The sequence below is a fragment of the Pigmentiphaga sp. CHJ604 genome (genome assembly GCF_036972535.1).
GTDB classification, from domain to species: Bacteria; Pseudomonadota; Gammaproteobacteria; order Burkholderiales; family Burkholderiaceae_B; genus Pigmentiphaga; species Pigmentiphaga daeguensis.
On record NZ_CP136998.1, the window covers coordinates 5,522,167 to 5,577,597 of the forward strand.

The 55,431-nt window shown below is 68.6% G+C and carries 57 protein-coding genes and 1 riboswitch (2 of these 58 cut by a window edge); of the genes, 14 read left to right on the plus strand and 43 right to left on the minus strand.

Translation table 11 applies throughout. The features are described 5' to 3' along the window. On the plus strand, positions 1–719 hold the 3' portion of the coding sequence (locus R4823_RS26535) for a PepSY-associated TM helix domain-containing protein (protein WP_338619232.1). The gene continues 517 nt to the left of window position 1, outside the view; the window shows 719 of its 1,236 coding nt (coding positions 518–1,236); the start codon falls outside the window, past its left edge; it ends in the stop codon at positions 717–719. On the opposite strand, the gene R4823_RS26540 is transcribed toward R4823_RS26535, so the two are convergent. The 3 genes from R4823_RS26540 to R4823_RS26550 all read right to left on the minus strand — a co-directional run bounded on the left by R4823_RS26540 (position 694) and on the right by R4823_RS26550 (position 2,902). Continuing rightward, positions 694–1,251, minus strand: a complete 558-nt coding sequence (locus tag R4823_RS26540; RefSeq protein ID WP_338616730.1) for a hypothetical protein — start codon at positions 1,249–1,251, stop codon at positions 694–696. The genes R4823_RS26535 and R4823_RS26540 overlap by 26 nt on opposite strands. Positions 1,252–1,365: 114 nt before the next feature. Next, positions 1,366–2,316: an aldo/keto reductase gene (locus R4823_RS26545; protein ID WP_338616732.1), complete on the minus strand. Its 951-nt coding sequence runs from the start codon at positions 2,314–2,316 to the stop codon at positions 1,366–1,368. Between the two features lie 85 nt (positions 2,317–2,401). After that, positions 2,402–2,902, minus strand: a complete 501-nt coding sequence (locus R4823_RS26550) for an acyl-CoA thioesterase (RefSeq protein ID WP_087838073.1) — start codon at positions 2,900–2,902, stop codon at positions 2,402–2,404. Between the two features lie 113 nt (positions 2,903–3,015). On the opposite strand from R4823_RS26550, the gene R4823_RS26555 reads away from it, so the two are divergent. Beyond that, positions 3,016–3,852, plus strand: a complete 837-nt coding sequence (locus R4823_RS26555; RefSeq protein ID WP_338616735.1) for a DUF1932 domain-containing protein — start codon at positions 3,016–3,018, stop codon at positions 3,850–3,852. A 10-nt stretch (positions 3,853–3,862) separates the two neighbouring features. On the opposite strand, the gene R4823_RS26560 is transcribed toward R4823_RS26555, so the two are convergent. Then, a complete protein-coding gene (locus R4823_RS26560) occupies positions 3,863–4,489 on the minus strand; it encodes a response regulator transcription factor (RefSeq protein ID WP_087838075.1) in 627 nt (208 codons plus the stop codon). Continuing rightward, on the minus strand, positions 4,486–6,744 hold the full coding sequence (locus R4823_RS26565; protein WP_338616736.1) for an ATP-binding protein: 2,259 nt from the start codon (positions 6,742–6,744) through the stop codon (positions 4,486–4,488). The genes R4823_RS26560 and R4823_RS26565 overlap by 4 nt, the downstream gene beginning before the upstream one ends. Positions 6,745–6,950: 206 nt before the next feature. Here R4823_RS26565 and R4823_RS26570 point away from each other — a divergent pair, with 206 nt between their 5' ends. Further along, positions 6,951–8,027, plus strand: a complete 1,077-nt coding sequence (locus R4823_RS26570) for a hypothetical protein (RefSeq protein ID WP_338616737.1) — start codon at positions 6,951–6,953, stop codon at positions 8,025–8,027. On the opposite strand, the gene R4823_RS26575 is transcribed toward R4823_RS26570, so the two are convergent. From R4823_RS26575 to R4823_RS26595, 5 genes are read right to left on the minus strand one after another with little or no spacing between them, the layout of a single operon-like run. Then, on the minus strand, positions 8,009–9,388 hold the full coding sequence (locus R4823_RS26575) for an NtaA/DmoA family FMN-dependent monooxygenase (RefSeq protein ID WP_338616738.1): 1,380 nt from the start codon (positions 9,386–9,388) through the stop codon (positions 8,009–8,011). The two genes, R4823_RS26570 and R4823_RS26575, sit on opposite strands and share 19 nt — an antisense overlap. Positions 9,389–9,393: 5 nt before the next feature. After that, a complete protein-coding gene (locus R4823_RS26580; protein ID WP_338616740.1) occupies positions 9,394–10,521 on the minus strand; it encodes an LLM class flavin-dependent oxidoreductase in 1,128 nt (375 codons plus the stop codon). A 20-nt stretch (positions 10,522–10,541) separates the two neighbouring features. Then, positions 10,542–11,339: an ABC transporter ATP-binding protein gene (locus R4823_RS26585; RefSeq protein WP_338616741.1), complete on the minus strand. Its 798-nt coding sequence runs from the start codon at positions 11,337–11,339 to the stop codon at positions 10,542–10,544. A gap of 17 nt (positions 11,340–11,356) precedes the next feature. Continuing rightward, positions 11,357–12,373 (minus strand): ABC transporter substrate-binding protein, encoded by a 1,017-nt coding sequence (locus R4823_RS26590; RefSeq protein ID WP_338616742.1) that lies wholly within the window; start codon positions 12,371–12,373, stop codon positions 11,357–11,359. A 42-nt stretch (positions 12,374–12,415) separates the two neighbouring features. Further along, the gene (locus tag R4823_RS26595) at positions 12,416–13,255 is read right to left on the minus strand and encodes an ABC transporter permease (RefSeq protein ID WP_338616744.1); all 840 of its coding nucleotides are present in this window, start codon (positions 13,253–13,255) and stop codon (positions 12,416–12,418) included. Positions 13,256–13,414: 159 nt separating this feature from the next. Here R4823_RS26595 and R4823_RS26600 point away from each other — a divergent pair, with 159 nt between their 5' ends. Both R4823_RS26600 and R4823_RS26605 read left to right on the plus strand, forming a co-directional pair. Continuing rightward, entirely contained in the window at positions 13,415–14,431 is a 1,017-nt protein-coding gene (locus R4823_RS26600; protein ID WP_338616745.1) for an aldo/keto reductase, read from the plus strand. Between the two features lie 62 nt (positions 14,432–14,493). After that, the gene (locus tag R4823_RS26605) at positions 14,494–14,721 is read left to right on the plus strand and encodes a hypothetical protein (RefSeq protein ID WP_338616746.1); all 228 of its coding nucleotides are present in this window, start codon (positions 14,494–14,496) and stop codon (positions 14,719–14,721) included. 7 nt (positions 14,722–14,728) lie between these two features. On the opposite strand, the gene R4823_RS26610 is transcribed toward R4823_RS26605, so the two are convergent. The 3 genes from R4823_RS26610 to R4823_RS26620 form a co-directional block, all read right to left on the minus strand. Next, positions 14,729–15,013 carry a hypothetical protein gene (locus R4823_RS26610; protein ID WP_279817914.1) on the minus strand — a complete coding sequence of 95 codons (285 nt, stop codon included), beginning with the start codon at positions 15,011–15,013 and terminating at the stop codon, positions 14,729–14,731. A gap of 78 nt (positions 15,014–15,091) precedes the next feature. Next, the gene (locus tag R4823_RS26615) at positions 15,092–16,054 is read right to left on the minus strand and encodes a tripartite tricarboxylate transporter substrate-binding protein (protein WP_279817913.1); all 963 of its coding nucleotides are present in this window, start codon (positions 16,052–16,054) and stop codon (positions 15,092–15,094) included. A 36-nt stretch (positions 16,055–16,090) separates the two neighbouring features. Next, a complete protein-coding gene (locus tag R4823_RS26620) occupies positions 16,091–17,161 on the minus strand; it encodes a TauD/TfdA family dioxygenase (RefSeq protein ID WP_279817912.1) in 1,071 nt (356 codons plus the stop codon). Positions 17,162–17,271: 110 nt separating this feature from the next. Here R4823_RS26620 and R4823_RS26625 point away from each other — a divergent pair, with 110 nt between their 5' ends. The 3 genes from R4823_RS26625 to R4823_RS26635 are packed head-to-tail and all read left to right on the plus strand — an operon-like array spanning position 17,272 to position 19,837. Continuing rightward, positions 17,272–18,189 carry a LysR substrate-binding domain-containing protein gene (locus tag R4823_RS26625; protein ID WP_279817910.1) on the plus strand — a complete coding sequence of 306 codons (918 nt, stop codon included), beginning with the start codon at positions 17,272–17,274 and terminating at the stop codon, positions 18,187–18,189. A 47-nt stretch (positions 18,190–18,236) separates the two neighbouring features. Further along, complete coding sequence (locus tag R4823_RS26630) at positions 18,237–19,376, plus strand: alpha-hydroxy acid oxidase (protein WP_087838153.1); 1,140 nt, start codon at positions 18,237–18,239, stop codon at positions 19,374–19,376. A gap of 38 nt (positions 19,377–19,414) precedes the next feature. Beyond that, positions 19,415–19,837: a hypothetical protein gene (locus R4823_RS26635; protein WP_338616751.1), complete on the plus strand. Its 423-nt coding sequence runs from the start codon at positions 19,415–19,417 to the stop codon at positions 19,835–19,837. A 15-nt stretch (positions 19,838–19,852) separates the two neighbouring features. On the opposite strand, the gene cls is transcribed toward R4823_RS26635, so the two are convergent. The 7 genes from cls to R4823_RS26670 all read right to left on the minus strand — a co-directional run bounded on the left by cls (position 19,853) and on the right by R4823_RS26670 (position 26,076). After that, entirely contained in the window at positions 19,853–21,289 is a 1,437-nt protein-coding gene (cls, locus tag R4823_RS26640) for a cardiolipin synthase (protein ID WP_132979508.1), read from the minus strand. An 18-nt stretch (positions 21,290–21,307) separates the two neighbouring features. Further along, entirely contained in the window at positions 21,308–21,841 is a 534-nt protein-coding gene (gene def / locus R4823_RS26645) for a peptide deformylase (RefSeq protein WP_132979507.1), read from the minus strand. Between the two features lie 142 nt (positions 21,842–21,983). After that, positions 21,984–22,607 carry a glutathione S-transferase family protein gene (locus tag R4823_RS26650; RefSeq protein ID WP_087838090.1) on the minus strand — a complete coding sequence of 208 codons (624 nt, stop codon included), beginning with the start codon at positions 22,605–22,607 and terminating at the stop codon, positions 21,984–21,986. A 45-nt stretch (positions 22,608–22,652) separates the two neighbouring features. Further along, entirely contained in the window at positions 22,653–23,045 is a 393-nt protein-coding gene (locus R4823_RS26655; protein WP_087838091.1) for a CbiX/SirB N-terminal domain-containing protein, read from the minus strand. Further along, entirely contained in the window at positions 23,042–24,010 is a 969-nt protein-coding gene (gene ybiB / locus R4823_RS26660) for a DNA-binding protein YbiB (protein ID WP_132979506.1), read from the minus strand. Before ybiB ends, R4823_RS26655 begins: the two co-directional genes overlap by 4 nt. 10 nt (positions 24,011–24,020) lie before the next feature. Continuing rightward, the gene (locus R4823_RS26665) at positions 24,021–24,881 is read right to left on the minus strand and encodes an IclR family transcriptional regulator (protein WP_087838093.1); all 861 of its coding nucleotides are present in this window, start codon (positions 24,879–24,881) and stop codon (positions 24,021–24,023) included. A 13-nt stretch (positions 24,882–24,894) separates the two neighbouring features. Beyond that, a complete protein-coding gene (locus tag R4823_RS26670) occupies positions 24,895–26,076 on the minus strand; it encodes an acetyl-CoA C-acetyltransferase (RefSeq protein ID WP_087838094.1) in 1,182 nt (393 codons plus the stop codon). A gap of 177 nt (positions 26,077–26,253) precedes the next feature. Here R4823_RS26670 and R4823_RS26675 point away from each other — a divergent pair, with 177 nt between their 5' ends. Together R4823_RS26675 and R4823_RS26680 are read left to right on the plus strand one after the other, a co-directional pair. Continuing rightward, positions 26,254–27,312: an MBL fold metallo-hydrolase gene (locus tag R4823_RS26675; protein ID WP_338616757.1), complete on the plus strand. Its 1,059-nt coding sequence runs from the start codon at positions 26,254–26,256 to the stop codon at positions 27,310–27,312. 105 nt (positions 27,313–27,417) lie between these two features. Then, positions 27,418–28,029: a DUF502 domain-containing protein gene (locus R4823_RS26680; protein ID WP_338616758.1), complete on the plus strand. Its 612-nt coding sequence runs from the start codon at positions 27,418–27,420 to the stop codon at positions 28,027–28,029. Positions 28,030–28,078: 49 nt separating this feature from the next. Here the strand turns inward: R4823_RS26680 and R4823_RS26685 are convergent, their stop codons facing one another. The 5 genes from R4823_RS26685 to R4823_RS26705 all read right to left on the minus strand — a co-directional run bounded on the left by R4823_RS26685 (position 28,079) and on the right by R4823_RS26705 (position 34,361). Next, on the minus strand, positions 28,079–29,737 hold the full coding sequence (locus R4823_RS26685; protein WP_338616759.1) for a carboxypeptidase regulatory-like domain-containing protein: 1,659 nt from the start codon (positions 29,735–29,737) through the stop codon (positions 28,079–28,081). 142 nt (positions 29,738–29,879) lie between these two features. Beyond that, entirely contained in the window at positions 29,880–30,380 is a 501-nt protein-coding gene (locus R4823_RS26690; RefSeq protein WP_338616760.1) for an NYN domain-containing protein, read from the minus strand. A gap of 242 nt (positions 30,381–30,622) precedes the next feature. Then, positions 30,623–32,092 carry an aldehyde dehydrogenase gene (locus tag R4823_RS26695; protein WP_087838097.1) on the minus strand — a complete coding sequence of 490 codons (1,470 nt, stop codon included), beginning with the start codon at positions 32,090–32,092 and terminating at the stop codon, positions 30,623–30,625. 26 nt (positions 32,093–32,118) lie between these two features. Further along, the gene (locus R4823_RS26700) at positions 32,119–33,273 is read right to left on the minus strand and encodes an iron-containing alcohol dehydrogenase (RefSeq protein WP_087838154.1); all 1,155 of its coding nucleotides are present in this window, start codon (positions 33,271–33,273) and stop codon (positions 32,119–32,121) included. 125 nt (positions 33,274–33,398) lie between these two features. Next, positions 33,399–34,361: a tripartite tricarboxylate transporter substrate binding protein gene (locus tag R4823_RS26705; RefSeq protein WP_087838098.1), complete on the minus strand. Its 963-nt coding sequence runs from the start codon at positions 34,359–34,361 to the stop codon at positions 33,399–33,401. Positions 34,362–34,536: 175 nt separating this feature from the next. Between R4823_RS26705 and R4823_RS26710 the strand changes: the two genes are divergently transcribed. Beyond that, on the plus strand, positions 34,537–35,484 hold the full coding sequence (locus R4823_RS26710; protein ID WP_165963115.1) for a LysR family transcriptional regulator: 948 nt from the start codon (positions 34,537–34,539) through the stop codon (positions 35,482–35,484). Positions 35,485–35,494: 10 nt separating this feature from the next. Here the strand turns inward: R4823_RS26710 and R4823_RS26715 are convergent, their stop codons facing one another. Further along, positions 35,495–35,800, minus strand: coding sequence for an I78 family peptidase inhibitor (locus R4823_RS26715; RefSeq protein WP_087838100.1), 306 nt, complete (start codon positions 35,798–35,800; stop codon positions 35,495–35,497). Positions 35,801–35,819: 19 nt separating this feature from the next. Next, positions 35,820–36,587, minus strand: a complete 768-nt coding sequence (locus tag R4823_RS26720; protein ID WP_087838101.1) for a helix-turn-helix transcriptional regulator — start codon at positions 36,585–36,587, stop codon at positions 35,820–35,822. A gap of 97 nt (positions 36,588–36,684) precedes the next feature. On the opposite strand from R4823_RS26720, the gene R4823_RS26725 reads away from it, so the two are divergent. Further along, positions 36,685–37,593 (plus strand): DMT family transporter, encoded by a 909-nt coding sequence (locus tag R4823_RS26725; RefSeq protein WP_087838102.1) that lies wholly within the window; start codon positions 36,685–36,687, stop codon positions 37,591–37,593. Between the two features lie 18 nt (positions 37,594–37,611). Here the strand turns inward: R4823_RS26725 and R4823_RS26730 are convergent, their stop codons facing one another. The 4 genes from R4823_RS26730 to R4823_RS26745 form a co-directional block, all read right to left on the minus strand. Then, on the minus strand, positions 37,612–38,784 hold the full coding sequence (locus R4823_RS26730; protein ID WP_254914572.1) for a metallophosphoesterase: 1,173 nt from the start codon (positions 38,782–38,784) through the stop codon (positions 37,612–37,614). A gap of 59 nt (positions 38,785–38,843) precedes the next feature. Continuing rightward, positions 38,844–39,464: a methionine biosynthesis protein MetW gene (gene metW, locus R4823_RS26735; RefSeq protein WP_087838103.1), complete on the minus strand. Its 621-nt coding sequence runs from the start codon at positions 39,462–39,464 to the stop codon at positions 38,844–38,846. Then, entirely contained in the window at positions 39,461–40,630 is a 1,170-nt protein-coding gene (locus R4823_RS26740; protein WP_243724496.1) for a homoserine O-acetyltransferase, read from the minus strand. The genes metW and R4823_RS26740 overlap by 4 nt, the downstream gene beginning before the upstream one ends. 60 nt (positions 40,631–40,690) lie before the next feature. Next, positions 40,691–40,769: riboswitch (SAM riboswitch) on the minus strand. Between the two features lie 83 nt (positions 40,770–40,852). After that, positions 40,853–41,896: a tripartite tricarboxylate transporter substrate binding protein gene (locus R4823_RS26745; RefSeq protein WP_338616766.1), complete on the minus strand. Its 1,044-nt coding sequence runs from the start codon at positions 41,894–41,896 to the stop codon at positions 40,853–40,855. A gap of 121 nt (positions 41,897–42,017) precedes the next feature. Here R4823_RS26745 and R4823_RS26750 point away from each other — a divergent pair, with 121 nt between their 5' ends. Next, positions 42,018–42,854 carry an IclR family transcriptional regulator gene (locus R4823_RS26750; protein WP_087838105.1) on the plus strand — a complete coding sequence of 279 codons (837 nt, stop codon included), beginning with the start codon at positions 42,018–42,020 and terminating at the stop codon, positions 42,852–42,854. Between the two features lie 10 nt (positions 42,855–42,864). Here R4823_RS26750 and R4823_RS26755 read toward each other — a convergent pair whose 3' ends face one another. The 5 genes from R4823_RS26755 to R4823_RS26775 are packed head-to-tail and all read right to left on the minus strand — an operon-like array spanning position 42,865 to position 47,276. Continuing rightward, positions 42,865–43,770, minus strand: a complete 906-nt coding sequence (locus R4823_RS26755; RefSeq protein WP_132979497.1) for a VOC family protein — start codon at positions 43,768–43,770, stop codon at positions 42,865–42,867. Positions 43,771–43,787: 17 nt separating this feature from the next. Continuing rightward, positions 43,788–44,732 (minus strand): hypothetical protein, encoded by a 945-nt coding sequence (locus R4823_RS26760; RefSeq protein ID WP_338616769.1) that lies wholly within the window; start codon positions 44,730–44,732, stop codon positions 43,788–43,790. 27 nt (positions 44,733–44,759) lie between these two features. Continuing rightward, a complete protein-coding gene (locus R4823_RS26765; protein ID WP_338616771.1) occupies positions 44,760–45,485 on the minus strand; it encodes a class II aldolase/adducin family protein in 726 nt (241 codons plus the stop codon). Between the two features lie 13 nt (positions 45,486–45,498). Then, positions 45,499–45,999 (minus strand): aromatic-ring-hydroxylating dioxygenase subunit beta, encoded by a 501-nt coding sequence (locus R4823_RS26770; protein ID WP_087838109.1) that lies wholly within the window; start codon positions 45,997–45,999, stop codon positions 45,499–45,501. Further along, complete coding sequence (locus tag R4823_RS26775; RefSeq protein ID WP_338616773.1) at positions 45,999–47,276, minus strand: aromatic ring-hydroxylating dioxygenase subunit alpha; 1,278 nt, start codon at positions 47,274–47,276, stop codon at positions 45,999–46,001. Before R4823_RS26775 ends, R4823_RS26770 begins: the two co-directional genes overlap by 1 nt. A 219-nt stretch (positions 47,277–47,495) precedes the next feature. Between R4823_RS26775 and R4823_RS26780 the strand changes: the two genes are divergently transcribed. Next, entirely contained in the window at positions 47,496–48,503 is a 1,008-nt protein-coding gene (locus R4823_RS26780; RefSeq protein WP_338616775.1) for a tripartite tricarboxylate transporter substrate binding protein, read from the plus strand. Between the two features lie 26 nt (positions 48,504–48,529). On the opposite strand, the gene R4823_RS26785 is transcribed toward R4823_RS26780, so the two are convergent. The 7 genes from R4823_RS26785 to R4823_RS26815 form a co-directional block, all read right to left on the minus strand. Further along, the gene (locus tag R4823_RS26785; protein ID WP_338616778.1) at positions 48,530–49,246 is read right to left on the minus strand and encodes a LuxR C-terminal-related transcriptional regulator; all 717 of its coding nucleotides are present in this window, start codon (positions 49,244–49,246) and stop codon (positions 48,530–48,532) included. Positions 49,247–49,395: 149 nt separating this feature from the next. Next, the gene (gene ptsP / locus R4823_RS26790; RefSeq protein WP_279817872.1) at positions 49,396–51,132 is read right to left on the minus strand and encodes a phosphoenolpyruvate--protein phosphotransferase; all 1,737 of its coding nucleotides are present in this window, start codon (positions 51,130–51,132) and stop codon (positions 49,396–49,398) included. Between the two features lie 3 nt (positions 51,133–51,135). Continuing rightward, the gene (locus R4823_RS26795) at positions 51,136–51,405 is read right to left on the minus strand and encodes an HPr family phosphocarrier protein (protein WP_087838112.1); all 270 of its coding nucleotides are present in this window, start codon (positions 51,403–51,405) and stop codon (positions 51,136–51,138) included. A 2-nt stretch (positions 51,406–51,407) separates the two neighbouring features. Further along, positions 51,408–51,821: a PTS sugar transporter subunit IIA gene (locus R4823_RS26800; protein WP_087838113.1), complete on the minus strand. Its 414-nt coding sequence runs from the start codon at positions 51,819–51,821 to the stop codon at positions 51,408–51,410. Then, a complete protein-coding gene (gene gshB / locus R4823_RS26805) occupies positions 51,818–52,795 on the minus strand; it encodes a glutathione synthase (RefSeq protein WP_132979495.1) in 978 nt (325 codons plus the stop codon). The genes R4823_RS26800 and gshB overlap by 4 nt, the downstream gene beginning before the upstream one ends. Positions 52,796–52,844: 49 nt before the next feature. Then, positions 52,845–54,257 (minus strand): guanine deaminase, encoded by a 1,413-nt coding sequence (guaD, locus tag R4823_RS26810; RefSeq protein WP_338616785.1) that lies wholly within the window; start codon positions 54,255–54,257, stop codon positions 52,845–52,847. After that, positions 54,232–55,431, minus strand: partial view of an ABC transporter ATP-binding protein gene (locus tag R4823_RS26815; protein WP_338616786.1) — the 3' portion only. It continues 615 nt past the right edge of the window; 1,200 of the gene's 1,815 nt are visible here — the last part of the coding sequence; the start codon falls outside the window, past its right edge; the stop codon is at positions 54,232–54,234. The genes guaD and R4823_RS26815 overlap by 26 nt, the downstream gene beginning before the upstream one ends.

Here is a 55,431-nt window from a genome sequence, read left to right on the forward strand (position 1 = left end):
CGCTGTACCTGTCCTTCCCCTCGTGGCGCGCCTGGCGCAAGTCGTTTGCGTTCCGCGTCGGCAAAGGCGGCTATGCGCTCAACTTCGACGTGCACCGCTCCGGCGGCGTCTGGCTGTGGGCGCTGCTGCTCCTGCTGGCGGTGACCTCGATCTCGCTCAACCTCGGCAACGAGGTCGTGCGTCCGGTGGTCAACCAGATCTCGCCGCTGACACCCACGCCATTCGAGACGCGTCCGCTGCGCCCGCTCGACCAGCCCATCATGCCGACGCTGACCCGGACGCAGATCGTCGAACTGGGCAAGGCCGAGGCCGGCCGCCTGGGTATCGCCGAGCCGGCCGGCGCCGTGTTCTATGGCGCGCTGCAGGGCATCTACGGCGTGGGTTTCTACGAGCCGGGCAACGACCACGGCGATGGCGGGCTGGGCAACCGCTGGCTCTACTTCGACGAGAAGAGCGGCGCGCTGCTGGGCAAGCACATTCCCGGCACGGGCAGCGCGGGCGACGTGTTCATGCAGGCCCAGTTCCCCTTGCATTCCGGCCGTATCCTGGGCATTCCGGGGCGCATCTTCGTGTCGCTGCTGGGGTTGTCGGTGGCCATCCTGAGCGTGACCGGCGTCGTGATCTGGGCGAAGAAGCGCAAGGGCCGGATGGCCTCGGCCAGGGCGGCGCAGGCGCGCATGCGCCCCGCCGCCGCTACCGGTTCGCCTGGCCTGTCTTGACGGCCACGGTATAGGGGCGCCGCCGCGGGCGGCTCCCGATGGCGGGAAAGACGATGGACAGGACGGCCGCATCCAGGGTGACGTCCACGCCTATCACCAGCGTCGCGTCCAGCGCGTCCAGCAGCCGCAGCATGCGCGTCCGCTCCTGCGCGAACAAGGCGCGGGCCTGCGCCGGTCCCCAGGGCTGGAGTTCGTCCAGCGAGACCGGCACGGAGGCGTGCCCGCCGGCGCCGTTGCCGTGGCCAACCCGCAGCTGCACGCGATCCAGGTCCAGCCGCGCGCCGACCACGATGCGCCGGTTGATGCCGGGACGGCTGGCGATGCAGGCGATGGCGGAGTCGATCAGCGCGCAGACATGGTCGGCGGAGCCGGCCACCAGCAGCGGATGGTCGGGTACATCGGCCTCCACGTACCGGACGTTGCCGTCCGGCGAGAGGTCGTAGTCCTCCACGGCTGACTGGATCAGGCGCCCCAGGTCGCACAGCGGGCTCGCCGCGCGGCGCTCGGACAGCTCGCCGGTAAGTTCGGTCATGGAAGTGCTCGCAGAGACAAGCCTGGGGCGAGTCTACGGAAGAGCGCTTCATCGCACTGCAAACAATGCGTAACATGCTGGCCGGCATAACCCCGCCGGCCGGTTCTTCTGCCGCTAGTAGGCGCTAGCCTTCGAAAGCAGTTCCAAGGACTCCCCGTCCAGTGCCAGCGTGGCGGCGGCCTGCAGCGCATCGAGCTGGGCGATCGACGTGGCGCTGGCGATGGGCGCCGTCACCGCGGGCTGGTGCAGCAGCCAGGCCAGCGCCACGGAAGCCGGGGTCGAGCCATGCCGCCGGGCCACCTCGTCCAGCGCATCGAGGATGCGCAGGCCGCGCTCGTTCAGGTACGAACCCACGCGGCTGCCGCGCGCCTTGCCTTCGAGATCGGCGGCGGTGCGGTACTTGCCGCTCAGGAAGCCGCTGGCCAGCGCGTAGTAATTGATCACGGCCACCTGGTTGCGCAGCGCCACCGGCGCCAGCTCGGTCTCGAACGCCTGGCGCTCGATCAGGTTGTACTCGGGCTGCAGCGTGGCGTAGGCGGCCAGGCCGTTGGCCCGGCTCACGTCCAGCGCCTCCTGGAAGCGGGCGGCGGTGTAGTTGGACGCGCCGATGGCGCGCACCTTGCCGGCCTTCACCAACCGGTCGAAGGCCGCCAGGCTTTCTTCCAGGGGCGTCGCGGCATCGTCGTCATGGGCCTGGTAGAGATCGATGTAGTCGGTCTGCAGGCGCCGCAGCGAACCTTCCACCGCCTTCTCTATGTACGCGGCCGACAGTCCGCCCGGATTGCCCAGCGCCGGCTTGCCCACCTTGGTGGCCAGGATCACGCGGTCGCGCTTGCCGCTGCGCTTGAACCAGTTGCCGATGATGGTTTCCGATTCGCCGCCCTGGTTGCCGGGCACCCAGCGCGAATAGGCGTCGGCGGTGTCGATGAAATTCATGCCCCGGTCGGCCAGCGCATCCAGGATGCCGAACGACGCGGCCTCGTCCAGGGTCCAGCCGAATACGTTGCCGCCGAAGGTGATGGGGAATACCTGCAGGCCGGTAGTGCCCAGCGGTCGATAGGTCATGGCTGCCTCGAACGGAAGGAAACGGAATCGAAAATAGTAGGAGATTCCGGCCTCCCGTCCAAATAGCCGCCACGCATGAGCTAGTTCACGCGCCGCCCGCCTGCGTGGTGCGTTCCTTGATCAGTTGATGCCGCCTTTCCATTTCCTGCCGCAGTTCGCGCCGCAGCAGCGCCGCCTCGCAGCGCTGGCGCTCTTCCTCGTCCTGCGGTTCCAGCGGGGGCACCGGTACCGGCACGCCGTCGTCGCCCACCGCGACCATCGTGAAATAGCAGCTGTTGGCGTGGCGCACGGTCTTGCTGCGGATATCTTCCGTCACCACCTTGATGCCGATCTCCATGGACGTGCGCCCGGTGTAGTTGACCGCCGCGTAGAAGGTGACCAGTTCGCCCACGTGGATGGGCTGGCGGAACACGACCTGATCGACCGACAGCGTGACCACGTAGCGCCCGGCGTAGCGGCTGGCGCAGGCATAGGCGACCTGGTCGAGATACTTGAGGATGGTGCCGCCATGGACGTTGCCCGAGAAGTTCGCCATGTCCGGCGTCATCAGGATCGTCATGGAAAGCTTGTGCTGGGAATCGTTCATGGCGAACCTTCTGCGCGAATATGAAGCAGCGCCATTGTAGCCAGCGCGGACCCGGCCCGCGCGGCGGCGTTAACATGGACCCCCGCCATCATCCGCCTCCGGGAGACACCATCATGCCCAGCCCCACCCTCGCCCTCCTGCATCCCGGCGCCATGGGCGCGGCCATCGGCACCTGCCTGGTCTCCACCGGCCACCGCGTGCTCTGGTGTTCCGCCGGGCGCAGCGCCGCCACGGCCGCGCGGGCGCGCCAGGCCGGTCTGGAAGACGCAGGCTCCCTGGCCGACGCCCTGCGCGCCGCCGACATCGCCATCTCGGTCTGCCCGCCGGACAACGCGCTCGACCTGGCGCGCGAGGTCGCGCGGCACCGGTACGGCGGCGTCTTCGTCGACGCCAACGCGGTCTCGCCGGCCACCCTCCGGCAGATCGAGGAAGCCGTGCGCGCCGGCGGCGCGCGCTTCGTGGACGGCGGCATCATCGGCCAGCCGCCGCGCGCGGCCGGCAGCACCCGTCTCTACCTGGCCGGCGACGGCGCTTCGGACATCGCTGCGCTGTTCGAAGGCAGCGCGCTCGAAGCCATCGCGCTGGACTCCCCCGCCGGCAGCGCCTCGGCGCTGAAGATCTGCTATGCCGCCTGGAGCAAGGGCGCCACCGCGCTGCTGGCCGGCATACGCGCGCTGGCCCGCCACGAAGGCGTCGAGCCGGCCCTGCTGGCCGAATGGCAGCGGTCCAGCCCGCAGACCCCGGCACGGTCGGAAGAGGTCGCGCAGAAGGCCGAGAAGGCCTGGCGCTGGGTGGGCGAGATGGAGGAAATCGCGTCCACTTTCCATGCCGCCGGGCTGCCCTCGGGCTTTCATCTCGCGGCCGCGGACATCTTCCGGCGGCTGGACGTCTACAAGGATGCGCCCCGGCCGCCCGCCATGGACGAGGCGCTGGACCGGCTGCGGCGCTGACCCGCCGGCTTCAGACCAGGCCGAAGGACTTGGCGCGCAGCGCCGCCTCGGCGCGCGAGGCAATGTTGAGCTTCTCGTAGATGTGCTTGACGTGGTCGCCCACGGTATGGCGCGAGATGCCCAGCGCGGTGGCGATCTCGCCCAGCCGCAGGCCACGCGCCAGCAGCACCAGCACTTCGTTCTCCCGGGCCGACAGCGGGCTGATGACCGTGGACGGCCTCAAGCGGAAATGATCCAGCAGCCGGCGCGCGATGGCGGGCGACAGCGGCGGCTGGCCCTGGGCGATGCCGGTCAGCATGGCCGCGAGCTGGGCCGGCGGATGTTCCTTCAGCACATAGCCCTGCGCGCCGGCCTGCAAGGCGGCGAACAGCTTGCTGTCCTCGCCCGTGATGCTGGATACCACCACGGTGCAGCGCGGATGCCGCAGCGTCAGGGTGGCGATGAGTTCCGTGCCATCGCCGTCGGGCAGTCCCAGGTCCACCAGGGCCAGGTCCGGCACCCGCTCGGCGATGGCCGCGCCCGCCTGCGCCAGGTCCTGGCCGCAGCGCACGCGCGCTTCCGGAAAGGCCAGCGCCACGGCCTCGCTCAGCATGGCCGCCGCTTCCGGCAGGTCTTCGACGATCAGGATGTCGTTCATGCCCGCACCTCCGCCGGCGCCGCCGGCTCCACGGACGCCACGGCTGGATTCCCGGGCCCCAGCGGCAGGCAGATCCTCAGGATACAGCCGTCCTCGCCGCGTTCGAGCCCGACCACCCCCTGGTACTCGGCCAGGCGCCGCCGCATGCCGGCCAGGCCCAGGCCGATGCTGGCCGGCCCCGCAACGGGCACGCTGCGGCCGGCGCCGCGCATGCCGTCATCCACCATGACGATGTCCAGCCGGCCGTTGCCCGCTCGCACCTCCACCTCGATACGGGTGGGACCGCCATGCTTGAGCGCGTTGGACAGGCCCTCGCGCAGGGCGCGTTCCAGGGTGGCCTTCATCCGGGCCGGCAGGGCCGACTGCATGTCGGGCAGCGGCATGGCCGGCACGAACTCGTTCCAGACGAAATCCACGCCCGCCGCGTCGCAGCGGGTGGCCATCTCGGCGCGCCAGTCGGCCAGGGCATCGGCCAGCGGCAGGCTGTGGCCCTCCAGGGCCGACAGCGTGGTGCGCAGGTCGCTCATCGCCGCGCGCGCGACATCGGCCGCCACGCCGTCGCCCGCGCGCGACGCCTGGTGGATCAGCATCAGCAGCCGCGCGCCGATGTCGTCGTGCATGTCCTGCGCGATGCGATGGCGTTCTTCACGCACGCCCCGCTCGTAGGAATCGCGCCCCTCGCCCGCCTTCTGCACCAGGCTGGACAGCGATGCCGCCAGCTCGACGTCGTGCGGCGCGAACAACCGGCGGCCGCGATCGGCCAGTCGCAGCACCCGCGCCTCCAGGCCGCCGCAGGACGGCACCCACAGCGCCTGCCCCGACTCCAGCAAGGTGGCCGAACGAGGGTCCTCGGCCTCGGCATGCGCAAGGCGGCGAATGTCCAGCGGATCGAACAACTGCCCGAGCAGCGCGTCCCACCGGCGCTCCTGTTCCCCGCGCGAGGGCGAGAAGGCGATGCGGATCAGCTCGGGGAACGTGGAGTCTACCCGCGCGCCCCGGGCACCGGTCAGCCGGCGCCACAGCCACTGGCGGAACGGGAAGTACAGCCAGCCGCACAGCAGCAGCGACACGCCCATCGAGAACGCCGGGTTCCAGCGCAGCCAGACGATCAGGGCCGCGTCCATCAGCACCACCGCCAGCGCCCCGGCCAGCCACAGCAGGATCCGGTAGGCCCAGCGGTCCAGGTCGAACAGCCGGTAGCGGCGCAGGCCGAACGCGAGCCCGACGTAGATGATCAGGAAGTAGCCGAAGGCGTAGCCCTGGGAGATGGGCGGAAAGAAGCCCAGCACCTTGGAGCCGGTCGTGGAAAAGACGAACAGGCCGCTGCCCACCAGCATGGACAGGGCCAGCCAGCGCAGTGCGGCCCGGTCCAGCGGACGGCCCCGGCTCATTCTCCACTGCACGCCGGCCAGCGCGATCGCGCCCAGCATCTCGGACATGATGCCCATGCGGGTCCAGTTCTGGCTGGGCAGCCACTGCATCGTGTCGGCCAGCCACCAGGCCCCGTACACCACGGGCAGCGCCCACAGCGCCACCACCGGCACCAGCCGCCTCGGATAACACAGGAACACCGCCAGCAGCGCGCACCCGAACATGAAAGCGCCGGCGTGATTGGCGGCGGACAGCGCGTGGAACAGTTCCCCGCCCAGCGCCAGTTCGCGGCTGCTGTAGGCCGCCGCCGGCACCGCGAAGGCGGGGAAGGCCAGACCGGTCAGCGCGAACATGCTCGCGCCCAGGTCCGTCGGCCGCAGGGCCCAGACCCAGCATGCGATCAGACATCCGGCGAAGCTGACGACGAGCTGGAACCAGAACGTCGCCGGCAGCGATCCCAGCGGCCGGGCCCCGGGCGTCCATACCTCGGCCGCGCGCGAGCCATCGGCCCGTGTCCACTCGGCCTGGACCGGCCCGTCCAGCAGCCCGCGGAACGTTCCCTGCCTGTCGAAGAATCGGTTCATGCGCGCGTATTCGTCGAAGAAGTCGGGCTCTTCGATCAGGTCGTCGGGCTCCACGTCCAGGCCGACGCGCTCTCCCGGCCGCGAAAGCGCCAGGCGCGACGCGCCGTCCTCCAGGCCATGGGCGGGGCCGCCGGGCAGCCCGCGCGCGCGCACGCTGCCGGCTTCGTCGACAGTGAATGCGATGCCCAGCCAGGGCGTCTGCAACGCTCCCCAGGTGGCCGCCGCGGCGGCGGCCGCGCACAGCGCCAGCACCGCCAGCAGGATGCGGGCAGGCACGGCCAGGAACGAATGGATGGGCATGTCGGGATTCCAGCGGCAATCGGGACGCGAACGGGGGTGGCACGCTGATGATGAAGAAAGACCCCCGCCAGTACAAGCCATTAGTCGCCTGCCGGCAACCCCGTGTTCGCGGGATTGTCCGCCCTGCTCCACATGGGAAGAATCGCCGGACATCACCCGACCGGCCGCGACCGCGGCGGGTCTCATCCACGCCACGAGGGTATTCCATGATGAAGCTACCGTTCTTCCCGCCACGCACCGCGCGCCTTGCCGCGTGCGCCTGTCTCGCGCTTGCCCTGGGCGCCTGCGGCGGCGACGGCGGCTCTTCGGGCGGCGCGAGTCCGCCGGCACCGAAGACGGACACGCTGTCGGGCACGGCGGCCACCGGCGCCGCCCTGGCCAACGCCACCGTCACCGTCATGAACGCGGCAGGCGCCACCGCCACCGGCAAGAGCGGCGCCGACGGCCGCTACAGCGTCACCATCGAATCGGCGCCACCCTACCTGCTCAAGGTCTCGACCGGATCGGGATCAGTGCTGTACTCGTTCGCGGCGGCCGCGGGCACGGCCAACATCACGCCGCTGACCACGCTGGCGCTGCATGATGCCGGCGGCAGGAAACCGTTGGCCGCGCTGTTCGAGGGCTGGAAGACCACTCGCCTCGCAGGCGATGCGATCACGGCCGCCGCCAAGCGTGTGAACGCCAACTTCGCTGCGCTCTACACCGCCAAGGGTGTGGATCCCAAGACCTTCGACTTCTTCAGCCGCGGCTTCGCCGCCGACGGCAAGGGCTTCGATGCGGTCCTGGACGGCGTATCGATTTCGCTCAGTTGCTCCACCACGTCCTGCTCGGAAACGATCAAGGTCGGAGCAAGCGTCATCACCTATGATTTCTCGATCAGCGTGGCCGGCATCTCGTTCAGCGGCGGCGGCACGAGCAGCACCATCCCGGCCGGCTCGAAGTGGGAACTGACCGTGCGGGGCTCGGCCAACGGCGTGCCTTTCGAGCAGACCATCGGCAACATCGAATTCGGCGCCGTGCCGGCCTCGGCCGACGGTGCCCAACAGGTGGTGCAGCAGTACGGCGGCGTCTCGGGCGGCGTGTCCGGCCCCGGGGTCAGCCTGAGCTACAGCTACAGCGACCTGTCGACCAGCTACGAGGGCTGCGGAGGCTGCGGCGTCGGCAGCACCATCGTGCTCAAGAGCAAGGGCTCGGTGTCGGTCTCGGGCACCGCAAACGGCATCACGATCCCGCCCACCACGACCCGGTTCGACTACACCTATACCTACAGGCGCACCAGTTGATCCCGGTCCCGGCGGGAGCCGGGCAGGCCCAGCCCCAGGTGATCCCTGAAGGTCGGGCCTTCGTAGTCCAGGCGGAACAGGCCGCGCCGCTGCAGCACCGGCACGACCAGTTCCGCGAATGCCTCGACGGCCCCTGGCACGTAGGCGGGAAAGATGTTGAAGCCGTCCGCCGCCCGCTGGTCGAACCAGGCCTGGATGAAATCGGCGACCTCCTCGGGGTTGCCCACCACGATGGCGCCCATGGCCCCCGCCGTATCGATCAGGTCGCGATAGGAAATACGCGCCGCACCCGTCAGCGACCGGCGGGTGCGGCGGGCGGTCTCGTCGATCAGCCTGCGCCCCGCCTCGGACGCCTGCCCGTACAGCGCGGATTCCACCACGGCGCCGGGGTCGTTGCCGCGCACGTCCACGCCCAGGGTCTCGGACAGCGCGCTCAGGTTGCGCCGGCGGCCGCGCCCGAGCCCGCCCTTGCGGACCTCGCCCACCGTCTCTTCCGGATCCAGCGGCAGGAAGGCGTTCAACTGGTCGTAAAGAGCGACGGCTTCCTCGGTGGTGGGCGCGACGATGGGGGTGAGCCCGGGCAGGATGGCGATCTCGTGCTCGCCTCGCCCGTAGCGCGCCGCGCGCTGCTTGATGTCGGCATAGTAGGCCTGGGCCGACGGAATGTCGGGTTGGCCGGCGAAGATGACGTCGGCCTCGCGCGCGCCCAGCTCGCGCGAGCGGTCCGAGGTGCCCGCGTGCAGGATGACCGCATGGCGCTGCGGCAGGCGCGGAACGTCCAGCGGACCGGCGATGCGGAAGTGCCGCCCCGCGTGACCCAGCGGCACGCCCGCGGGCGCCTCGGCGGACGGCGCGCCGTCCCACAATGCCTTCACCACGTCGACGAACTCGTCGGCCCAGTCGTAGCGCTTGCCCGTTTCCCAATGCTCGGTACGGCTGAAGTTGGCGGCGGCGATGTCATCGGCACCGGTCACGATGTTCCAGGATGCACGGCCCGCGCTGACGTGATCGAGCGATCCCATCAGGCGCGCCACGGAATAGGGGTCGTAGTAGGTGGGGTTGGCGGTGACCACGATGCCGATGCGCGACGTGGCGGCGGCCAGGCTGGCGGCCGTCGTGAACGGCTCCAGCCGCGACATCTGCGCGGGGTTGGTGCGTTGCAGCCGGGGATCCGTGGCCAGGCGGTCGCCCAGGAACAGGAAGTCGAACCGGGCCCGCTCCGCCACTTGCGTCACGTGCTGCAGGAACTCGATGTCGAACGCCGCATCCTCCTTGGAGCCGGGCAGCCGCCAGCCGGCGGCGTGGGTGCCGGTGGCCCAGAACATCAGGCCCAGGTGCAAACGGCGAGGGGGTTGGCTCATGGCGGTCATCCGTTGACGGGTTGCGGGGAAACGTGGCGATTGGCGGGACGGGCCAGGCCCAGGCGTCCGCGCAGCGTGAGCGCGGCGCCTTCGGCGGGCGGGGCGGTCGCGCCGCGCCGAACCAGCCCCGGCACCACCAGTTCGGCGAAACGCGGCCATTGGCCAGGCTCGGGCGCCGGCGCCACCGCGAATCCGTCGGCCACCCGCCGCGCCACCCATGCCTGCAAGGTGGCGGCGATCTCGCCCGGCGTGCCGATCAGCGTGACCGCATCGGCACGCGAAGGCGCGCGGGCGCGCAGCCGCTGCGCTTCGTCCGGCGTGTCGGCCACCCAGGGCACGATGGGCGCGAGCACCCGCGGCGGATTCGCGGCGCGGCCTTCGCGCACGGCCAGTGCGCGCAAGGCCTCGGCCGCCTCGCGCACGCCGGCTTCGTCCCCGGCCGCCACCACCACGATGTCGGCCTCGGCCGCCGCCCAGGGGCGCGAGGCGGCCGAGCGTTCGACATGCACCAGGGGCAACTGGCCCTGCGGCGGCCGCGCGACGTTCAGCGGTCCCTGGACCTGGAAATGCTCGCCCCGGTGCGCAATGGCGTGGATCTTGGCGCCGTCCACGAAACGGCCGCTGGCCTTGTCGCGCAGGAAAGCGTCGTCCTCCCAGCTGTCCCACAGCGCGCGCACCACGTGCAGGAACTCCCTGGCATGCCGCCCGGGATCCGCCGGCGCGGCGCGATCGCGCACGCCGAAGTTGACCGCCGCCGCGCGCGCGGGATCGTGCACCAGGTTGAGCGCCGCCCGCCCATGGGTGATGTGGTCCAGCGAAGCGGTCAGGCGGGCCAGGTTGAACGGTTCGTAGTAGGCGGCGTCGGCCGTCACGGCCAGGCCCAGGTGGCGGGTGCGCGTCGCGATGAAGGAAGCCGCCGTGAACGGGTCGAGGCGCATGCGCGGCGCGGCGCCTTCGACGCGCGGTTCGTCATCGAGCACCAGCAGGTCGAACCCGGCGCGCTCGACTTCCAGCGCCAGGCTGGTCAGCAGCGAGCCGGCGAACGCCGTCTCGATCGAGGGCTCGGCGCCGCGATGCAGATACGCCAGCAGCGGGCCGCCGGCACGCGGAAGGGATACGGATGTGGAAGACATGTGGAACCCCAGGTGAAGAGTCAGCGCGCCGAGGCCAGCGCGCGCAGCGGAGCCCGGGCCGGCGAGGCGCCTGTGTCGATCGCATGCAGGGCGTCGTAGATCGACGCCTCGAGCTTGAGCAGCGGCAGGTCGCCGCGCCGGCGCGGCCGCGGAACGGCCACGCGGAAGGTGTCGTGGATATGGCCCGGCCGGGGCGACAGCAGCACGATGCGGTCGGCCAGGAACACCGCCTCGCCCACGTCGTGCGTGACGAACACCACCGTGCGCCGGTGCGCCTGCCAGATGCGCACCAGGTCTTCCTGCAGCCGGATGCGCGTGATGTGGTCCACCGCGCCGAAGGGCTCGTCCATCAGCAGCACGCTGGGCTCGTTGGCCAGCGCGCGGGCGATGCCGGCCCGCTGGCGCATGCCGCCCGACAACTGGTGCGGGTACTTGTCGCCGAATCCCGCCAGCCCCACCAGCTCCAGATAGGCCTTGGCGGTCTGGCGCCGCAGCGCCTTGTCGCGTCCCCGGATCTCCAGGCCCAGCTGGACGTTGCGCGCCACCGTGCGCCAGGGCAGCAGCGAGGCGTCCTGGAACACCACCCCCACCGAGGGGAACGGCCCGGCGATGGGCCGGCCGTCGAACAGGGCCTGCCCGGCGGTGGGGCGCTGCAGGCCGGCCAGGATCTCCAGCAGCGTGCTCTTGCCGCAACCGCTGGGGCCCAGCAGCACCACGAACTCCCCTTCATCGATATCGAGGTCGATATCGGCCAGCGCATGCACGGGCTTCGCGCCCCCATAGACCTGGCTCAGCTTGCGGATCGAGAAAATGGACACCGGGCGACTCCTTGCGATCAGCCTTTCAGCGCCGCCGATCTATCGGGGTACTGGAACGGCTTGACGTATTCCCGCGGCACGAAGCGCAGGTCGATGTACTTCTTCGCGTCATACGGCGCCTTCTGGTTCTGCTGCTCGATCTCGATGCGCTGCGTATCCTGGATGGCGACCGGATCGACGTCGGGATTGTTGTCCCAGACGTCGTCCTCCTGCCTGAGCGCCAGTTCGACCGCGCGGGGATTGAGCTTGAGCCGCGCCTGCAGCCACGGCAGGTACTCCGGGTAGTTCGCCTTGGCGTAGGTGTAGGACTTGAAATAGGCCCGCAGCCCGCGGCGCAGCAGGTCGGGATCGTTCGCGATCAGCCGGTCGCCCGCGATCAGCACGCCGGTGTGATAAGTGGGCAGGTAGTCCCAGCCCCGGGCCAGCGTGCGGCTGGTCTTCTCCAGCTCGCCCAGCGCGGCAAAGGGCTGGTGGATGATGGTCGCGTCCACCTGGCCGGAGATCAGCGTGCCGTAGGCCTGCTGGGTCGAGCCATTGCCGAACAGCGTCACGTCGCGCCGGGGATCGAGGCCGTTGCGGACCAGGATCGTGCGCAGCACCGTATCCAGGTTCGAACCCGCATGGGCATTGCCCACGGTCTTGCCCTTCAGGCCGGCGATGCTCTGGATGCCGGGCCGGGCGATCAGGAAGTACGGTCCCTTGCTGCGAAAGCCCGACGATACGATCTTGATCGGCGCGCCCAGCGCCGCGGCGCGCAGGTAGACGCTGGTCGGCCCGAACGCGAACGACAGCTCGCCGGTCGCGACGCCGGTCACCGCATCCTGTACGTCCACGAACTCCACCTCCAGGCCCTCTTCGCGGAAGAATCCTTTCTCCACGCCAAAGGCGATGGGCTGCTGGGTGTAGCTGTTGGTGGCCACGAGCTTGAGCTTCTTCGTCGCGGCGCCCTGCGCGGACGACAATCCGGGAACGGAGGCGGAAAGGGCCGCCAGGGCGGCAAGGCGCGACAGCGTGTCGCGTCGGTTCTTGTTCATGATGGAATCCACAGGAAAGCGAAGCGGGGAAATGACGAACGGTCAGGCATGCTTCCACCGGAGCAGCACGCGCCTCTCCAGTTGCTCGACCGCGAAGATGATGAGCAGCGCGAACACTGTGATGGTGGCGACCAGCGCGAACACGGCGGCGGTGTCGTAGACACCGGTGGCCCGGTTCAGCAGGTTGCCGATGCCCGCCTTCGAGGCCACGATCTCGGCCAGCAGCGCGGCCACCACGCACATCACCGCCTCCACCCGTACCGCCGCCATGATCGAAGGGATGGCCGACGGCAGCACCACCTTGAAGATGCGCTGCGCCTGCGTCGCGCCCAGCACCCGGGCGACTTTCAGGTGGTTCTCCTGCACCTGCCGGATGCCCGCGATCGTGTTGAACACGAAGATGAAATAGCCGAACAGGAAGACGATGAAGACCTTGTGCGCATAGCCTATGCCCAGGTACAACGTCAGCAGCGGAATGATCGCGACCTTGGGGACGGCCATCAGCGCGACCAGGAACGGATTGAGGAACCGGTGCACCGCCGGCAGCAGGCCCATCACCACGCCGGTCGAGACGCCGGCCACGAACGCGATGGCCACGCCCAGCAGCGCCTCGGACAAGGTCACCAGCAGATGGCGCAGCAGGCCGTCCTGCATCACCAGGCGGGGAAAGGCCTCCAGGACCTGCGTGGGCGATGCCAGATAGATGGGCTTGACCGCGCCGCTGTCCACCAGGAACTGGATGGACAGCAGGATGGCCGCCAGCAGCAGCACCTGTCCGGCGACGATCAGCAGCGCGGCGGGCACGCGTCTGCGCGGCCGGGACTCGCGGTCCGCGAGAGGAAGCGCGGGTACGGCATGGAGATGCGATGGAATGCTGGACATGACGGCACGGCGGAGGGACATCGGAGGACCACTCTATGCCGCTGCCGGCCGGTGCCGAAGGAATTTGTCCGCATATGCAATGCCACAAATCGCATTTCCCGCGCGCCGCGCCGATTGCTAGATTGCCCGCTTCGGCACGCTTCGTCTTCGGAACCATTCATGCGCTACATCGATCTGGGCACCACCGGCCTGCGCGTCTCGCGGCTGGCATTCGGCGCCTCCAGCTACGGCTCCCGGGACTGGATGCCCTGGGCCTTGTCCGAGGACGACGCCCAGCCCCACTACCGCGCGGCGTTCGAACATGGCTTCAACCTGTTCGACACCGCCGAGTCCTATTCCAGCGGCCTGAGCGAGGAAATCCTGGGCCGCGCCATCAAACGCTACGGCACGGGCCGCGACAAGGTCGTCATCGCCACCAAGGCCGGCCTGGCCAGGGGCGACGGCGTCAACCACGGTCTGTCGCGCAAGCGCATCCGCCACGCCATCGACGACAGCCTGCAGCGCCTGGGCACCGACTACATCGACCTCTACCAGATCCACCGGCTCGATCCCCACACGCCGCTGGAGGAGGTGATGCTGGCGCTGGACGACGTGGTGCGCGCCGGCAAGGCGCTGTACATCGGCGCCAGCAGCATGCACGCGTGGCAGTTCGCGACCTTGCAGCAATTGGCCGGACGCGACGGGCTGACGCGGTTCTCGACCATGCAGAACAAGTACAACCTGCTGTACCGGGAAGAAGAGCGCGAGACCCTGCCGCTGTGCCTGCACCAGAACGTGGCGGTGCTGCCCTACAGCCCCCTGGCGCGCGGCCTGCTGGCGGGCAGCCGCAGGCAGGACACCGAACGTTCGCGCGTCGTCCGCGACTTCGTCCGCCCGGAGGACGAGAGCATCGTGGACCGCGTCATCCAGGTCGCCGCCGAGCGCGACGTCAAGCCGGCACAGATCGCGTTGGCCTGGCTGCTGCACAATCCGGCGGTCACCGCTCCCATCGTCGGCGCCACGCGCGCCGCCCACCTGGACGATGCCGTGGCCGCGCTGGACATCGTACTCAGCGCCGAGGAACTGGAACGGCTGGAAGCGCCGTACGTGCCGCAGCAGGTGCAACTGGACCGGAACGTGGCACCCGTGCCCGGCCAGACCGCGTCGCCCGATTTGCTGCGACTGTTCCGCCGCTAGCTGTTCCGGCGGCGGCGCGTGGCACGCCACTTGCTGCGGAACGCGCTTTCAGGAGACCTCCCATGAAAGATCGTCCGTCCGACACGACCGCCAAGCCCCCCACTGTCATACGCGAACGGCCGGCCGATCCCAACTGGCTGGGCGTCGGCTCCGAGGAACGGCCGCGCGAGCCGGTCGAGCCGCAGACCGGCTCGGAACCCGCCGACGTCGGCCGGAAGATGCCGGGGGAGGTCCCGTCCGCACTGGGCAAGCCGCCGTCGCGTCGGGGTCGCGATCCCGACCTGGCCTGAAGCCTCGTCAGTCTTCCTCGTCTTTCCCGCTGCGCCGCTCGTTGCCCGCCGCGCCGTCGCTGCGCACCTCCACGTCGGCCCCCTGCTGGCCGCGCTGCGCCGGCGTGAAATCGTCGGATCCGGGCAGCGTCCCGGTCCTGGCCTCTCTACCGGCTTGCGCGGTCCCCTGGTCGAACTCGGTCGTCGCCCCTTCGGGACCGGGCGGATGATCCACGTCCGGACGCGGGGCGTCGTCGGAGGAAACATGTTTCGGGCGCGGCGCGCCGGCATTGGGGTCGGGAGGGGTTTTCATGGTCGGCTCCTGTCGAGTTGCCGTGCCAGGCAGCAGCTTTCGTGCCCGGACGGCAGCGCAGGATCCGCCCCCGCCCGCTCAATCGAGAGAGATCGCATTGCGTGCGATGATTGGCCGCCAGCGGTCCAGTTCCCGCGCGATGTAGTCGCGGAACGCAGCCGGCCCGAGATGGGCCGGTTCCATGCCCTGCGCACGGTAGTAGTCGACAACCTTGGGATCGCGCAGTGCGACAGCTACGGCCGCATGGATGGCCTGCAATACGGCGGGCGGCGTAGTGGCGGGCGCCGCGAGGCCGAACCAGCCTATGGGGTCGAAGTCGACGCCCTGCTCCTTCAGCGTGGCGACCTGCGGCAGCATGGGGGTTCGACGGGGCCCCACGACCGCGACGGCGTCGATCTTGCCAGACTTGATGAAAGGCGCCACGGCGAGCGGCGGCAGCACGGCCATCTGCACGTCGTTGGCGATCAGGGCGGAGACGATCTGCGGCGAGCCGGCATAGGGTGCATGCGGAACATCGCCACCGCTCAGCGCAACCAGGTAGGCCATCGCCAAGTGACCCAGCGTGCCGTTGCCTGGCGACGCATACGCCATCCTGCGCGAAGGGTCGCGCATCGCTGCCAGCAGATCCGCGGCGCGTCCGGCATGCATCGCCGCACTGGCCACCAGCACGGTAGGCGTCTCGGCCACCATCGCCACCGGCGCCAGGTCGCGCAGCGGGTCATAGGGCATCTTCTTGTACAACAGCGCGTTGGTGGCCAGGGGCCCGGCCGGTGCCAGCACGAGCGTGTATCCATCGGGCTCGGCGCGGGCCACTGCACCCGCGCCTATCATGCCTGCCGCTCCGGCCCGGTTCTCGACCACGACCACGTGGCCCGAGACCTTCTGCACGTTCTCGAAGATCAATCTGGCCAGCGTATCCGGCACCGAACCCGGACCGTAGGGCACGATGACGCGGACATTCTTCTGCGGCCACGCCTGCGCCTCCGCGAAGCTGCTGCTCATCGCGCAGAGCGCGGCCACGAGGGCGATTGCAATTTTCATGTTGTCTCCTTCCTGTCGATGGCATGCCGTAGGCGCTCAGGTCTCGGACCGCAGCGATGACCATTCCTGCGCGGTACGGCCAAGGTTGCCAAAGCGGGCAAACGCCCATCGCATGATCTGGCTTTCCCCTTGCCATGGCGGACTGTCGCCCAGATGCAGCCAGAGGCGGTAAAGAAAGCGCCGCTGCGCGGGATCGGGATCGTCCTCGTAGGCAGTCCTGCCATGCACCACGGTGAAGTTGTTCAGCAGTTGGACGTCGCCCGGTTCGAACGCCATGTGTAGCGCCATGTCCGGACGCCTGACTACCGAGTCGAAGCAATCGAGCGCGGCCCGCTCCGCGTCCTCGAGCGGGGTACCGAGCTTGGCCGCCGCGCCTTCTATATAGGACCTGGCATAGCGGCAGCTGACCCGCGCGCCGTGCCGGACGAAGACGGGGATACGCGGCGAGGCAGGCGCCTCTTGCGGCCATTGCTCGCCCTTGCGATCGTAGGGAAACCCTCGCTCCAGCACCTCCATGTGCTCCGGATGATCGGCAAGCAGCGCGTTGTAGACCGCCGGTGTGCTAACGATGGTGCTGGCACCTCCCGACATGGCCTTGTTGACGCACAGCAGCGCGACGACGTCGGTGGGGTCGCAGTGATAGTTCAGGTCGGCGCGGCTCTGGTATCCCCGGGCGTTGCTGCGATGGGCCTCGGCCGAATAGTCGAACCGCACGCCCTTGTCGGTGACGGGGCACAACAGGTCGCCGTCGGCGTTCTGGGTCAATCCGGTACCCAGCAACGCGCCCAGCATCCAGAATGCCAACCCGGCCTTGTCTCCCAGTTCACGCACCGGCACGCCGCGCAGCAGCACGAATCCGCGGGTGCCGAGCTCCCGCTTCACCTCGCGCATCAGCATGGCAAGCGGAACCAGATGACGGGCCGCCCACTCGGGCGTCGCGCGCGCCAGGTCCTGGCCGTCGAATTCCCGAGCCGCTCGCGCCAGGCAGCCGGCCTGCTCGTCGCTCAAGCGATGCAGCCAGGATCGATCGTGCTCGAAATCCGCCGCCTTCCAGACCGCGGGCCCTTCCGCGGGAGCTCGGCAAGCCGCCGCAAGCGTGTCAGTCATGTCGTTTCACCGAAGCATCCAATGGAGCCGCAGTGTCCCATCGCCGCCAGGGCTGAGTAAATTGAATTGATGGCGGTTAGTATTAACCAAAGGTTAATCGGGGAATCCACGTGAATCTGCGCCAGATAGAAGTGTTCCGGGCCATCATGCAAACCGGGTCGGTCAAGGGCGCGGCCGAACTCCTGCACGTTTCTCCACCCGCAGTCAGCAAGTTGTTGGCCACGGCGGAACGCCGCTCGGGATTGCGCCTGTTCGAACGCGCGAAGGGACGACTCATCGCCACACCGGAGGCCACTCAGCTATACGAGCAGGTCGACCGCATGTGGGCAGGCGTCGAGCGCATCCGCGTGATGACCGAGGAACTGCGCAACCCCACGGCGGGATCGCTGCGCCTTGCCATCTCGCCCAGCCTGGGCGCGACAGTGGTGCCCCAAGCCGCCACGCAGGTATCGGAAAGCACTCCACACGCGAGGCTGCACGTCGACCTGCTCATTCCCCACCTGCTAGTGCAGGCGCTGGTGGACGGCGCCGCGGACCTGGGTCTGTCGCTCAGCCCGCAGGATCATCCCAGCCTCCAGATCCTCGGTCGCTACCCCTGCGGGCTGGTCTGCGTCATGCCTGCGGGCCACGCACTGGCGCGCAAGGAAACGGTACATGCCTCGGACCTGCGGGATCATCGCGTCATCTCCTTTCCGCAAGCGCTACTGTATGGCGTCACGCCGCAAGATCTGTACGGGCGCTACGCCGCGCAGATCCAGACCGGCATCGAGGTGCGCTCAGGGCAGACCGCCTGCTGGTTCAGCCTGGCGGGCGGCGGCGTCGCCATCGTCGATGCCACCGCGGTAGCGGGAGCCGCCTTTCCCGGCCTGGTGGTGCGCCCCTACCAATGCCGAGCCCGGCTCGAACTGCGCCTGCTGCGCCATCGGCATCGCCCCCTGTCCAAGCTGGCCGAGGCCTTCTGCGCCACCTTCGACCAGACGTGGAACCGCCTGCTGGGAGGTCGTTCCCGCTCATCTGTAGCAAAATAGCGCCCATGCGGCCGCGTGCCGCGCTTCTCGAATACCCGGATTTCCCCATGCCCGTCATCACCTGCATCGAAGACCTGCGTCAGCTCGCCAGGAAGCGCGTCCCGCGCGCCTTCTACGACTATGCCGACAGCGGCTCGTACACCGAGTGCACCTATCGCGCCAACGCCGACGACCTGGCGGCCATCAAGCTGCGCCAGCGCGTGGCGGTCAACGTCGACAACCGCTCCACCCGCAGCACCCTGCTCGGCCAGGAGGTCAGCATGCCGGTGGCGATCGCGCCGACCGGCCTGGCGGGCATGCAATGGGCCGACGGCGAGATCCTGGGCGCCCAGGCCGCCGAGCAGTTCGGCATCCCCTTCACGCTGTCCACGATGAGCATCTGCTCGATCGAGGACGTGGCCGCGGCCACCACCAAGCCCTTCTGGTTCCAGCTGTACGTGATGCGCGACCGCGAGTTCATCGCCGACCTGATCCAGCGCGCCAAGGCGGCCCGGTGCTCGGCCCTGGTGCTGACCCTGGACCTGCAGATCCTGGGCCAGCGCCACAAGGACCTGAAGAACGGCATGACCGTGCCGCTGCGCCCCACGCTGGCCAACCTGCTGGACCTGGCGAGCAAGCCCGCCTGGGCATTGCGCATGCTGGGCGCCCGGCGCCGGACATTCGGCAACCTGGCCGGCCACGTCAAGGACGCCGACGGCATCAACAGCCTGGCCCGCTGGACCGCCCGCCAGTTCGATCCCACGCTGTCCTGGAAGGACGTGGAGTGGATCAAGCAGCAGTGGGGCGGCAAGCTGATCATGAAGGGCATCCTCGACCCCGAGGATGCCCGCATCGCCGCTTCGTGCGGCGCGGACGCCATCGTGGTCAGCAACCATGGAGGCCGCCAGCTCGACGGCGCGCAGTCCTCCATCGCCGCCCTGCCCGCCATCGTCGAGGCGGTGGGCGACAGGACCGAGGTCCTGTTCGACGGCGGCGTGCGCAGCGGACAGGACGTGCTCAAGGCATTGGCCCTGGGCGCGCGCGGCGCGATGATAGGCCGCGCCTTCCTGTACGGGCTGGGCGCCATGGGCCGGCCCGGCGTCGATGCCGCGCTCGGCATCATCCAGCGCGAACTGGACGTCAGCATGGCCTTGACCGGCACGCGCACCATCGCCGAGATCGGCCCCGACATCCTGATCCGCCCCTGACGAGAACCCAACCCCACCCACCCGTCCTGGAGAATCCCATGAAGGTCCTGTTGCCCGGCCTGGCGGCCGCCCTGCTCCTGGTGTCCGGCTGCGCCACCACCGAGGAAACCAATTCGGCCATACGGGCACGCTGGATCGGCCAGTCCACCGACGCCTTCTTTTCGCAGTACGGCCCGCCGCAGCGTTCGTACAAGCTGGGCGACGGCAGTTCCGTCTACAACTGGCGCGGCGGCGAGAAAAGCATCCAGCACGCCGCGCAGTACCGCGACGTGCCGCGCGACAAGGACTCCAAGAAGACCGACCGCGTGATGGTGTCGCCGGCCCGCACCGAAGAGCTGTTCTGCGAGCTGCAGATCAATGCCAATGCCGCCGGCAGCATCACCGCCATCCAGACCACGCGTGAATCCTCCGGCGCCGGGTTCAGCTTCTCGCGCTGCGCCGAGATATTCGACAAGCGCTGATCCGGGCGGCGGCCGTCACAGCACGGGCGCGAACAGCCGCGCCACGTGCATGACCACGCGCGGCAGCAGGGGCACGGTCTCCCACTCGCCCGGCCCCACTTCCTTGGCCAACGCGAAGTCGGCCAGCAGCATGGCCTGCGCCTGGGCCGCGAATTCGGGACTGACGGTCAGCACGCTCAGCTCGAAATTGAGCCGGAACGAGCGGTTGTCCAGGTTGGCGCTGCCCACCGCGACCGTGTCGTCGTCGATCAGCATCACCTTCTGGTGCAGGAACCCCGGCTGGTATCGATAGATCCGCACGCCCGCGCGCACCGCTTCGTAGGTGTGGAACAGCGAAGCCTGGTAGACCGTGAAATGGTCGGGCCGGCAGGGCAACAGCACCCGCACGTCCACCCCGCGCAGCACCGCCAGCCGGAGCGCCGACTGCACGGCCGAATCTGGCACGAAATACGGCGAGGTCAGCCAGATGCGCCGCCGCGCCGCCTGGATGGCCTGCGTCATGAACAGCGAACCGGTCTCCTGGTGGTCGGCTGGACCGCTGGCGATGGCCAGGCAGGTCATGTCGCCCGGGGCTTCCTCCGGCATGGCCAGCTCGGGCAGGGTCTGCGTGACCCAATACCAGTCTTCGCTGAACGTGCGCTGGATCTGCGCCACGATGGGACCGGCCAGGCGGATGTGGGTGTCCCGCCACGGCGACAGGCGCGGATTGCCGCCCAGATAGTCCTCGCCCACGTTGTGGCCGCCGACGAAGGCCACCTGCCCGTCAACCACGACGATCTTGCGATGGTTGCGGAAATTCAGCTGGAAGCGGTTGCTGACCCGGCGCACCGAGAACGCATGGATCTGCACGCCACCCGCCCGCAGGGACTCGACGTAGCGGCGCGCCAGCGCGTGGCTGCCGATGCCGTCGTACAGGAAATGGACCTTGACCCCGGCCGCGGCGCGCGCCAGCAGGCGCCGGTGCAGTTCGCGCCCCAGCGAGTCGTCGCGCACGATGAAGAACTGCACGAGGACGTAGCGCCGTGCCTGGTCGATGGCCTCGAAAATCGCATCGAAGGTTTCCCGGCCGTTCTCCAGCAGGCCGACCTGGTTGCCGGCCAGGAAGCGGCGGCCCATCAGCCGGTCCAGCGCCAGGAAGCGCCGCAGCGCCGGCTCCGTCGCGGCGTCGCGGCGCGCGGCCACGGTAAGCTGCGACTGGTTGACGTCGGCCTCGGTACGCGCGCGCGCCCGCGCGCTGTTGAACCGGTGTTCGTCCACGTAGCCGGCAAAGCGGCTGCGGCCCAGGAACAGATAAGGAATCAGCGTCAGGTAGGGAACGGAGACCAGCGCCACGGCCCAGGCCACCGCGCCCTGCGAGGTGCGGGTATTCATGATCGCGTGGCACGCTGCGATGATGCCCAGCACATGGAGGGTGGCGACCTCCAGACCGATCGACAGCAGACTTTCCGCCATGTTGGCGACCTCCCGGTATCAGTCGTCGCGGTTCGGATCGAGACCGGGGAACAGCACTTCGGTGAAGCCGAACTTCGAGAAATCCTCGATGCGCGACGGGTACAGGCGTCCAATCAGGTGGTCGCATTCATGCTGCACCACCCGGGCGTGAAAACCGTCTGCCACGCGCTCGATGGGAACCCCGGCGGGGTCGATGCCGGTGTAGCGGATGGAGACGTGGCGCGGCACCGCCCCGCGCAGGCCCGGTACCGACAGGCAGCCTTCCCAGCCCTCTTCCTTCTCGTCCGACAGGGGCGTGATGACGGGATTGATGAGTATGGTGCGCGGCACCGCCGGCGCGTCGGGATAGCGCTCGCTGCTGTCGAAGCCGAAGATCACCACCTGCAGGTCGACGCCGATCTGCGGCGCGGCCAGCCCCACGCCGCCCGCGGCCTCCATCGTATCGAACATGTCCTGGATCAGCGCGTCGAGCGCCTGGGTACCGGTCTCCCGAACCGGCTTGGCGACGCGCAGCAGGCGTTCGTCGCCCATCTTCAATATTTCGCGGATCATGGAACTGCCCTGGAACGGTCCTGCCGGGCCCTTTGCCCGGGGGGTGCCTATCCGGATTGTGCCAGATCGGCACCGCCGCGAGGCCGATGGCGTCCCACGCAGGTGCCGCAGGGATGACTGCGGCACTTGCCCGCGGGTGCCGCTACTTCAATTCCTGTCCAAGCACGCCCTGCGCCGACGGCCGGGTGCTGACGCGCTCGTGCCATTGCGCCAGCAGCGGCGTGGCCGGGCGCTCGATGGGCAGCAGGAACCAGCGGTCGATGGCGCAGCCGACGGCGATGTCGCCGATGGTGAAGCGGTCGCCCGCCAGGTACTGGCGGCCGTCGGCCAGGAACTTCTCCAGCAGCAGGATCAGCTTGTTGCCGCGCGCCACGGACTCGGCGATGGCCTGGTGGTTGCGCTTGTCTTCCGGCGTGCGGATCAGGCCGATGAAGGCCGGCCCCATGGCGGGCCCGAACTCGGTGGCCTGCCAGTCCAGCCAGCGATCGCTCAGGCCGCGCTCGCGCGGGTCGGTCGGCCACAGCGTGCCGGCGCCGTACTGGGCAGCCAGGTAGCGCACGATGGAGTTCGATTCCCACAGAATGTAGCCGTTGTCATCCAGCGTGGGGATCTTGCCGTTGGGATTCAGCGCCAGGTACTCGGGCTTGTCCAGCCCGCCATAGGGGCCGCCCACGTCGATGCGCTCGAACTGCAGGCCCAGCTCGCGCGCGGCCCACACCGCCTTGGCAACATTGATGGAAGTCAGGCGGCCCCAGATGGTCATCATGGTGGAAATCTCCGTGTACGGGTGCAAGGAATGGAATAAAGGGTGCTATGCCCGCGGGTCCGGATCCGCCGCCGGGCGCAAGGCCGCCTCGGCAACGGCGTCCAGCACGCCGGGCAGCTCCGACAACACCGGCAATGACGCGAACCGCACCGCGGGATGCGCCGCGCGCGCTTCGTCCAGAAGACGCGCCAGGTCTCGCGTCACGTGCGCGCCCGCCGCCCAGAATACCGGCAGGACGGCGATCTCGGCCACCCCCTGGCTCGCCAGGACGGCGATGGCCTCGGGCAGGGTGGGCGGCATCAATTCCAGGAACGCGATCTCGACCGGCGTGCCGGGATCGCGCCCGCGCAGCACGCGGGCCAGTTCCGCCATGGGACGCGCCCATTGCGGATCCCGCGACCCGTGCGCGAACAGGACGATGCCTCGGCGCGGCGTCATGCGGACGCCCCCAGGCGCGCCGCGGCATCGAGGATGGCGTCGCGCTGGGCCGCGATCGCGGCCGGCAGCGGTTCGCGCCCCTGCTGGATGGCGCGCACCCAGGCCGCCGTCGGGGCGGCCTCGCGCGCGGGCAGGGCCGGCAGCCCGGCCTCGGCGCGTTCCGCGCCCTCGACCGCGGTGGCCTCGACGCCGTCCAGCCAGCGCGCGATGCGCTGGGGGCGACGGGTGCTGGCGACCGCCTCGCCTTCGGTGGCGCGCATCAGCAGCGCCGCCTCGCGCCGCAGCGCGAAAAGCTCGGCCAGCATGGCGCCGAATTCGGGATGGGTGTAGGCGGACAGCAGCAGGCTGGGGCCTTGCACCGGCCGCAGCAGCTTGGCCAGCGTATGCGCGACGTTGCGCACGCCCAGGATGCGGCGCAGGCCCACGACCCGGGCCAGGCCAGGACTGGCGACGGCCAGCGGCAGATAGGCCAGCCCCCGGTCGCGCAGCGCCCGCGCGGCGGCGTCGGCATCGGACGAGGCCTCGATGCCGAGTTGTTCCAGGATATCGATGGTGGGCACGCGCGCGGCGTTCGAACCCGCGCCCGCCCGGGCCGGATCGGAGGCCTGCCCGTGCAGCAGCACCGGCAGGCCGGCCTGCGCCACGGTCCAGGCCAGCAGCGGCACGAGGTTGGGCGCATGGCGCGAACCGTTGTAGGTGGGCAGGACGACCACGGGGCGTCCGGCGGGCGCTTCGACGCGCGCCATCCTGGCCTCGGCCGCGTCCAGGAAGCCGGCCACCTCGGACACGGACTCGCCCTTCATGCGCAGGGCCAGCAGCACCGCGCCCAGTTCCAGTTCGGACACCCGGCCATCCAGGATGGCGCCCATCAGTTCGCCGGCCTGGCCGCGCGCCAGCGCGCGCGATCCGTCCTTGCCGCGGCCGATCTCGCGGATCAGCGGTGCGCACGCATAGGGTTCGGTCATGGGCGCTCCATTACACGCGCTTCATCAGGTCGTTGATGCGTTCGGCGGCGCGGCACAGCAGCGGCAGCAGTTCGTCCTGCATCTGCCGCGCGGTCACGAGGTGCGCCTGGCCGCTCAGGTTCAAGGCGGCGACCGTGCGGCCGCTGCGGTCGCGGATGGGCGCGGCGATGGCGACCAGCCCGGTCTCGAGTTCGCGGTCCACCAGCGACCAGCCCTGCTCGCGCACTTTCAGGATGGCCGCCTTGAGCTGGGCCGGATCGGTCACCGTCAATGGCGTGTGGGCCCGCAGGTCGGAATTCGCCAGCACCGCATCGATCTCGGCATCGGCCAGGCCGGCCAGCAGCACGCGCCCCATGGCCGAGCAGTAGGCGGGCAGGCGACTGCCTATCCCGAGGTTGATGGACATGATGCGCCCGGTCGGGATGCGCAGCACGTAGACGATGTCCGTACCGTCCAGCACGGTGGCCGAGCAGGACTGGTGGGCCTCGTTGGTCAGTTGCTCCATGATGGGCTCGGCCAGGTCCCAGAACGGCATGGACGTCAGGTAGGCGAAACCCAGTTCGAGTATGCGGGGCGTGAGCCGGAACAGCCTGCCCTCGGTGGCCACGTAGCCCAGCTGCACCAGCGTCAGCAGGATGCGGCGCGCGCCGGCCCGCGTCAGGCCGGCGGCCTCGGCCACCTCGGTCAGGGTCATGGCGGGCCGTTCGGCGCTGAAGGACCGGATGACGGTCAATCCGCGCGCGAAGGACTGCACGTAGGCATCGCTGGGCTTGACCGCGTCGCCCTCGGCGACCGCGGACACGCGGGCAGCCTCCTGGCGGCCCGCGCCGATGCCGGCCGGCTTGCCGCCGGCCGATGGGTGTTGCGTCATGCAGCCCTGGCGATCAGATCAGTTCGAAGGCCATGGCCGTGGCTTCGCCTCCGCCTATGCACAGCGAGGCCACGCCGCGCTTGGCGTTGCGCTGGCGCATGGCCCCCAGCAGGGTGGCGATCAGCCGCGCGCCGCTGGCGCCGATGGGGTGGCCCAGGGCGGTGGCGCCGCCATGCACGTTCACCTTCTCGTGCGGCAGCTTGTGCTCGGCCATCGCGGCCATGGTCACCACGGCGAAGGCTTCGTTGATCTCGTACAGGTCGACGTCGCCCGGCTTCCAGCCGGTCTTGGCGAACAGCGTGGCCAGCGCGCCCACCGGCGCGGTGGTGAACCATTGGGGCTCCTGCGAATGCTGCGCGTGGGCGACCACGCGGGCCAGCGGCGTGGCGCCCAGCTTCTCGGCGGTGGAGGCGCGCATCAGCACCAGGGCGGCGGCGCCGTCCGAGATCGACGAGGAGTTGGCGGCGGTGACGGTGCCGTCCTTCTTGAACGCGGGCTTGAGGGTGGGAATCTTCTCGGGCATGGCCTTGTAGGGGGCCTCGTCGCGCGCGATGATCTTCTCGCCCTTGCGGTCGGCCACGGTGACCGGCGCGATTTCCCATTCGAAGCTGCCGTCCTCGCTGGCGGCCTTGGCGCGGCGCAGCGACTCCAGCGAATAGGCGTCCTGCTGCTCGCGGGTGAAGCTGTACTTGGCGGCGCAGTCCTCGGCGAACACGCCCATGGCGCGGCCCTTGTCATAGGCGTCTTCCAGGCCGTCCATCGCCATGTGGTCGTACATGGTGGCGTGGCCGTAGCGATAGCCTTGCCGCGCCTTGGGCAGCAGGTAGGGGGCATTGCTCATGCTTTCCATGCCGCCCGCCAGCGCGACCTGGACGCTGCCGGCCAGCAGCAGGTCGTGCGCCAGCATCGTGGCCTTCATGCCCGACCCGCAGATCTTGTTGATGGTGGAACAACTGGTGCCGAGCGGCAGGCCCGCGCCCAGCGCGGCCTGGCGGGCCGGAGCCTGGCCCTGGCCGGCTTGCAGCACGTTGCCCATCAGCACTTCCTGTATCTGTTCGGGTTTCAGGCCCGAACGCTCGATCGCCGCCTTGATGGCGATTGCGCCCAACTGGTTGGCGGAAAGCCCTGAAAGCTCGCCCAACATGGCGCCCATGGGGGTACGGGCGGCCGATACGATAACAACGGGATCCGACATCTTCGACTCCTGACTCTGAAAAGCGGCGGGCGCCACGGGCAAGGGCGGCGGCTGCGTTCCGGGAATGCATCCGCCGGCACCTAGGTACACTAGCTGTAATTTACCAACAAGTGGCCTGCCCATTTTAGACCTGCCCAAGCAGCGCCGCACGAACCGGCCAGGCCCCCCCGATCCGTCATGAATCCTCTCGAACACGAACTGAAGTACCCGCTGGGCGACACCCTGCCCGCGGCCGGCACGGCCATCGAGGTCGCGCCCGGCATCCGCTGGATCCGCATGCCCCTTCCCTTCGCGCTGGACCACATCAACCTGTGGCTGCTGCGCGATCGCTTCGAGGGACGGGACGGCTGGACCATCGCCGACTGCGGCATCGCCCGCGACGAGGTCAAGGCGCTCTGGGAACAGGTCTTCGCCACCCAGCTCGACGGGCTGCCCGTGGTGCGGGTCATCGTCACCCACATGCACCCCGACCACATCGGCCTGGCCCACTGGCTGACCGAGAAATGGGGCGTTCCGCTGCAGATGAGCGCCACCGACTTCCTGACCGCCCACCTGTTCGTCGAAGGCCAGGCCATCTCGGGCGGCGAACGCATGGCGGCGCACTTCGCCCGCAACGGCATGACCGACCAGGCCTCGCTGGACGGCGTGCGCGCCCGCACCCGCTACTACCCGCAACTGGTGCCGCGGGTCCCCGCCCATTTCAACCGCATCATGGACCGCGACGTGCTGCGCATCGGCGGCCACGAATGGCATGCCATCGCCGGCTACGGGCACGCGCCCGAGCACATCTCGCTGTATTGCAAGGAACTGAACATCGTCATTTCCGGCGACATGGTGCTGCCGCGCATCTCCACCAACGTCAGCGTCACGGACATCGACCCCGAAAGCAATCCGCTGCAGCTCTACCTGGATTCGCTTGGCGGCTATGCCCACGTGCCGGCGGACGCACTGGTGCTGCCCTCGCACGGCCGGCCCTTCGTCGGCATCCATACCCGCATCGCGCAGCAGCACGCCCACCACGCCGACCACCTGGCACGCGTCAAGGAGGCCTGTACCGGCAAGGCCGCCTCGGCCTACGACATCGTGCCCGTGCTGTTCAAGCGCAAGCTGGACCTGCACCAGATGACCTTCGCGCTGGGCGAGGCCATCGCCCACCTGCACATGCTGTATTACCAGGGCGCGGTCGCCCGCGAGATCGGCGCCGACGACATCGTCCGCTACCGGGTCCCCGCCTGACCTTCCGCGCGGCCCCCGGCCGCGCGCATTCCACTGCTATGCTTGGCGCCCCGGCCGCCGCCGCGCGGGGCGGCTTCCCTGGGCCTGTCGACGCAGGAGTCCGAGATGAAGAACGTCTACAAGTATTTTTTCCGTGGCCTGATCACCATCCTGCCGCTGGCGTTGACGCTGTACCTGCTGTATGTGTGCGTGGCATGGATGGAAGCCCTCGCGCTGGCGGTGCTCCACCCCTTCGTCGGCAGCTTCTACTTTCCCGGCATGGGCCTGATCCTGGGCGTGCTGGGCATCGTCGCGGTCGGGATGCTGGTGTCCAAGCACCGGGTGCGCCGCATGCTTTCCTACGTGGAATGGCCGTTCACCAGCATCCCGGTGGTCAAAAGCATCTATTCCTCGCTCAAGAGCTTCGCCGACTACTTCACCCCCAGCACCAGCCAGGGCGGGCAGCAGGTCGTCATCCTGCGCATGCCGGGCCAGGAGATCGAACTGGTGGGACTGGTCACCCGGCGCAGCACGGCCGGCCTGCCCGAGGGCTTCCTGCCGGGCGAACGGGTCGCCGTGTACCTGCCCATGGGATACATGATCGGCGGCTACACCGTGTTCGTGCCCCTTTCGTGGGTCACGCCCATCGACATGACGGTGGAAGAGGCGATGCGCTCGTCGCTGATCGCCTGGATGGCGCGCACGCCGCAGGCGGCGCCCGCCCCCTCGCAGGAATGACGGGATCGGGCGGCAAACCTCGCGGGGAATCCGCCGCCCCTCCCATCCCTCAAGGTGCCGTGCAGTAGCGGCGCGTCACCGCCGCAGGCGCCGGCTCGGTGCTGGACCACGCTCCGATACGGTTGACGGTAACCCGGCAGCTTGCGTCCACGGTCAGCTTGAACACGGTCCACCACCGGGTCGAACCGGCGACTTCCCCTGAAGTCGGACCGAATACCGACAGCGAACCCTTGTTGTTCAGTTCCACCCGCACCGGCGATCCGGTCATGCCTGGCTCATAGGTACCCGAGTAGTTGTAGAGCGCGTAGGTGTAGGTTCCCACCATCAGCTTGCGGATGGTGACGACCTCGGGGCCGAAGCCGGTGGTGTCGTCCACGTCCAGGTTGACGAAAGGATCGGTCCCCAGGCTGCCCTTGTTGGAGAAGTAGATCTCGGTGCCATCCGGCGTGAACAGGTGCGAATCCACGTCCGCGGGCTTGGCGCCCCAGGTCAGCTTGATACTGATGGCATCGGTCAGCGTCGTCAGCGACAGGCATTCGGTCAGGGTGGTGTCCGTGGCGAACGGCCCCACCGACACGGTATTGGACAGCTTGACGCCCTGTTGCGCGAACAGTGTTGCCTTGCCGCCCTTCTTCATCGCGATGCGGAACTTACCCTGGGCATCGGTGCGTATCGACGACGAGCTGGAGTAATCGATGCCGTCCGAAGTCACCAGGATGTTCGCCAGCGACGATGCGCCCGCGTCATCGGCCACGCAGCCGTTCACGTAGACCGTGTTCATCAACTGATCGGCATTCCAGTACGTGAAGTGGCTGACGGTGCCCTCGTAGTATTGATCGGCGCCCGAACCCGCCAACGTGGCCGAGCCTTCCTGCTTCCAGAAGCCGGTCGCCTCGTCGAAGTAGAACAGCGGGATCGTGGCGGGGTTGCTGGCGCTGCGGGTGGCGACCGGAATGCGGATGGTCGCGGTCTTGCCGGGCGCCAGGTTCAGGCGCTCGCCCGCGGTGTTCTGCAGGGTCACGTTGATCGCGCCCCAGCTTTCCATGACACCGGTGCCACCGCCCGCGGTCGCGACCAGGTACTGGCCGGGCATGGCGTTGACGTTCAGGGCCGGGTTCACCGCGCTCAGCGCGACCGAGACCGGGCCCGTGGCGGGCGAACCGTCGGGGCGGACCAGGCCGTTGGCGGGCAGCGAGACGGAGGCCGGGGTGTTGGGCGCGGTCACGGTGATGGCCGTGGCGGCGTCGCCGCCGCCCGTCACGTCCACCGGCTGCAGTTCGACGGTGGCGATGTCGGTGGTCTGGTTGGCAACCACGGCGGCGGTGGGCAGGCCCTCGCCATAGCCGGTGGCGTTGACGCGGATCACTGTGCGGCTCGCGGGCGCGACGCCGGCCAGTTCGAACTCGCCCTGGGCATTGGACGTGGCGCTGGCCGAGCCGTTGCTGAGGCGGGCGTTCTGGATGGCCTCGCCGGTCTGGCCGTTGATGACCTTTCCCTTTACCTTGCCGGTCACCGTGACCGGCGGCTCGGGGTTGGTAGGCGGTTCAGGATCGGTCGGCTGCGGACTGGACGACGAGCCGTCGCCGCCGCCGCACGCGGCCAGCACCAGCGAGGCGCCAAGGGCCGCCAGCAGGGCCGGCAGCCGGGACTTGCCGACGCGCGCGCGGCCACCCGCCGGGCTCTCGCCCAGCGTAGCATCGTGTTTCATGATTTCCCCTGTTTGGAATCCGCCTGGCCTGACGGTCGGTCAGGCCAGTTTTTGTTGTAAGCGTTTACTAGCGGCGGAAGTCTACAGAGGGAATGTGAGATGTACTCACTACGTTAACAATACATACATCTCTTGCAAATACTCAGATTTGCGGAGAAACGGAGCCCTCTACGACGACTGGTTGCTTGCGAACTTTGGGGCAGGTGCTGCGCAAGCCATCAATATGTTCCTCAAGCCCGGCAGGGATTGGCCTCCACATTGGATCGAGCACGAAATCAATACCCTCCCGGCGCGCCTGCTTTGCAGCGGGAACGAAGTCTGCATCCCCTGCGATGAGGACGATTTGGTCCACCTGCCGCTTGAACACCAATGATGAGACGTCTACGCCTATTCTCATATCGACTCCCTTTTGACGGGTGTCGAGCATGACGTCATCCTCCGTCAGCTCTTCGAACTTGAGCCGGGCGTTCAGCAGATCCCTGACCTTGGCTGGCTTGATCGCCCACTGAACATCGGAAGAAAGATGTCCTAGCCTCAGGGCAGTCTTGCGATGCTTCTTGAGGGTGTCATGCAACTCCAACCGGAACTTGGCTTCTCGGGATTTCCCGAAATCGATAGCTTGTTTCGTGATGGGGTTGTGCACTCCGCGGCACGCTTGGCGTGAAACCCGTTATGAGGTTCGATGGAACGAAAACGTTTTATGAAATAGCCTCCATCGACCAATATCGCGGTCGGCATTTTTTTGTCCCCCCCAAGACGCAAAAACGCCCATGGGATCGGCGCGTCCTGCATGGAGGGGACGGCTTACTGCCATGGGCGACATGCAACAAGTCTACTTGTTGACCGAAGGGGGGGTCAATTACGCATTCGGACTTCGCTGCCCCATCACCGGCTCCACGGCAGCGGCGCCGCGTTCATCCCCCAGTAGTAGCTCTTCTGGTTGGTGTATTCCAGGATGCCCAGCCGGCCCTTTTCCCGTCCCGTGCCGCTCATCTTCACGCCGCCGAACGGCGTGCTGACCGAGAACAGCTTGTAGGTGTTGATCCAGACGGTGCCCGTCTGCAGCGCGGCGCCGATGCGCCAGGCGGTCTTGTAATCGTTCGTCCAGATGCCCGAGGCCAGGCCGAACACGCTGTCGTTGCACTGGGCGATCAGGTCGGCCTCGTCGGTCCACGGCAGCAGCGCCAGCACCGGGCCGAAGATTTCCTCCTGGCACATGCGGGCCTGGTTGGGCAGGCCTTCGATCACGGTGGGCAGGTAGTAGCTGCCGCGGTCGTAGCCGGCGCCCGTGGGCCGCTGGCCGCCGGCCAGCACCTTGCCGCCCTCGTCCACGCCCAGTTGCACGTAGCGCTCCACCGACTCGCGGTGGGCCTGGCTGACCAGCGGTCCCATCTGGGTCCGCTCGCTGGCCGGATCGCCCACGCGCAGCGCCCGCACGCCCGCCAGCAGGCGTTCCTTGAAGGCTTCGTACACGCTGGCATGCACGAAGGCGCGCGAGCCCGCGATGCACGATTCGCCCGACGAACTGAAGATGCCGTACAGCACGCCGGCCACGGCGTGGTCCAGGTCGGCGTCGGCGCAGACGATGGTGGGCGACTTGCCGCCCAGCTCCAGCGACGTCGGCATCAGGCGCTCGGCCGCCAGCCGGGCGATGCCCAGGCCCACGGTGGTGCCGCCGGTGAAGGCGATGCGGCGGATCAGCGGATGGCGCACCAGCGCGTCGCCGACCACCGAGCCCTTGCCGGGCACCACGCTGATGATGCCGTCCGGCACGCCTGCCTGCTGCGCGATGCGGGCCAGTTCGATGGCCATGCGCGGCGTGATTTCGGCCGGCTTGAACACGACCGCGCAGCCGGCCGCCAGGGCGGGCGCCAGCTTCTGCGCCTCGCTGGCGATGGGCGAGTTCCACGGGGTGATGGCGCCCACCACGCCCAGCGGCTCGTGCACGCTCATACTGACGTAGTCGCCGCGCGACGGGGTAATGGTGTCTTCCATCGTCTCGCAGGCCGCCGCGAAGAACTGGAAGGTGCCCGCCGCGCTGGCCACCAGCGCGCGCGTCTCGTTGATGGGCTTGCCGTTGTCCAGACGCTGGAGCTGCGCCAGTTCCTCGGCCCGAGCCCGGATGCCGGCGGCGATGCGGGTCAGGATGGCGCCGCGCTCGTGCGGCTTCAGGCTCGCCCATTCGGGGCGCAGGCGGGCGGCCTCGGCGGCCCGCACGGCCTGGTCCACGTCGTCGGCGGTGGCCGCGTGCAGCGTGGCGACCTGGCTGCCGTCGGCGGGATATTCGGTCACGTACCGGGGGCCCGAGGCGTCGCGCCAGGAGCCGGCGATCAGGGTCTGGATGTGTTCGGTCATGTCAGGGTTCCATGAAAGGCCGGGCGCTAGAAGGCCTGGGTATAGATTGCGAGCGCGTCGTCGCGGGTTAGGTCGCGGGGGTTGTTCATCAACAGGCGGTCCACGGTCATCGCCGCTTCGGCCAGCGCCGGCAGATCGGATTCGCCGACCCCCACATCGCGCAACCGCTGCGGGATGGGCGATGCCGCCACGTGGGCCTGCATGGCGGCGATGAAAGCCAACGCCGCCTCGGCATCGGCCGCGTCGCGCAGGCCGGGATCCAGCGCGCGCGCCAGTTCGGCATACGCGCCTTCGGCCACCGGCAGGTTGAACCGCAGGATGGGGACCATGACCAGCGAGTTGGCCAGTCCGTGCGGCACGTGGAAGTGGCTGCCCAGCGGATGGGCCAGCGCGTGGATGGCGGCCACGGGGGCGTTGGCGAAAGCCATGCCCGCCAGCAGCGAACCGAGCAGCATGGCTTCCCGGCTGTCCAGGTCGCCGCCCTGCCGCACCGCGCCGCCCAGGTGGCCGTGCAGCAGTTGCAGCGCGCGCACGGCCAGCATGTCCGACATGGGATTCTTCTTGTGCCGGGTCGTGTAGGCCTCGATGGCGTGGACCATGGCGTCGATGCCGGTCATCGCGGTGGGCCCGGGCGGCAGCGCCGCCGTCAGCGCGGCATCCAGCACCGCCACGTCGGGGAACAGCAGGGAGCTGATCACGCCGCGCTTCTGGTGGTCGGGCGTGGACACCACCGACGTGGGCGTGACTTCGGACCCGGTGCCCGCGGTGGTCGGCACCTGGATCAGCGGCAGGCGCGGCCCGCGGGCGCGCTGCGGGCCATAGATGTCGGCCAGCGGCTGCGGGTTGGCGGCCAGCAGGGCCACCAGCTTGGCGGTGTCGAGCGAGCTGCCGCCGCCCAGGCCGATCACGCAGTCGGCGCGGTCGTCGCGGGCGGCCTGCGCCGCCTCCAGCACCACGTGCTCGGGCGGGTCGGCCTGGACGCGGTCGTATACGGTCACGTGCACGCCGGCGGCGCGCAGGGCGGCGGCGGGCGCATCGATCAGGCCGGCGGCGACCAGGCCGGGATCGGTGACGAGGAACGCGCGGCGATGGCCGCCGGCCTGGAGGATCCGGGCCAGCCCGAGGGCGGCCCCGCGCTCGCAGACGATGCGAGGCGTGGTTTCGAAATGGAAGCTGGGCATGGACATCGGCTCCGTCCGGGCCGCGCGGGGCGGCCGGGGTGAGCACGGCCCTCACCCCATGCGCGGTGATGCGGAAAGCAGGAAGAAGGGACGGCCGGCGCGCGGCGCGCCGGCCAGGACGCGGATCAGTACGCCGAGATCTTGGTCTTGGCGATCAGGTCGCCGAAGTTCTTGTACTCGGTGCGCAGCGCGTTGCCGAGCTCCTCGGGCGTGGTGGCCACGCTCTCGAAGCCCATGGCCTGGATGCGCTCGACCGAGTCGGGCTTCTTCAGGCTCTTGTTGATCTCGGCGTTCAGGCGCTTGATCACGTCGGCCGGCGTGCCGGCCGGGGCGAACACGCCGTGCCAGCCGCTGACCTTCTCCAGCTCGGGCAGGCCGGCTTCGCGGAAGGTCGGCACGTCGGGCAGGGCCGAGGCGCGCTTGGGTCCGATCACCGCCAGGGCCTTGAGCTTGCCCGACTTGACGTGGACGGCGCTGCCCGAATCGAAGGTGAAGTCCACCTGGCCCGCCAGCAGGTCCTGGATGGAAGGCGCCAGGCCCTTGTAGGGCACGTGGGTCGCGTCGGTGTGGGTTTCCAGGTTCAGCAGCGCGCCGGCCACGTGCGGGAACGAGCCGTTGCCGGTGGATGAATAGTTCAGCTTGCCGGGGTTGGCCTTCATCTTCTCGACCAGGCCCTTGACGTCCGAGACGCCCACCTTGGGATTGACCAGCAGCGCCATGTTCAGGCCCGCCGTCATCGCCACCGGGGAGAAATCCTTGATCGGGTCGAACGGCACGTTCTGCATCACGTACGGGCCCAGCGCCAGCGTGCTCGAGGCCAGCATCAGCAAGGTGTAGCCGTCCGCGGGCGCGCGGCGCACGTAGTCGGCGGCGATGTTGCCGTTCGCGCCCGGCCGGTTCTCGACCACGAACTGCTTGCCCATCGATTCGCCCAGGTCCTTGGCGACCATGCGCGCGATCGCGTCGATGGTGCCGCCGGCCGGCACGGACACCACGATGGTCACGGGCTTGGACGGGAAGGTATCGGCCATCGCGGCCACGGGAACCAGGGCCGACACGGCCACGAGGGAAAACAGCTTGCGCATCATCACATCGATCTCGTAAAGGGTGGGACAGCGGCGGCCGGACCGCCCGGTGCGGCGTCTGCGGCTCGTCCATGCGAAAAATTGTAGGCAGCCAGGCTGTGTGACAATGGCATTTCTGGTTAACCAGAGGTTAACGATTCGCCACACGCCCGTTGCCGGGCCCATGCCAGGTTCCGCCATGTCACGCCTGCTGAACAGCCGCCATTTCCAGATCTTCGCCACCCTCATGCGCAGCCGCGGCATGAGCGAAGCCGCGCTGCGGCTGGGTATTTCCAAGGCGGCGGTCAGCAAGACCCTGCGGCTGATGGAGCGGGAAACCGGCGTCGCGCTGTTCACGCTGGCGCACGGGCGGCTCGAGCCCACGGCCGCGGCGCGCCGCCTGCTGCCGCGCGCCGAACAGGCGGCCAAGCACCTGGAATGGGCGCTGGACGAGGCCTACGCGCTGGACCAGGGGTCGGTGCGCACCGTCGTCGTCGCGGCCCACGCGCCGCCGCTGATCGCCATCCTGCCCAGCGCCATCCAGCGCTTCAAGGAAAGCCATCCCGACGTCAACGTGCACCTGCGCGTGGAAGGCCCGCCCAAGGTGCTGGAGTCGGTGGCCCACCACGAGGTGGACCTGGGCGTGACCAACCCGCCGGCGCCCAACACGGCCAGCAGCGTCGACCTGTGCCAGCGCCACACCATATCGGAGGACCTGCTGGTGGCGGCGCTGCATCGGCGCCATCCGCTGGTGGCCAAGTCCGTGGTGCGCCCGGAAGACCTGGTCGGCGCCACCGTCATCGCCCTGCCCGAGGAGTCGCCCACTTCCATCCTGGTGCGCGCCACCTTGCAGGAAGCGGGCGTCAGCATACCCAAGACCATCTTCGCCAGCACGTCCATGGGCGTGTGCGCGCTGGTGCAGCAGGACGTGGGCATCGGCCTGATCAATCCCATGCTGCTGTCCACCGGCATCTTTCCCGACGTCGTGACCCGGCCGTTCCGGCCTCGCATCGAGCTGTGGACCGAAATCTACTATTCGTCCATCCGGCCGCTCAGCCCCGAGGCCCGGGCGCTGGCCACCTATATCGAGGAAGCGGCCTCGGCGCTGCGCGGGCACGCGCCGCTGGGCAAGCCCGCGCCGGGCTGAAAGGCCGCCCTCAACCGCAGCGTATCGCCGTCACGACCTCGCGGCGGTTGACCTCGACGTTCACCCGGAACGGATTGAATTCCATAGTGATGGCCTGCCCGGGGCGCAGCACGCGCGCGCTGCCGGCGCCCGAGGCCTTGCGGGCTTCCTCGACCAGCACCGAGCTGAGCTGCTGGCCGACCAGGGTCTGGGCCGCGTCGGCCTGGCATTGTCCCTGCGGCGCTTGCGCCGCGGGCTGGGTATCGGCGATGGGCACGGGGGCGGCGCAGCCGGCGGCGAAGGCCAGCGTGGCAAGGGCGAAGGCGCTCCGGATCATGGGTTCTCCTTGTGGGCGTTCATCGATAGAACAGCGTGGGCGGCATCCCGAAATGCCGGCGGAACATCGCTGCGAAGGCGCTCTGGCTCTGGTAGCCGTGGTCGAGCGCGACGTCGACCACTTTATCACCCCGGGCCAGGCGCTCCAGCGCGGCCAGCAGGCGCACCTGCTGGCGCCAGTAGCCGAAGCGCATGCCCGTCTGCTGCTGGAACAGCCGGTGCAGCGTGCGGGCCGACATGCCCGCGCCGCCGGCCCAGGCGTCGACCGTGCGGCCGTCGTCCGGCGCCGCGATCAGCCGCTCGCACACCGCACGCAGGCGCGGGTCCGACGGCAGCGGCAGATGCAGCGGCAGCACCGGCAGCGCCCGCAGCTCGTGCAACAACAACTGCCTCAGGCAACCGGCGCGCGACGCCGGCCCCCCGCCCGGCGGCAGGTCGATGGCGGCCAGGATCAGCTCACGCAGCAGCGGCGGAATGGCCAGCACGCAACTGCCCTGCGGCAACTGCGCGCCGGCGTCGGCCGCGACGAACACGGTCCGCATCTTCACGTCGCCGCTCATGCGCACCTGGTGCGCGATCCCGGCTTCCAGCCACACGCCGCGCGTGGGCGGCACGACCCAGCGGCCGCCCTGGGCGTCGATACGCATCACGCCTTCGATGGCGTAGAGCAGTTGGCTGTAGGCATGGCTGTGCGGAGCGATCACGTGGCCGTGCGGATAATCCGCGGCGATGGCGGTGACGGGCACCCCGGCCCGGGCCGTATCCCGCAAATGCGCATCGACATCCATGATCTGTCACTTTTAAGATAACTTTCTTCATATTAGCGTGAGACAGCCGACCAGCAAGCGCGGAGCATAGGAGTCCATTCTTTCCGGAGCCCTTTCGATGTCCCCCGCCGCGTATCTCTTCCCCTTCCTGGCCATCGTCTTCTGGGCCGGCAACGTGATCGTGTCCAAGATGGCGGCCTCGGCCATCTCGCCCACCGCCATCACGTTCTACCGGCTGGTGCTGGCCATCGCGCTGCTGAGTCCCTTCCTCGCGCGCCCCATCTGGCGCAACCGCGACGCGATCCGGCGCCACTGGTGGCAACTGGCCATAGGCGGCCTGTTGTCCATGGCCCTGTTCCAGGCCCTGTCCTACCGCGCCGCCGAAAGCACCACGGCCACCAACATGGCCATCGTCACCGCGCTGATCCCGCTGCTGACGGCGATCCTGAGCGCCGCCCTGCTGGGCGAGCCCGTCACCGTGGGCATGGCGACCGGCGGCCTGCTGTCGTTCGGTGGCATCCTGTACCTGGTCGGCCACGGCGACATCGGCGCGGTACTGGCTCAGGGCGCCCACCTGGGCGACGTGCTGATGCTGTTCGCCGCGCTGGCCTATTCCCTGTACGGCGTGCTGCTCAAGCGCTGGCGCATGGCCATTCCCGCCTGGCAATCGACCTACATGCAGGCGGCCTTCGCGCTGGTGTTCATGTTCCCGCTGTTCCTGGCCCTGCCCGCCGGCACCGCCACGCTGGACGCCAGGACCGTGCCGCTGATCGCCTACGCCGGCATCTTCTCGTCCATCATCCTGACCTTCTTCTGGATACAGGGCGTCAAGCTGCTGGGCCCCAATCGCTGCGCGATCTTCATCAACCTGCTCCCGGTGCTGACCGCGGGCCTGGCCATCGCCCTGCTGGACGAACCCATGCGCGCCTACCACGTGATCGGCGGCGGCATCAGCCTGGCCGGCGTGCTGATCGCGCAGACCGTGCAGCGCCCGCTGTTCGCGGCGCGGGCATCGCTGGCGCGGTAACGCCCCCGCGCTGTCGGGTCAGGTCTCGCCGTCCGGCGCCCGCACCAGCCGCAGCAACGTGATTTCCGACGGCACGCCGAAGCGCATGGGAGGCCCCCAGTAGCCCGTGCCGCGGTTCACGTACACCCACATGCCGTCCTGGCGATGCAGTCCCGTCACGAACGGCTGTTGCAGCGGCACGAAGAAATTCCAGGGCAGGAACTGCCCGCCGTGCGTATGGCCCGACAACTGGAGATCGAAGCCCGCCTGGGCGGCCAGGGCCGCGCTGCGCGGCTGGTGAGCCAGCACCACGCGGGCGCCGGCACCGGCCGGCGCGCCGTCCATCGCGCGTTGCGGATCGCTGCGATGCGCCGGGTCGAACTGGTGGGCGCTGTAGTCGGTAATGCCGGCCACCACCAGTTCCTGGCCCGCGTGCCGCAGCACCACGTGTTCGTTCAGCAGCACCCGCATGCCCATCCCGCGCAGGGCGTCGATCCACGCGTGCGCGCCCGAGTAGTACTCGTGGTTGCCGGTCACAAAGAAGGTTCCGTGGCGCGAGGCCAGTTCCGCCAGGGGCCGCGCGTGGGGCGCGAGATCGGCCACGCTGCCGTCGACCAGGTCGCCGGTGATTGCCACCATGTCCGGCCGCAGCCGGTTGACCGCGTCGACGATGCGCCGCACGTAGGGCGCGCGGATGGTGGGGCCGACGTGGATGTCGCTGATCTGCGCAATGGTGAATCCTTCCAGCTCGGCGGGCAGCGCCCGCAGCGGGATGTCGATCCGGACCACGCGCGCCACGCGGCGGGCGCCGACGAAGCCGGCCACCGACATCAGCAGCGAAGCCGCCACCACGAACAGGGCCGACGGTACCGCCAGCGCGGCGTGTCCGTCACCGGTCCCGAACCACGCCATGGCGGACGCGCCAGCCAGCACGAGATCTCGCAGCAGCGTCAGCACGAACAACGACGAGAACAGGCCCATGCACAGCAGCCCCAGCCAGATCGCGCCCAGCAGCAGGGGCCCGGCCGAGCGCCGCCGCGCGAGCATGCTGGTTGGGATCAGGATGGCGGACGCCGCCAGCACGGCCGCCAGCGCCGGAGCCAGGCCCGGCACCACGCCCAGGTCGGGCACGAGGCGCAGCCCGACATAGGCATGCACCAGGCCGATCAGGCCGAAGAAGTAGAACCTGTGCAGGGCGCGCCGCTGGCTCACTGGTGGCTCTCCTGTCGCTGCGCGACATCCTTGCTAGGACGAGGCGGCACGCCCGCGTGTCACGCCGCCGTTCCGCGCCGCGCCGGCGAGGCGAAACGGTACACGGCCAGCGTGCTGCGCCAGCCCGGCAGCCACGAGATTTCGCGGGCGTCGGCGAAGGTCGCGCGGGCCAGGATGCGCAGTCCGAGCTTGGCGGCCAGCGCCTCGAAGTCCTTCAGCGTGCACAGGTGGATGTTGGGCGTGTTGTACCACTGGTAGGGCATCTGCCCGGTCACGGGCATGTGTCCGCGCAGGATGGACAGGCCGTGGGTCCAGTGGCCGAAATTGGGGAAGGAGACGATGCCCTCGCTTCCCACGCGCGCCATCTCGAGCAGGATGCGCTCGGTGTTGTGCACGGCTTGCAGCGTCTGCGACAGCACCACCGTATCGAAGCGGCCGTCCTCGAACAGCGCCAGTCCGTCCTCCAGGTTCTGCTGGATGACGTTGACGCCCTTGCGCGCGCATTCGATCACGTGCTGGTCGCTGATCTCGACGCCGACGATGCTGGCCTGTTGCGCATCGCGCAGGTGGGCCAGCAGCGTGCCGTCGCCGCAGCCCAGGTCCAGCACGCGCGAGCCATCGGCGATCCAGCCGGCGATGCGGGCCAGGTCGGGACGCAGGGGGGCGGCGTTGCGGTTCATCGCGCGCCTCCCGCCGCACCCAGGCCCAGCTGGCGGGCCACGCGGTCGAAATATCCCCGCACCACCGCGTGGTAGCGGACATCGTCCAGCAGGAAGGCATCGTGGCCGTGCGGCGCCTCGATCTCGGCGTAGGTGACCGGACGGCCGTTGCGCAGCAGCGCCTGCACGATCTCGCGCGAACACGAGGGGGGGAAACGCCAGTCCGTCGTGAACGACGTCAGCAGGAACTCCGCCTGCGCCGGCGCGAGCGACCGCGCCAGGTCGCCGCCGGCCTGCTTGGCCGGATCGAAATAATCCAGCGCCCGCGTGATCAGCAGATAGGTATTGGCATCGAAGTACTTCGAGAACTTCTCGCCCTGGTAGCGCAGGTAGGACTCCACCTCGAATTCCACGTCGTAGCCATAGCGGAACGCGCCGTCGGCCCCGGGCGAACGCTGCGCCCGCCCGAATTTCTCGGCCATGTCGTCGCCCGACAGATAGGTGATGTGGCCGATCATGCGCGCCACCGACAGGCCGTTGCGCGGCACCGTGCCATGGGCATAGAAGTCGCCGCCGTGGAACTCGGGGTCGGTGATGATGGCGCGCCGCGCCACTTCGTTGAACGCGATGTTCTGCGCCGACAGCCGCGGCGTGCTGGCGATGACCACGCAATGCGCCACGCGCTCGGGATAGGTGATGGCCCAGCTGAGCGCCTGCATGCCGCCCAGCGACCCGCCCATGACCGCGGCGAAGCGGGCGATGCCCAGCCTGTCGGCCACGCGCGCCTGCGCATGGACCCAGTCTTCGACCGTGACCACGGGGAACGAGGCGCCGTACGGGCGGCCGGTGCGGGGATCGATGCTGGCGGGCCCGGTGGATCCGAAGCAGGACCCCAGGTTGTTGATCCCGATCACGAAGAAGCGATCGGTGTCCAGCGGCTTGCCCGGCCCCACCATGTTGTCCCACCAGCCGACGTCGGACGGATCGTCCGCCGAGACGCCGGCCACGTGATGCGAGGCGTTCAGCGCATGACAGACCAGCACCGCGTTGGAGCGGTCGGCGTTCAGGCGGCCGTAGGTCTCGATCATCAGCGAATACGGGCCGAAGGCCGTGCCGCTGGCCAGTTGCAGCGGCTCGTCGAACGTCATGGCCTGCGCCTGGACGACGCCGACGGAATCGGGACCGATGGGAGGAGATGCGGGAGTGTCGAGAAAGGCGGTCAACGCCTCTTCGAGATGCGAATCGGAAGACACGATGGACGGAGCTCTTTAGCTGGATTTATCAGGCGCCCGCAAGCGGACCAGGCAAATCGGCGCCAATGAAAAGTACGGGAATTGTAGCACCGGGCCATGGACGGGCGCCCCCCCGCGGGAACACCCGTCGCTTGCCCGGCGCCGCGCGCCAGGGCGTCACCCCGCCCTGGTCGACCCTTGCGCGGTCTTCAATAGCCCGGCCCACAGCCGCTGCTCGGCCTGCGCGGTGCGCGCCAGGTCGGCGGGCGGCCCGGGACGAGCCGTCAGGCCCACGGCCGCCAGTTCCCCTTTGACGTCGTCGCGGGCAAGCAGGGATTGCAGCAAGGCGTTGTAGCGCTGCACGATCGGCGCCGCCATGCCCTTGGGCCCCCACAGCGCGTACCAGGGATCGACGTCGTAGCCGGCCACGCCCTGCTCGTCCAGCGTGGGCAAGTCCATATAGGGCTGCTGCCGCTGCCGGCGCGTGCCGCCCAACACCTTGATGCGCCCGCTCGCGGCATGGTTCATCGCCACCTGTACCGGCAGGAACATCACCTCCACCTGCCCCGACAGCACGTCGGTGGTCGCGCCCGCCGAACCCTTGTAGGGAATGTGCTGGAGCTGGATGCCCGTCTTCGCCATCAGCAGTTCCATGCACAGGTGATGGTGGGTACCCAGTCCGGGCGACGCGTAGCGCAGCGCGCCCGGACGAGCCTTGGCGTAGGCCACCAGTTGCGCCACGTCGGCGACCGGCAGCGCCTGGTTCACCACCAGCGCGAAATTGCCGGAACCCACCAGCCCGACGGGCGTGAAATCCGCCAGGACATCGAACGGCAGCTTGTCGTAGAAATAAGGCAGTGTCAGGGTGGTCGACACATTGCTCATCAAGGTATGGCCATCCGGCGGCGCCTTGGCCACCGCCTCCATGCCTATCATGCCCGAGGCGCCCACCCGGTTCTCGACCACGAAGGCGACACCAAGCTCGCGGCTCATGCGCGGAGCCAGGATGCGCGCCACCGAGTCGGGCGTGGTACCCGGCGTCTGCGGCACCAGGATACGCACCAGCCTGTCGTCAAGCTGGCCTGGCTGGCCCGCGCCCGCGCGGCCCAGCCACGCGGCACCGGCCACGGCCAGCACCCGGCCGAGCGCCGCGCGCCTGCCGGCGCGAACCGGCAGGTCGCCGGCCGCGTCGCATGGGGATTCGATGTTCGTGTCTTTCATGTCTCCTCCTTATGTCCGGGCCTGCGCCCGGTTCGATGCGTGGGTTTGCATTTATCATCTACCGCTGCGGCGAAGCGCTTTCCTGCGCGCCGCCCTCCCGTAACGATTGCCCCGATCCGCCATGCCCGCCGACCCGCCCGCCACCAGCCTGGAAAAAATGCTGTCCATCCTCGACCTGATCGAGGACAGCGACGCCGGACAGAGCTACGACGATCTCTCCGACAAACTGGGGCTCGCGCGCTCGACGCTGTACCGCTACCTCAAGGTGCTGACGGAAGCCGGCCTGCTGACCTCCTTGCCGGACGTGGGCTACACGCTGGGGCCAAGGATTTCCGAACTCGACTACAAGATGCGGATGCGCGACCCGCTGATCATCGCCAGCCGCCCGATCATGATCGAGCTGGTCAAGGCCGTGCCGGGCATCGCCCTGCTATGCCGCAGGTACCGGGACAAGGTCCTGTGCGTGCACCAGGAATCGAATACCGACGCCTTCAACAGCAGCTACGAACGCGGCTACGCGCGGCCCCTGCTGCGCGGATCGGCCTCCCGCATCATCCTTGCCTACACCCCGGCGCGAACCGTCGGCCGGCTTTATGAAGCCGATCCGGCCGCGTTCGCCCAGGCCGGCCTGGGCGACTCGCTCGAAGCCGTCAAGGCCACTCTGGCCGCCATCCGCCAACGCGGCTGGGACTCCACCAGCGGACAGGTCACCCATGGCGTCACCGGCGTTGCCGCGCCCATCCTGGATAGCCGCGGCAGCGTCGTGGGCAGCCTGAGCGTCACCATAGGCAAGGCCCGCCTGGACGAACGGGAAACCGCCGCCGCGGCCGACCGCATCGCGTTCTGCGCCGGCATCGTCAGCAAGACCATCGCCAGCGATACGCCGCGCGCCCGCGACCAGGCCCTGCGCACCGCACACGCGCGGACGCCGCCCGACCCGATGCGCGAAGACGACTGACACCGCCGGCTCACCAGGCCGCGGGTTCGATCGCCCCCAGGTTGGGCAGGTTGGTGGGCTTGGGCCCGTTCCAGATGTCCGTGGTGCGATAGCTCTTGTCCAGCTGGCGCGGCTGCCGCGGCCCCGTTTCCGGAAACTCCTCCATTCCCAGCGTGAACTCGACGGTGAAGCCGTCCGGATCCGCGAAATACTGGAAGACGCTGCCCGAGGCCTTGTGCCGGCCAGGCGAAGGCGCCACGATGGCGCCTTCATCCAGCAAGCGGTTGCGCCCCGCCATCAGATCGTCGAGACTGTCCACCGAATACGCCGAATGGAAGAACGCCGGCGCCTTGCCCTGCTGGATGGCGAACGAGTGGTGGAAAGGATTCGGGAAGCAACGCATGAACGCGAAGTACGGGTCGCCGTCGTCTTCATGACGGAAATCCGATACCCGGAAGTTCATCACTTCGGTATAGAAACGCAGGCTCTGCGCAAAATCGGGCACGCGAATCACCGCGTGGCTCAGGCGCAGCAGCTTCATGGGGTGCGGCGTGAAGGCCTCGGTCCGCTGGCGCATGCCTGCCAGCAGGTCCAGGGTGATGCCATTGGGGTCCACCAGCCGGATGCCTTCTTCCACGCGCAGGTCGGCGCACTCGCCGGCGCCCAGGCGCCGATGCCGCACGCCGGCCCGTTCCAGCACCTCGCGCGCCACCGGCACTTGCGCCGCCGACTCCAGCTCGAAGGCGATGCGCTTGAGGCTGGGCTGCGCCGCCGCATGCAGCGACAGGTTGTAGTGGTCGGCATCGCAGGACAGGAATGCGGTATCGGCGGTACGCTCGACCAGGTCCAGGCCGACCATGTCACGGTAAAAGGCCGCCGAACGGTCCAGGTCCGACACGTTCAACGCCAGATGGCTCAGTTTCTTGAATCTCAGCACGATTCACCTCGTCACGTTCACGGTTCCAGGCGCAGGAACGCATGGTCCACGTCCACCTCGCGCACCATGCCTTGCGCCACGGCGGCTTCGCAGAAGACGCGCAGCGCCGGCTCGCTGTGCTTCCAGCCGTACTCGTTCCAGTGCTCGCCCAGCGCGGCGCGGGTACGGTCCTGCTCCAGGTCGCCCAGCGGCAGGAACTGCGCCGCCTCGTGCGCCACTTCCTGCGCGGCGTGATGCAGCGCCCGCGTGTACAACTCGACCAGCGCCCCGGCCAGCCCGGGCCGCTCGCGCAGCAGCGCGGCGCGCACCGCGATCACGTGCGTCACCGGCACCACCCCGGTCTGCCGCGCCAGCGCCAGGGCTTCCCCCGCCGGATCGGGCGACAAGTAGCGCAATCCCGTCATGTCCAGCGGCCGGCGCGCGAAGATGAAGCAATCGGCGTCGCCCGAACGCAGCACGTCGGCCGGCCCGCGGCCCTTGAGCGACCAGTCGATTTGCACGCCCTCGGGATAGGACATGCCTGCCAGTCGGTCATCGGCCAGCGGACACCACACCACCCCGGCCGTATCCACGCCGTGCATGCCCAGGTACCAGCGGTGCCACAGGGCGGCGGTCAGCCAGTACTGCGGCACCGCGACGCGCCTGCCGGCCAGCGACTTGTGGCCGGACAGCTCCGAGCCCTCGCGGCAGAAGGCGTACTGCGACACCAGCTTGCGCGCGAAGACGGGCAGCCCCACCAGCGAGTCGTCCCGCTCGCGGGCCTTGACGAAGGTCGCCAACGACATCTCCGCCACGTCCAGTTCGCCGCGCAGCGCCTTCATCGTGCATTCGTCTATGGTGCGCGTCGCGCTGACGCGGTAAGCCAGGCCCGGCACGTCGATCAGCCCGGACAGCAGCGGCTGGGTATGAAAGGACGGCGTGGCGCCGATATGGACCGCTGCCGGTTGTGCCATGTTCGTCATGGGTATGTCTTCCTCCTGTTGATCGCTTTACGCGCGCGCCGCTTCGACCCGCCCGCGCCAGTATTCCCAGGCGCGGGCGAATCCCTCGCCCGGCAGCCCGTCGCGCAGCCGCGCGCATATCTTGTCGACCTCGCCTTCGGTCAGGAAGGTGATCGGCCCCAGGTGGCTTGCCTGCAACTGCAGATTGGCGTTCACCTCCAGGTAGACGGCGGTATAGACCGCTTCCTTGATCGAGCCGCCCACCACCGTGCAGCCATGCCCGCGCATCAGTGCGCTACGGTTCCGCGCCAGCACGGTGGCCAGGTCCCGGCCCATCTCCATGTCGCTGACCAGCAGCGTGGTGTCGCCGAACCTGTCCTGGGCATCCCAGGTCGGAATGTCGAAACCGATGGTCGCGCAGCTATGCACCACGGGACGCAGGGGCGCGCCGGTCACGGCGAAGGGCACCACGCTGCGGCTGTGGTTGTGCACCACCGACTGCACGTCGGGACGAGCTTCGTAGATCGCGCCGTGTATGAAGCGCTCGAGGTAGGGCTTGCGGCCGCGCGCATCGACGGGCTCGCCCTGGAGGGTGAACTCCATGATGTCGGCCAGCTCGACCCGCTCGGGCGGACGCGCGCGCGACAAGAAGTAGCGGTCCGGATCGTCGGGGTGGCGCACGCTGATGTGCCCGAACGCATCGACCACGCCTTCCGACGCGAGTATGTGGTTGGCCGTGACCAGCTCTTCCAGCAGTGCTTGCGGCATCGCCATTCGGACTTCCTTGCTAGAGAATGAAACTGACGGATCCCAGCGAGCCGAGCTCGTGGGCATCGATCACGATGCGCCGCTGCCTGATCTTCAGGCCGTCGGCGGTGATGCGCAGCTGATAGGTCAGCCCGCCGACGTACTCGCGTATGCGTTCGTGCCGGCGGTAGCGGTGGCAGATGAAGTTGGCGGCCACGGTGGCCAGGTCGCCCTCCTGCCCCAGCACGCGCACGTTGCTGATGCTGCGGCGCAGGCGCGACCTGGGCGCCTCGGCATGGCAGTTCGGATCCAGCACGCGTATGACGCGCTGGCGGATGCGCTCGGCATCGTCCGCGATGATGAACAGCGTATTGCGCGGATCGCCGTCCGGCTTGTCGTTGGGCGGAATGAGATAGGTGGCGTCCGGGGTCAACAGTTCCAGCCATTCCTTGAGCCGCCACTCGTCAAGCAACGCCGCCTCGAAGTACAGGAAATCCTCGGCCTCGGCCCGGGTCAGGCGGCCGGCTGCGCTCTGTTGCATCACGCGTTCTCCTGCATCATGCGGTTCCAATGGCGCCAGAAAGTGCGCAGGTGGTGTTCATCGCTGTTGAGCTGCTCCGACTCGGGCTTGCCCATGCCTCGCGACATCTCCGACCATTCATCGCTGCGCCAGTTGGCCATGCCCTGCTGCACCAGCTCCAACGCCTCCACGTCATCGGGCGTGGCGAATCCGCCCGGACCGTAGAACGTCAGGAAAGCGTCCAGGCGGCGGGCCCGGGCCGACTCGTCCTCTTCGACCGGCCCCAGCGCCCAGGCCGTCACCTCCATGCGCTCCGGGCCGTCGGGGAAGAAGGTGCGGATGGTGACCGACGAACCGTCGTTGATGACCAGGTTGGGGAAGATGACCAGGTTGCGATTGGTGTTGGCCACGCGCTCGGCGCGCTCCGGGCCCAGCCGCTCCACCAGTTCCTGGCGGATGGCGTCGATCTCGTCGCGTGCCGCCTCGCCGTACAGCGGTATCCAGTGCGCCACCGGACGGCCGCGGAAATTGACGTTGTCGGTGGTGAAGTGGCCATTGCCCAGGCTGATGGCATAACCCTTGGTCGGCAAGACCTGGCCGGCTTCGCGCGGGGGCCGCTCGATGGTCACGCCCGAATTCGCCATGAAATTCAGCCAGGTCGTGTGCGTGGTCGGCAGGTGGTAGTCGTCCACGCTGTTCTCGACCATCAGCTTCCAGTTGGCCGCCACCGCGTATTCCTGCGTGCCGGAGATCACCTGCATGGTGCCCGACGGCGACTGGTCCACCACCAGGTCGATGTACTCGGTGGCCCGGCCCAGGTAGGCCTGCAGGGCAGGCGCGTCGGGATCCAGGCACATGAACCAGAAATCGCGGTATTGCTCGAAGCGCGGCGGCCGTTTCAGGCCATATTCGTTGCGGTCGAACGAGCCTGTGTAGGCGTCCTCGCCGGGAATGCGCGCCAGGCTGCCATCCAGGCCGTAGCTCCAGCCGTGGTAGACGCAGAAAAACCGCCGGGCGTTGCCCTCGCGCTTGGTGGCCACCACCGCCCCGCGATGCCGGCAGGTATTGAAGAAGCAGCCGATGGCGCCTTCCGCGTCGCGGGCAAAGATGACCGGCCTGCCCGCGACCTTGCGCGTCACGAAGTCGCCCGGCTTGGCGAGTTCGGACCCATGGCCGACATAGATCCAGCACTTGGCGAAGACCTTGTCCATTTCCTCGGCCAGCACGGCCGGCGACACATGCACGGCCCGATGCAGCAAGAAGCGCTGGTTCACGGGATCGTCAATGATGTAGTTCATCTTTATTCCAACTATTAGGGACGATAGTTAAATCATCGTTAAATCTATCATCCCATATGTTGGGAATAAAAATCCAGCATCTTGTGGATTTCCCTAGGAAAAATCCGTTTACCAAGGGTTATTTATGAGAAATCATTAGGATTAGAATCCCACCATTTGGGCTTAGTTGAATAACAAATATCCCGCATTAAGGGACTTTTAATCCACGAGGAGACAGTGATGCCTGCAATCGCCCCCCTGCTGCCGAAACGGCAAGCTCTCGCCTGGCTGGCCGCCGCATGCACGGCCGTGGCCGGTTCCGGACCGGCCACGGCCGGCGAAACGGATGGCGCCTACCCCGAACGCACCGTCACCCTGGTCGTACCCTTCACGCCCGGCACCAGCGCCGACATCATCGCCCGCGTCATCGGCCCCAGGCTGGCCGAACGCTGGAAGGTCGCGGTAGTCACCGAAAACCGCCCGGGCGCGGGCGGCAATATCGGAGCGGAGCTGGTGGCGCGCGCCGCACCCGATGGCTACACCCTGCTCATGACGGCTACCGCCTTCGGCACCACGCCGGTCATCAACAGGCACACGCCGTTCGACCCCATCAAGTCTTTCCGCCCGATCGGCCTGGCCGCGACCAGCGCCATGGCCCTGGTCGCCCCGGGCAAACTGCCGGCGCAGTCGGTGCAAGACCTGATCCAGCTCGCGCGCGCCCAGCCCGGCAAACTCAACTACGCCTCCCCCGGCACCGGCACCGCGCAGCACCTGGCCATGGAACTCCTCAAGCAGAGCGCCCAGCTGGACATGGTCCACATCCCCTACAAGGGCACGGCAGGCGCCCTCACGGACATCATGGGCGGGCACGCCCAGGCCATGGTGACGAGCCTGGGCGCGGCCACGCCTTTCCTGCAGAGCGGGCAATTGAAGGCGCTGGCCGTGATGAGCAAGAACCGAGTGCCGGAACTGTCCGGTACCTCCACGGTGGTGGAACAGGGACACCCGGAATTGGTGGTGGACACCTGGTATGGACTACTGGCGCCCGCCAATACGCCAGATGCGATCATCGGCAAGTGGAACAAGGACCTGAACGCGCTGCTGCGCGATCCGGACGTCATTGCCAGCCTCAAGAACCAGGGCCTGGTGGCAACGGGCGGCACCCCGCAGGAACTGGGAGCGCTGATCCAGAGCGAACTCGCGCGCTGGGCCAAGGTCGTGGCCGCGGCAAAGATCGCCGCGGATTGAAGGCGCCCGGCGGGAACGCTCCGGCCTTACAACAGGCCCTGCAGGATGGCCTGGGCCACGGCCGCCTGCTTGTTGTTGACCTGGAGCTTGGCAAAGGCATTGCCCAGGTGGAAGTTCACGGTCCGTTCGCTCACGCCCAAGATCTGGGCGGTCTCGCCACCGGTCTTGCCCATCGAGGCCCAATGCAGGCACTCCTGCTCGCGCGCGGAAAGCCGGATGGGAAGCGCGGGCTGATCCTGGTCCGGCAGGCGCAGATACGCATCCACCAGCAACGAAGCGGCGTGATGGCACAGGTCGGCCAATTGCGCATGCGTCTCGAGCCGGCTCGCCGCCGCGGGGGAATCGAACAGCAGCGCCAGGCAGGCTACCGTATCGCCGGGATGCAGGCCCTCGGCCACCAGGAACAGCGCGCCGTGCGCACCCAGGCGCCGCAACTCGTCGTGGGCGGATGAAGTTTCGCCGTCGTCCAGCGCGCGCCAGACCATGCGCACCTGACCGGATCGCCAGCCGGACGGCGCGACCAGCGGCGGAAGCTCCGGTCGGAAGCCTTCCCACCAACCCGGCGCATCCTCATACCGCAGCCGCAACACATTGCCGTCGCTGGTGCACTGGACGATGCACAGCGCGTAATGGGCGGCGCCAAGTTCCCAGGAAAACTCGCGGACGACCTTGCCGATGGCGGCGGGACAGGAGGCTTCAATCAACGGGCGCAGTGCCCGCAACGCGCGGGTACTGGGTCTCATGCTCTTCGATGCTGCGTGCTGCGCAATGCCAAAGATGAAGGGACGGGCTTCGTCATTTCACCAGAATGTCATTTTTGTAACATTCTATGACGAACTCACTGGTTTGTGAATAACTTTCTGAATGCGAAAGTGTCCGGAGAGGCGCGTCCTTATTGGTTCAGCAAAGACAGGTCCATTTCCGACGCGCGATTCAGGACCGCGGCGACCTTGGTCCGCAGCGCATTCGAATGGGCATGCAGGATCTCGCGCTTGACGTCCAGCAACTGCTGCGGATGCATCGAGAACTGCGTCAGGCCCAGGCCCAGCAACAGCCGCGTCAACTCGGTATCGCCCGCCATTTCGCCGCACACCGATACCGACTTGCCGGCGCGCGACCCCGCGTTGATGGTGTTGGCCACCAGGCGCAGCACCGCGGGATGCAGCGAGTCGTACAGCCCGGCCACGTCGGGATCCGCCCGGTCGATGGCCAGCGTGTACTGGATCAGGTCATTGGTGCCGATGGACAGGAAGTCGAAGGCCTCGACGAAAGGCTCGATGGCGATCGCCACCGCCGGGATCTCGACCATCGCGCCCACCTGGATGTTCTGGCCATAGGCCTGGCCGCGGACGTCGAGCTCCTGCCTGGCCGCCGCGATGGCGGCATAGGAAGCGCGCGCCTCGCGCAGGTGGGCCACCATGGGGATCAGTATCCGCACCGGGCCATGGGCCGAGGCGCGAAGAATGGCGCGCAGCTGCGTGGCGAACAGTTCGGGATGGGCCAGGCAGTAGCGGATCGCGCGCAGGCCCAGCGCCGGGTTGGTGGCCACGGTGGCCTCGCCGTCCAGCGTCTTGTCGGCGCCGATGTCCAGGGTGCGGATGGTGACGGGGCGCCCCGCCATCGTGCGCACCACCGAGGCATAGGCCTCGTACTGCTCGTCCTCGCCGGGCAGGCCGTCGCGCCCCATGAACAGGAATTCGCTGCGGAACAGGCCGATGCCCTCGGCCCCCGCGTCCAACGCCGCCTGCGCCTCTTCGGGCAGTTCGATGTTGGCCAGCATGGACACGACCACGCCGTCCAGCGTGATGGCCGGCACGTCGCGCAGCGTCGCCAGCGTGGCCCGCTCGCGCGCATAGTCGGCCTGGCGGGCACGGTACTCGGCCACGACGCGCGGCGGCGGGTTGACCAGCAGCACGCCGGCCTCGCCATCGACGATGACCATGTCGCCGTCGCGCAGCAGCGTGCGCGCCACGCCCAGCGCCACCACGGCGGGCACGCCCATGCTGCGGGCGACGATGGCCGTGTGCGAGGTCGCGCCGCCCAGGTCGGTGGTGAAGGCCGCGAAGCGCGCGCCGCGCAGCTTGAGCATGTCGGCGGGGGCGATGTCGTGCGCGACGACGATCAGCGGATCGCCATGGTCGTCGATGGCCGAGCCCTTCAAGCCGCGCGGCCGCCCGTTCGCCTCGGCCAGCGCGTGCAGGATGCGCTCGATCACCTGGCGCACGTCGCCGCCCCGCTCGCGCATGTACTCGTCGTCCATCTGCGCGAACTGTTCGGCCAGGGCCTGGCCCTGCGCGGTCAGCGCCCACTCGGCGTTGTAGTGGCGGGAACGGATGATCTCCAGCGGCTCGAGCGAGATCATCGCGTCGGCCAGGATCATGCTGTGCACCTGGAGGATGGCCCCCAGTTCGCGGGGCACGTCGGGGGGGAGATGGTCGGCCAGCTGGGCCAGCTCGTCGGAAGCGGCGCGGATGGCGGCGGCCAGGCGCGCGCACTCGGCCTCCACTTCCTCTTCATCGATACGATAGTGGGATACCTCTAGAGCGGCCGCGCCGATGACCACGGCGCGGCCGATGGCATAGCCGCGCGACACCCCCAGTCCGTGCAAGGCCAGCATCGAGGTCTCCATAGGCTACTCGGCCTCGCCGAACTTCTGCTCGAACAGCGCCCGGATCTGGTCCAGGGCCTCCTGGGCGTCCTCGCCCTCGGCATCGACGGTCACCTTGGTGCCGATGCCGGCCGCCAGCATCATGACGCCCATGATGCTCTTGGCATTGACGCGGCGCGTGCCGCGCGCGATGTGGATCTCGCTGCGGAACCGGCTGGCGAGCTGCGTGAGCTTGGCGGATGCCCGCGCATGCAGGCCCAGCTTGTTGATAACGGCGATGTCGATGCTCGGCATGGTCAATGGTCTTCAGGTTCGCCGTCGACGCGCAAGACGCCTTGCGTGCCGCCGGCCAGGGCGCGCTGCGCCAGATCATCAAGGGAAAGGTGGCGGTAGGGCAAGGTGCGCAGCAACATCGGTATGTTGACGCCCGCCAGCACGGTGGTGGGCGTTCCCAGGCGCGACGCCTCGCGCGCCGCCCGGTCGGTCTGGTTGGCGGGCGTGGCGCCCACCACGTCGGTCAGCACCAGCACGCCTTCGCCGGCCGCCGCGGATTCGATGCGCTCGAGCACCGCGCGGAACATCTGGTCGGGATCCTCGTCGTTGCCGGCATCGTAGGCCAGCACGCCCGACAACTCGCCGAAGATGTGCGATGCGCAGGAAAGGAGCGACGAAGCCAGCGGTTCGTGCGCGACGATGACGACGCCGGTCATGCCGATCTCGCTTCCGGTTTCGCGGCGACGGCGTCCTCGAGGGCCCGCGCGAACATCGCGCCGACGTCGAAGCCGGTCTGCTCGGTGATTTCACAGAACGTGGTGGGGCTGGTCACGTTGATCTCGGTGACGTAGTCGCCGATCACGTCCAGGCCCACCAGCAGCAGCCCCCGCGCGGCGAGCTTCGGCCCCAGCTCGCGGGCGATGGCCAGGTCGCGCCCGGACAGCGGCTGCGCCACGCCCCGGCCGCCGGCGGCCAGGTTGCCGCGGGTCTCGCCCGCCTGCGGAATGCGCGCCAGGCAATACGGCACGGGCTCGCCGCCGATCAGCAGCACCCGCTTGTCGCCCTGCAGGATCTCGGGAATGTAGCGCTGCGCCATGATGCTGCGCTGGCCGTTGTCGGTCAGCGTCTCGAGGATGGCGTTCAGGTTCGCCTCCCGCGGCGCCAGCCGGAAGATCCCGGTGCCGCCCATGCCGTCCAGCGGCTTGACGATGACGTCGTGGTATTCGTTGTGGAAGGCCCGCAGGCGCGCCATGTCGCGCGTCACCAGCGTCGGCACCGTCAGGTGCGGGAACTCGGCGATCGCCAGCTTCTCGGGGTGGTTGCGGATCGCGGCCCCGGAATTGAACACGCGCGCGCCCTGGGCCTCGGCCCGCTCCAGCAGGTGGGTGGAATACACGTATTCCATGTCGAACGGCGGGTCTTTGCGCATCAACACCGCGTCGAAGGCGGTCAGCGGCTGGTCGCCCTCGGGGCCTTCCTTCCACCAGGCATGCTCGTGCAGGTCGGCGTCCGGAACCAGCTCGACGGGCCGGGAAGCGGTGCGCACCGCGCCGTCGATGACGTAGAGATCGCCCTGCATCGCCACGCTCAGCCGGTGGCCGCGGGCCACGAGGGCCCGCATCATCGCCACGGAGGTGTCCTTGTAGGCCTTTAGCGCGGGAAGCGGGTCAACAATGAAAAGTACGTGCATGATGGCCTTGAATGCCCGCCGGACGCGGGCGCGGAAACGAATACTGATTCTAGCAAGCCGGCGCGGGGGCCGCCGAACCGTGCGCGTACCGGAAAGGCGCCGGCTGGCGCGACCGGTCGTACACGGGCCGCCCCGCCACGTAGGTGGCGCGCACCGCCCGGTCGTCGCCCAGCGTCATCAGCACGAACAACTGCTCCATCAGGTCGGCGCAATAGCGCATCCGGAAATCCATCAGGGGCGTGGATTTCAGGTCCAGCACCACCAAATCGGCCTCGTAGCCCGGCTCGATGGCCCCCAGGCGGTCGTCCAGGTACAGCGCGTGGGCACCGCCCCGGGTCGCCAGGTAGAACGCGTGGGCGGCGGTCAGCCGCGTCTGGTTCAGGGCCGCCACCTTGTAGGCTTCGTTCAAGGTCTGCAATTGCGAGAAGGCCGTGCCCCCGCCTATGTCCGTGCCCAGCCCCACCCGCACCGGCCGGTCGGCCCGCTTGGCGTCGAACACCCGGAACAGGCCGCTGCCCAGGAACAGATTGGAGGTCGGGCAGTGCGCCAATGCCGCCCCTGCCCGGTGACAGGCGCACAGTTCGTCTTCCGAGACGTGCACCGCGTGCGCGAAGATGGCGCGCGGCCCCGCCAGCCCGGCGCGCCGGTAGACCTCGAAATAATCGCAGCAGTCCGGAAACAGCTCGGCGATCCAGCCCACCTCGCCCAGGTTCTCGCTCAGATGGGTCTGCATGTAGGTGCCGGGATGCTCGCGCCACAGGCGGGCGGCCGACTCCAGCTGCGCCTGGGACGAGGTCGCCGCGAAGCGCGGCGTGATGCAATACAGCTGGCGCCCGTTGCCGTGCCACTTGGCGATCAGGTCCCGGGAATCCTCGTAGCCGCTTTGCACCGTATCCCGCAGCGCCTGCGGCGCGTTGCGGTCCATCAGCACCTTGCCGGCAATCATGCGCGTGTCGAAGCGCTGCGAGGCCTGGAAGAAGGCGTCCACCGACCCGGGATGCACCGTGCAGTACACCGCCGCCGTCGTCGTGCCCGCCCGCAGCAGCTCGCGCAGGAACAGTTCGCTGACCATCCCGGCGTGCGCCGGGTCGGCGAACTGCTGCTCGGTCACGAAGGTGTACTTGTTCAGCCACTCCAGCAATTGCTCGCCGAAGGCGCCGATCATCTGGGTCTGCGGGTAATGGATGTGGGTGTCGACGAAGCCGGGCAAGATCAGGGCGTCCGGATAGTGCGCCACCGGCATGGAGCCTTCGACCGAGGCGCGCAGCCGGTCGTAGGGGCCGGCTTCCGCGATCCGGCCGTCCTCGATCACTACCAGCGCATCGGGCAGGTGGGTGTACGAGGCGTGCGGATCCGACAGGAAAGGATCGGCATGGAAACTCAGCGTGGCGCCGCGCAGGGCGTGACGGCCGGGGCCGAAGCGGGAGTCGGGGGCGTCAGGGCCCGGGCGGGAGCGGGTCATAGGCATCCTCGGGTTCATCGGCGGGCAGGTCCTCGGACGTCGGCGCGGCGGGCCGCTCGCCTATCTGCTGCCGCCACATCGCATAATAAAGTCCCTTGCCTTCCAGCAGCCGCGCGTGGCTGCCCTGCTCCACGATACGCCCTTTTTCCAGCACGAAGATGGTGTCGGCCTGCATCACGGTCGACAGCCGGTGCGCGATCAGGATCGTGATCTGCGTGCGGCGCGCGCAGATGCGCCGCACCGTCTCGTTGATCTGTTCCTCGGTCAGCGAATCCAGCGCCGAGGTCGCCTCGTCGAAGATCAGGAGCCGGGGCTGGCGGATCAGCGCGCGGGCGATCGACAGGCGCTGCTTCTCGCCGCCCGACAGCTTCATCCCCATCTCGCCTATCGCCGTGTCCAGCCCGTCCGGCGATTTGGTCAGCAGATAGGCGCAGGACGCCTGTTCCATCGCCGTCACCATTTCCTCGTCGGTGGCGTCGGGCTTGACCAGGCACAGGTTCTCGCGGATCGTGCCCGCGAACATGTGCGCCTCTTGCGTCACGAATCCGATCTGCCGCCGGACGCGGTTGAAGCGCAGCGCCGTCGTGGGCTGGCCGTTGTACGACACCGTCCCGCTGGCCGGCGGATACAGCCCCACCAACAGCTTCACCAGGGTCGACTTGCCCGAACCCGACGGCCCCACGAACGCGATCGTGTCACCCAGTTCCGCGTCGAACGACACGTCTTCCAGCGCGTAGTCCGGCGCCCCCTTGTGGCGAAAACAGACCTGCTCGAAACGCACGTCCCGCACCGGGCCCACGTCCACCGCGCCGGGTGGCCGCCGTTCCACCGGCTTCTTCATCAGCGCGCCGAAGTTCAGCAGCGAGGCATCCACCTCGCGATAGGCCAGGATGATGTTGCCCAGCTCCTGCAGCGGCGCGAAGATCGCTACCGAGATGAACTGCATCGCGATCAGTTCGCCCGGGCTCAGCACCTCGCGGAAAATCAGCCACAGCAGCGCGAACAGGATGGACAGCCGCAACAGGCTCAGCGTCATGCCCTGCAGGAAGGACAGCACCCGTATCCGCTTGACCTTCTCCATCTCCAGCGCGAAGATCGCCGCCGTCTGCGCCTGCAGGCGGCGGATCTCCGGAAAGGTCAACCCCAGGCTCTTGATCAGCTCCACGTTGCGCAA

Coding starts and splice junctions, on each gene's coding strand:
- R4823_RS26540 (WP_338616730.1), bottom strand. CDS start 1,251: ATGACCGAACTTACCGGCGAGCTGTCCGAGCGCCGCGCGGCGAGCCCG.
- R4823_RS26545 (WP_338616732.1), bottom strand. CDS start 2,316: ATGACCTATCGACCGCTGGGCACTACCGGCCTGCAGGTATTCCCCATC.
- R4823_RS26550 (WP_087838073.1), bottom strand. CDS start 2,902: ATGAACGATTCCCAGCACAAGCTTTCCATGACGATCCTGATGACGCCG.
- R4823_RS26555 (WP_338616735.1), top strand. CDS start 3,016: ATGCCCAGCCCCACCCTCGCCCTCCTGCATCCCGGCGCCATGGGCGCG.
- R4823_RS26560 (WP_087838075.1), bottom strand. CDS start 4,489: ATGAACGACATCCTGATCGTCGAAGACCTGCCGGAAGCGGCGGCCATG.
- R4823_RS26565 (WP_338616736.1), bottom strand. CDS start 6,744: ATGCCCATCCATTCGTTCCTGGCCGTGCCTGCCCGCATCCTGCTGGCG.
- R4823_RS26570 (WP_338616737.1), top strand. CDS start 6,951: ATGATGAAGCTACCGTTCTTCCCGCCACGCACCGCGCGCCTTGCCGCG.
- R4823_RS26575 (WP_338616738.1), bottom strand. CDS start 9,388: ATGAGCCAACCCCCTCGCCGTTTGCACCTGGGCCTGATGTTCTGGGCC.
- R4823_RS26580 (WP_338616740.1), bottom strand. CDS start 10,521: ATGTCTTCCACATCCGTATCCCTTCCGCGTGCCGGCGGCCCGCTGCTG.
- R4823_RS26590 (WP_338616742.1), bottom strand. CDS start 12,373: ATGAACAAGAACCGACGCGACACGCTGTCGCGCCTTGCCGCCCTGGCG.
- R4823_RS26595 (WP_338616744.1), bottom strand. CDS start 13,255: ATGTCCAGCATTCCATCGCATCTCCATGCCGTACCCGCGCTTCCTCTC.
- R4823_RS26600 (WP_338616745.1), top strand. CDS start 13,415: ATGCGCTACATCGATCTGGGCACCACCGGCCTGCGCGTCTCGCGGCTG.
- R4823_RS26605 (WP_338616746.1), top strand. CDS start 14,494: ATGAAAGATCGTCCGTCCGACACGACCGCCAAGCCCCCCACTGTCATA.
- R4823_RS26610 (WP_279817914.1), bottom strand. CDS start 15,013: ATGAAAACCCCTCCCGACCCCAATGCCGGCGCGCCGCGCCCGAAACAT.
- R4823_RS26615 (WP_279817913.1), bottom strand. CDS start 16,054: ATGAAAATTGCAATCGCCCTCGTGGCCGCGCTCTGCGCGATGAGCAGC.
- R4823_RS26620 (WP_279817912.1), bottom strand. CDS start 17,161: ATGACTGACACGCTTGCGGCGGCTTGCCGAGCTCCCGCGGAAGGGCCC.
- R4823_RS26630 (WP_087838153.1), top strand. CDS start 18,237: ATGCCCGTCATCACCTGCATCGAAGACCTGCGTCAGCTCGCCAGGAAG.
- R4823_RS26635 (WP_338616751.1), top strand. CDS start 19,415: ATGAAGGTCCTGTTGCCCGGCCTGGCGGCCGCCCTGCTCCTGGTGTCC.
- cls (WP_132979508.1), bottom strand. CDS start 21,289: ATGGCGGAAAGTCTGCTGTCGATCGGTCTGGAGGTCGCCACCCTCCAT.
- def (WP_132979507.1), bottom strand. CDS start 21,841: ATGATCCGCGAAATATTGAAGATGGGCGACGAACGCCTGCTGCGCGTC.
- R4823_RS26650 (WP_087838090.1), bottom strand. CDS start 22,607: ATGATGACCATCTGGGGCCGCCTGACTTCCATCAATGTTGCCAAGGCG.
- R4823_RS26655 (WP_087838091.1), bottom strand. CDS start 23,045: ATGACGCCGCGCCGAGGCATCGTCCTGTTCGCGCACGGGTCGCGGGAT.
- ybiB (WP_132979506.1), bottom strand. CDS start 24,010: ATGACCGAACCCTATGCGTGCGCACCGCTGATCCGCGAGATCGGCCGC.
- R4823_RS26665 (WP_087838093.1), bottom strand. CDS start 24,881: ATGACGCAACACCCATCGGCCGGCGGCAAGCCGGCCGGCATCGGCGCG.
- R4823_RS26670 (WP_087838094.1), bottom strand. CDS start 26,076: ATGTCGGATCCCGTTGTTATCGTATCGGCCGCCCGTACCCCCATGGGC.
- R4823_RS26675 (WP_338616757.1), top strand. CDS start 26,254: ATGAATCCTCTCGAACACGAACTGAAGTACCCGCTGGGCGACACCCTG.
- R4823_RS26680 (WP_338616758.1), top strand. CDS start 27,418: ATGAAGAACGTCTACAAGTATTTTTTCCGTGGCCTGATCACCATCCTG.
- R4823_RS26685 (WP_338616759.1), bottom strand. CDS start 29,737: ATGAAACACGATGCTACGCTGGGCGAGAGCCCGGCGGGTGGCCGCGCG.
- R4823_RS26695 (WP_087838097.1), bottom strand. CDS start 32,092: ATGACCGAACACATCCAGACCCTGATCGCCGGCTCCTGGCGCGACGCC.
- R4823_RS26700 (WP_087838154.1), bottom strand. CDS start 33,273: ATGCCCAGCTTCCATTTCGAAACCACGCCTCGCATCGTCTGCGAGCGC.
- R4823_RS26705 (WP_087838098.1), bottom strand. CDS start 34,361: ATGATGCGCAAGCTGTTTTCCCTCGTGGCCGTGTCGGCCCTGGTTCCC.
- R4823_RS26710 (WP_165963115.1), top strand. CDS start 34,537: ATGTCACGCCTGCTGAACAGCCGCCATTTCCAGATCTTCGCCACCCTC.
- R4823_RS26715 (WP_087838100.1), bottom strand. CDS start 35,800: ATGATCCGGAGCGCCTTCGCCCTTGCCACGCTGGCCTTCGCCGCCGGC.
- R4823_RS26720 (WP_087838101.1), bottom strand. CDS start 36,587: ATGGATGTCGATGCGCATTTGCGGGATACGGCCCGGGCCGGGGTGCCC.
- R4823_RS26725 (WP_087838102.1), top strand. CDS start 36,685: ATGTCCCCCGCCGCGTATCTCTTCCCCTTCCTGGCCATCGTCTTCTGG.
- metW (WP_087838103.1), bottom strand. CDS start 39,464: ATGAACCGCAACGCCGCCCCCCTGCGTCCCGACCTGGCCCGCATCGCC.
- R4823_RS26745 (WP_338616766.1), bottom strand. CDS start 41,896: ATGAAAGACACGAACATCGAATCCCCATGCGACGCGGCCGGCGACCTG.
- R4823_RS26750 (WP_087838105.1), top strand. CDS start 42,018: ATGCCCGCCGACCCGCCCGCCACCAGCCTGGAAAAAATGCTGTCCATC.
- R4823_RS26760 (WP_338616769.1), bottom strand. CDS start 44,732: ATGACGAACATGGCACAACCGGCAGCGGTCCATATCGGCGCCACGCCG.
- R4823_RS26765 (WP_338616771.1), bottom strand. CDS start 45,485: ATGGCGATGCCGCAAGCACTGCTGGAAGAGCTGGTCACGGCCAACCAC.
- R4823_RS26770 (WP_087838109.1), bottom strand. CDS start 45,999: ATGCAACAGAGCGCAGCCGGCCGCCTGACCCGGGCCGAGGCCGAGGAT.
- R4823_RS26775 (WP_338616773.1), bottom strand. CDS start 47,276: ATGAACTACATCATTGACGATCCCGTGAACCAGCGCTTCTTGCTGCAT.
- R4823_RS26780 (WP_338616775.1), top strand. CDS start 47,496: ATGCCTGCAATCGCCCCCCTGCTGCCGAAACGGCAAGCTCTCGCCTGG.
- R4823_RS26785 (WP_338616778.1), bottom strand. CDS start 49,246: ATGAGACCCAGTACCCGCGCGTTGCGGGCACTGCGCCCGTTGATTGAA.
- ptsP (WP_279817872.1), bottom strand. CDS start 51,132: ATGGAGACCTCGATGCTGGCCTTGCACGGACTGGGGGTGTCGCGCGGC.
- R4823_RS26795 (WP_087838112.1), bottom strand. CDS start 51,405: ATGCCGAGCATCGACATCGCCGTTATCAACAAGCTGGGCCTGCATGCG.
- R4823_RS26800 (WP_087838113.1), bottom strand. CDS start 51,821: ATGACCGGCGTCGTCATCGTCGCGCACGAACCGCTGGCTTCGTCGCTC.
- gshB (WP_132979495.1), bottom strand. CDS start 52,795: ATGCACGTACTTTTCATTGTTGACCCGCTTCCCGCGCTAAAGGCCTAC.
- guaD (WP_338616785.1), bottom strand. CDS start 54,257: ATGACCCGCTCCCGCCCGGGCCCTGACGCCCCCGACTCCCGCTTCGGC.